This is a genomic window from Enterovibrio coralii (genome assembly GCF_001559595.1).
In the GTDB taxonomy this organism is placed as follows: domain Bacteria; phylum Pseudomonadota; class Gammaproteobacteria; order Enterobacterales; family Vibrionaceae; genus Enterovibrio; species Enterovibrio coralii.
In genome coordinates, this window is sequence record NZ_LNTY01000034.1 from 1 (window position 1) to 53,249 (window position 53,249).

The 53,249-nt window shown below is 49.3% G+C and carries 66 protein-coding genes, 1 tRNA gene and 8 pseudogenes (1 of these 75 running past the window's edge); 27 read left to right on the top strand and 48 right to left on the bottom strand.

Features of this window, described 5'->3' with window-relative positions; all coding sequences use genetic code 11:
• Positions 1-30 precede the first annotated feature (30 nt).
• Positions 31-107, top strand: a tRNA-Trp gene (locus tag ATN88_RS11220).
• A 371-nt stretch (positions 108-478) separates the two neighbouring features.
• On the opposite strand, the gene ATN88_RS25830 is transcribed toward ATN88_RS11220, so the two are convergent.
• The 14 genes from ATN88_RS25830 to ATN88_RS11280 are packed head-to-tail and all read right to left on the bottom strand — an operon-like array spanning position 479 to position 5,505.
• Entirely contained in the window at positions 479-652 is a 174-nt protein-coding gene (locus tag ATN88_RS25830) for a hypothetical protein (RefSeq protein ID WP_157490709.1), read from the bottom strand.
• A complete protein-coding gene (locus ATN88_RS11225) occupies positions 645-1,070 on the bottom strand; it encodes a hypothetical protein (RefSeq protein WP_067415605.1) in 426 nt (141 codons plus the stop codon). The genes ATN88_RS25830 and ATN88_RS11225 overlap by 8 nt, the downstream gene beginning before the upstream one ends.
• Positions 1,067-1,570, bottom strand: a complete 504-nt coding sequence (locus ATN88_RS11230) for a structural protein P5 (protein ID WP_232313126.1) — start codon at positions 1,568-1,570, stop codon at positions 1,067-1,069. Before ATN88_RS11230 ends, ATN88_RS11225 begins: the two co-directional genes overlap by 4 nt.
• A gap of 5 nt (positions 1,571-1,575) precedes the next feature.
• Positions 1,576-1,884, bottom strand: coding sequence for a phage tail assembly chaperone (locus ATN88_RS11235; protein ID WP_067415608.1), 309 nt, complete (start codon positions 1,882-1,884; stop codon positions 1,576-1,578).
• Positions 1,884-2,318 (bottom strand): hypothetical protein, encoded by a 435-nt coding sequence (locus tag ATN88_RS11240; RefSeq protein ID WP_157490710.1) that lies wholly within the window; start codon positions 2,316-2,318, stop codon positions 1,884-1,886. Before ATN88_RS11240 ends, ATN88_RS11235 begins: the two co-directional genes overlap by 1 nt.
• Complete coding sequence (locus ATN88_RS11245) at positions 2,302-2,874, bottom strand: hypothetical protein (RefSeq protein ID WP_067415613.1); 573 nt, start codon at positions 2,872-2,874, stop codon at positions 2,302-2,304. The genes ATN88_RS11240 and ATN88_RS11245 overlap by 17 nt, the downstream gene beginning before the upstream one ends.
• A 3-nt stretch (positions 2,875-2,877) precedes the next feature.
• Positions 2,878-3,345 (bottom strand): hypothetical protein, encoded by a 468-nt coding sequence (locus tag ATN88_RS11250; RefSeq protein ID WP_067415616.1) that lies wholly within the window; start codon positions 3,343-3,345, stop codon positions 2,878-2,880.
• A gap of 15 nt (positions 3,346-3,360) precedes the next feature.
• On the bottom strand, positions 3,361-3,720 hold the full coding sequence (locus tag ATN88_RS11255) for a hypothetical protein (protein ID WP_067415619.1): 360 nt from the start codon (positions 3,718-3,720) through the stop codon (positions 3,361-3,363).
• Entirely contained in the window at positions 3,705-3,890 is a 186-nt protein-coding gene (locus ATN88_RS11260; RefSeq protein WP_067415622.1) for a hypothetical protein, read from the bottom strand. The genes ATN88_RS11255 and ATN88_RS11260 overlap by 16 nt, the downstream gene beginning before the upstream one ends.
• Before the next feature lie 19 nt (positions 3,891-3,909).
• Positions 3,910-4,080 carry a hypothetical protein gene (locus ATN88_RS25835; protein ID WP_157490711.1) on the bottom strand — a complete coding sequence of 57 codons (171 nt, stop codon included), beginning with the start codon at positions 4,078-4,080 and terminating at the stop codon, positions 3,910-3,912.
• 9 nt (positions 4,081-4,089) lie between these two features.
• Positions 4,090-4,353 (bottom strand): hypothetical protein, encoded by a 264-nt coding sequence (locus tag ATN88_RS11265; protein WP_067415625.1) that lies wholly within the window; start codon positions 4,351-4,353, stop codon positions 4,090-4,092.
• A 29-nt stretch (positions 4,354-4,382) separates the two neighbouring features.
• Positions 4,383-4,919 (bottom strand): hypothetical protein, encoded by a 537-nt coding sequence (locus ATN88_RS11270; RefSeq protein ID WP_067415628.1) that lies wholly within the window; start codon positions 4,917-4,919, stop codon positions 4,383-4,385.
• 32 nt (positions 4,920-4,951) lie between these two features.
• Positions 4,952-5,272 (bottom strand): hypothetical protein, encoded by a 321-nt coding sequence (locus ATN88_RS11275; protein ID WP_067415630.1) that lies wholly within the window; start codon positions 5,270-5,272, stop codon positions 4,952-4,954.
• Between the two features lie 44 nt (positions 5,273-5,316).
• On the bottom strand, positions 5,317-5,505 hold the full coding sequence (locus tag ATN88_RS11280) for a hypothetical protein (RefSeq protein ID WP_067415633.1): 189 nt from the start codon (positions 5,503-5,505) through the stop codon (positions 5,317-5,319).
• A gap of 374 nt (positions 5,506-5,879) precedes the next feature.
• Between ATN88_RS11280 and ATN88_RS11285 the strand changes: the two genes are divergently transcribed.
• Together ATN88_RS11285 and ATN88_RS11290 are read left to right on the top strand one after the other, a co-directional pair.
• Complete coding sequence (locus tag ATN88_RS11285) at positions 5,880-6,200, top strand: hypothetical protein (RefSeq protein ID WP_232313128.1); 321 nt, start codon at positions 5,880-5,882, stop codon at positions 6,198-6,200.
• 7 nt (positions 6,201-6,207) lie between these two features.
• A complete protein-coding gene (locus ATN88_RS11290) occupies positions 6,208-6,915 on the top strand; it encodes a TIR domain-containing protein (RefSeq protein WP_067415636.1) in 708 nt (235 codons plus the stop codon).
• Between the two features lie 332 nt (positions 6,916-7,247).
• On the opposite strand, the gene ATN88_RS28275 is transcribed toward ATN88_RS11290, so the two are convergent.
• From ATN88_RS28275 to ATN88_RS11340, 11 genes are all read right to left on the bottom strand, one after another.
• Positions 7,248-7,379 carry a hypothetical protein gene (locus tag ATN88_RS28275; protein WP_269748134.1) on the bottom strand — a complete coding sequence of 44 codons (132 nt, stop codon included), beginning with the start codon at positions 7,377-7,379 and terminating at the stop codon, positions 7,248-7,250.
• Between the two features lie 1,330 nt (positions 7,380-8,709).
• On the bottom strand, positions 8,710-9,363 hold the full coding sequence (locus tag ATN88_RS11300; RefSeq protein WP_067415641.1) for a hypothetical protein: 654 nt from the start codon (positions 9,361-9,363) through the stop codon (positions 8,710-8,712).
• Complete coding sequence (locus ATN88_RS11305; protein ID WP_067415643.1) at positions 9,323-9,799, bottom strand: hypothetical protein; 477 nt, start codon at positions 9,797-9,799, stop codon at positions 9,323-9,325. Before ATN88_RS11305 ends, ATN88_RS11300 begins: the two co-directional genes overlap by 41 nt.
• A complete protein-coding gene (locus ATN88_RS11310; RefSeq protein WP_067415646.1) occupies positions 9,792-10,385 on the bottom strand; it encodes a hypothetical protein in 594 nt (197 codons plus the stop codon). The genes ATN88_RS11305 and ATN88_RS11310 overlap by 8 nt, the downstream gene beginning before the upstream one ends.
• On the bottom strand, positions 10,366-10,647 hold the full coding sequence (locus tag ATN88_RS11315; protein ID WP_067415649.1) for a hypothetical protein: 282 nt from the start codon (positions 10,645-10,647) through the stop codon (positions 10,366-10,368). The genes ATN88_RS11310 and ATN88_RS11315 overlap by 20 nt, the downstream gene beginning before the upstream one ends.
• Before the next feature lie 29 nt (positions 10,648-10,676).
• On the bottom strand, positions 10,677-10,889 hold the full coding sequence (locus tag ATN88_RS11320; RefSeq protein ID WP_067415652.1) for a hypothetical protein: 213 nt from the start codon (positions 10,887-10,889) through the stop codon (positions 10,677-10,679).
• A complete protein-coding gene (locus ATN88_RS11325; protein ID WP_067415654.1) occupies positions 10,886-12,775 on the bottom strand; it encodes a replication endonuclease in 1,890 nt (629 codons plus the stop codon). The genes ATN88_RS11320 and ATN88_RS11325 overlap by 4 nt, the downstream gene beginning before the upstream one ends.
• Before the next feature lies 1 nt (position 12,776).
• Positions 12,777-13,001 carry a Lar family restriction alleviation protein gene (locus ATN88_RS28910; protein ID WP_067415657.1) on the bottom strand — a complete coding sequence of 75 codons (225 nt, stop codon included), beginning with the start codon at positions 12,999-13,001 and terminating at the stop codon, positions 12,777-12,779.
• On the bottom strand, positions 12,998-13,135 hold the full coding sequence (locus tag ATN88_RS25840) for a hypothetical protein (RefSeq protein ID WP_157490712.1): 138 nt from the start codon (positions 13,133-13,135) through the stop codon (positions 12,998-13,000). The genes ATN88_RS28910 and ATN88_RS25840 overlap by 4 nt, the downstream gene beginning before the upstream one ends.
• Position 13,136: 1 nt before the next feature.
• A complete protein-coding gene (locus ATN88_RS11335; RefSeq protein WP_232313130.1) occupies positions 13,137-13,358 on the bottom strand; it encodes a hypothetical protein in 222 nt (73 codons plus the stop codon).
• On the bottom strand, positions 13,351-13,572 hold the full coding sequence (locus tag ATN88_RS11340; RefSeq protein ID WP_067415660.1) for a hypothetical protein: 222 nt from the start codon (positions 13,570-13,572) through the stop codon (positions 13,351-13,353). The genes ATN88_RS11335 and ATN88_RS11340 overlap by 8 nt, the downstream gene beginning before the upstream one ends.
• Positions 13,573-13,668: 96 nt before the next feature.
• Here ATN88_RS11340 and ATN88_RS11345 point away from each other — a divergent pair, with 96 nt between their 5' ends.
• The 4 genes from ATN88_RS11345 to ATN88_RS11360 all read left to right on the top strand — a co-directional run bounded on the left by ATN88_RS11345 (position 13,669) and on the right by ATN88_RS11360 (position 16,572).
• The gene (locus ATN88_RS11345) at positions 13,669-13,965 is read left to right on the top strand and encodes a helix-turn-helix domain-containing protein (RefSeq protein ID WP_067415664.1); all 297 of its coding nucleotides are present in this window, start codon (positions 13,669-13,671) and stop codon (positions 13,963-13,965) included.
• A 299-nt stretch (positions 13,966-14,264) separates the two neighbouring features.
• Complete coding sequence (locus tag ATN88_RS27250) at positions 14,265-14,627, top strand: hypothetical protein (protein ID WP_232313132.1); 363 nt, start codon at positions 14,265-14,267, stop codon at positions 14,625-14,627.
• On the top strand, positions 14,596-15,492 hold the full coding sequence (locus tag ATN88_RS11355) for a phage integrase (protein ID WP_232313134.1): 897 nt from the start codon (positions 14,596-14,598) through the stop codon (positions 15,490-15,492). Before ATN88_RS27250 ends, ATN88_RS11355 begins: the two co-directional genes overlap by 32 nt.
• An 849-nt stretch (positions 15,493-16,341) precedes the next feature.
• On the top strand, positions 16,342-16,572 hold the full coding sequence (locus ATN88_RS11360) for a hypothetical protein (protein ID WP_067415670.1): 231 nt from the start codon (positions 16,342-16,344) through the stop codon (positions 16,570-16,572).
• 17 nt (positions 16,573-16,589) lie between these two features.
• On the opposite strand, the gene ATN88_RS11365 is transcribed toward ATN88_RS11360, so the two are convergent.
• Together ATN88_RS11365 and ATN88_RS11370 are read right to left on the bottom strand one after the other, a co-directional pair.
• Positions 16,590-17,006, bottom strand: a complete 417-nt coding sequence (locus ATN88_RS11365) for a universal stress protein (protein ID WP_067415673.1) — start codon at positions 17,004-17,006, stop codon at positions 16,590-16,592.
• A gap of 82 nt (positions 17,007-17,088) precedes the next feature.
• Entirely contained in the window at positions 17,089-17,535 is a 447-nt protein-coding gene (locus tag ATN88_RS11370; protein WP_232313135.1) for an HPP family protein, read from the bottom strand.
• Positions 17,536-17,713: 178 nt separating this feature from the next.
• On the opposite strand from ATN88_RS11370, the gene ATN88_RS11375 reads away from it, so the two are divergent.
• Positions 17,714-18,550, top strand: coding sequence for an endonuclease/exonuclease/phosphatase family protein (locus ATN88_RS11375; RefSeq protein ID WP_067415676.1), 837 nt, complete (start codon positions 17,714-17,716; stop codon positions 18,548-18,550).
• A gap of 42 nt (positions 18,551-18,592) precedes the next feature.
• On the opposite strand, the pseudogene focA reads toward ATN88_RS11375, so the two are convergent.
• Positions 18,593-20,048 (bottom strand): annotated as a pseudogene (focA, locus tag ATN88_RS11380) (formate transporter FocA).
• A 218-nt stretch (positions 20,049-20,266) separates the two neighbouring features.
• Between focA and ATN88_RS11385 the strand changes: the two are divergent.
• A complete protein-coding gene (locus ATN88_RS11385) occupies positions 20,267-21,172 on the top strand; it encodes a LysR substrate-binding domain-containing protein (protein WP_067415679.1) in 906 nt (301 codons plus the stop codon).
• A 64-nt stretch (positions 21,173-21,236) separates the two neighbouring features.
• On the opposite strand, the gene ATN88_RS11390 is transcribed toward ATN88_RS11385, so the two are convergent.
• Together ATN88_RS11390 and gloB are read right to left on the bottom strand one after the other, a co-directional pair.
• On the bottom strand, positions 21,237-22,805 hold the full coding sequence (locus tag ATN88_RS11390) for a LysM peptidoglycan-binding domain-containing protein (protein ID WP_198158375.1): 1,569 nt from the start codon (positions 22,803-22,805) through the stop codon (positions 21,237-21,239).
• 71 nt (positions 22,806-22,876) lie between these two features.
• On the bottom strand, positions 22,877-23,635 hold the full coding sequence (gene gloB / locus ATN88_RS11395) for a hydroxyacylglutathione hydrolase (RefSeq protein ID WP_067415685.1): 759 nt from the start codon (positions 23,633-23,635) through the stop codon (positions 22,877-22,879).
• 31 nt (positions 23,636-23,666) lie between these two features.
• On the opposite strand from gloB, the pseudogene ATN88_RS11400 reads away from it, so the two are divergent.
• Positions 23,667-24,391 (top strand): annotated as a pseudogene (locus ATN88_RS11400) (methyltransferase domain-containing protein).
• 5 nt (positions 24,392-24,396) lie between these two features.
• Here ATN88_RS11400 and rnhA read toward each other — a convergent pair.
• Entirely contained in the window at positions 24,397-24,864 is a 468-nt protein-coding gene (gene rnhA / locus ATN88_RS11405; protein WP_067415688.1) for a ribonuclease HI, read from the bottom strand.
• Between the two features lie 51 nt (positions 24,865-24,915).
• Here rnhA and dnaQ point away from each other — a divergent pair.
• Together dnaQ and ATN88_RS11415 are read left to right on the top strand one after the other, a co-directional pair.
• A pseudogene (gene dnaQ / locus ATN88_RS11410) lies at positions 24,916-25,658 on the top strand (DNA polymerase III subunit epsilon).
• Positions 25,655-26,995: a TIGR03503 family protein gene (locus ATN88_RS11415; protein ID WP_067415691.1), complete on the top strand. Its 1,341-nt coding sequence runs from the start codon at positions 25,655-25,657 to the stop codon at positions 26,993-26,995. Before dnaQ ends, ATN88_RS11415 begins: the two are co-directional and overlap by 4 nt.
• Before the next feature lie 4 nt (positions 26,996-26,999).
• On the opposite strand, the pseudogene fadE reads toward ATN88_RS11415, so the two are convergent.
• Positions 27,000-29,449 (bottom strand): annotated as a pseudogene (gene fadE, locus ATN88_RS11420) (acyl-CoA dehydrogenase FadE).
• 286 nt (positions 29,450-29,735) lie between these two features.
• On the opposite strand from fadE, the gene lpcA reads away from it, so the two are divergent.
• Together lpcA and ATN88_RS11430 are read left to right on the top strand one after the other, a co-directional pair.
• Positions 29,736-30,314 carry a D-sedoheptulose 7-phosphate isomerase gene (gene lpcA, locus ATN88_RS11425; RefSeq protein WP_067415694.1) on the top strand — a complete coding sequence of 193 codons (579 nt, stop codon included), beginning with the start codon at positions 29,736-29,738 and terminating at the stop codon, positions 30,312-30,314.
• A 26-nt stretch (positions 30,315-30,340) separates the two neighbouring features.
• Entirely contained in the window at positions 30,341-31,141 is an 801-nt protein-coding gene (locus ATN88_RS11430) for a class II glutamine amidotransferase (RefSeq protein WP_067415697.1), read from the top strand.
• Between the two features lie 97 nt (positions 31,142-31,238).
• On the opposite strand, the gene purN is transcribed toward ATN88_RS11430, so the two are convergent.
• Positions 31,239-31,874 (bottom strand): phosphoribosylglycinamide formyltransferase, encoded by a 636-nt coding sequence (gene purN / locus ATN88_RS11435; protein WP_067415700.1) that lies wholly within the window; start codon positions 31,872-31,874, stop codon positions 31,239-31,241.
• 2 nt (positions 31,875-31,876) lie between these two features.
• Positions 31,877-32,920: a phosphoribosylformylglycinamidine cyclo-ligase gene (purM, locus tag ATN88_RS11440; RefSeq protein ID WP_067415703.1), complete on the bottom strand. Its 1,044-nt coding sequence runs from the start codon at positions 32,918-32,920 to the stop codon at positions 31,877-31,879.
• 179 nt (positions 32,921-33,099) lie between these two features.
• Between purM and upp the strand changes: the two genes are divergently transcribed.
• On the top strand, positions 33,100-33,726 hold the full coding sequence (gene upp, locus ATN88_RS11445) for a uracil phosphoribosyltransferase (RefSeq protein ID WP_067415706.1): 627 nt from the start codon (positions 33,100-33,102) through the stop codon (positions 33,724-33,726).
• Between the two features lie 74 nt (positions 33,727-33,800).
• Here upp and ATN88_RS11450 read toward each other — a convergent pair.
• A pseudogene (locus tag ATN88_RS11450) lies at positions 33,801-35,039 on the bottom strand (uracil-xanthine permease family protein).
• A gap of 295 nt (positions 35,040-35,334) precedes the next feature.
• Here ATN88_RS11450 and ATN88_RS11455 point away from each other — a divergent pair.
• Positions 35,335-36,567 (top strand): DUF2066 domain-containing protein, encoded by a 1,233-nt coding sequence (locus ATN88_RS11455; RefSeq protein ID WP_067415709.1) that lies wholly within the window; start codon positions 35,335-35,337, stop codon positions 36,565-36,567.
• Positions 36,568-36,627: 60 nt separating this feature from the next.
• Here the strand turns inward: ATN88_RS11455 and ATN88_RS11460 are convergent, their stop codons facing one another.
• Genes ATN88_RS11460 through bepA form a run of 4 tightly spaced genes read right to left on the bottom strand, consistent with a single transcriptional unit; the run spans position 36,628 to position 39,497 of the window.
• The gene (locus tag ATN88_RS11460) at positions 36,628-37,041 is read right to left on the bottom strand and encodes a DUF2069 domain-containing protein (RefSeq protein WP_067415712.1); all 414 of its coding nucleotides are present in this window, start codon (positions 37,039-37,041) and stop codon (positions 36,628-36,630) included.
• A gap of 13 nt (positions 37,042-37,054) precedes the next feature.
• A complete protein-coding gene (gene wrbA / locus ATN88_RS11465) occupies positions 37,055-37,639 on the bottom strand; it encodes an NAD(P)H:quinone oxidoreductase (RefSeq protein ID WP_067415715.1) in 585 nt (194 codons plus the stop codon).
• A complete protein-coding gene (gene arsC / locus ATN88_RS11470; protein ID WP_067415716.1) occupies positions 37,639-37,983 on the bottom strand; it encodes an arsenate reductase (glutaredoxin) in 345 nt (114 codons plus the stop codon). Before arsC ends, wrbA begins: the two co-directional genes overlap by 1 nt.
• 56 nt (positions 37,984-38,039) lie before the next feature.
• Positions 38,040-39,497: a beta-barrel assembly-enhancing protease gene (gene bepA, locus ATN88_RS11475; RefSeq protein WP_067415719.1), complete on the bottom strand. Its 1,458-nt coding sequence runs from the start codon at positions 39,495-39,497 to the stop codon at positions 38,040-38,042.
• Positions 39,498-39,588: 91 nt separating this feature from the next.
• Between bepA and ATN88_RS11480 the strand changes: the two genes are divergently transcribed.
• From ATN88_RS11480 to ATN88_RS11490, 3 genes and pseudogenes are all read left to right on the top strand, one after another.
• On the top strand, positions 39,589-39,891 hold the full coding sequence (locus tag ATN88_RS11480) for a sulfurtransferase TusA family protein (protein ID WP_408607702.1): 303 nt from the start codon (positions 39,589-39,591) through the stop codon (positions 39,889-39,891).
• A gap of 12 nt (positions 39,892-39,903) precedes the next feature.
• Positions 39,904-40,986: an AI-2E family transporter gene (locus tag ATN88_RS11485; protein ID WP_067415721.1), complete on the top strand. Its 1,083-nt coding sequence runs from the start codon at positions 39,904-39,906 to the stop codon at positions 40,984-40,986.
• A 101-nt stretch (positions 40,987-41,087) separates the two neighbouring features.
• Positions 41,088-42,526: pseudogene (locus tag ATN88_RS11490) on the top strand (FAD-dependent oxidoreductase).
• A gap of 76 nt (positions 42,527-42,602) precedes the next feature.
• On the opposite strand, the gene bcp reads toward ATN88_RS11490, so the two are convergent.
• A complete protein-coding gene (gene bcp / locus ATN88_RS11495; RefSeq protein WP_067415723.1) occupies positions 42,603-43,073 on the bottom strand; it encodes a thioredoxin-dependent thiol peroxidase in 471 nt (156 codons plus the stop codon).
• Positions 43,074-43,409: 336 nt separating this feature from the next.
• On the opposite strand from bcp, the gene dapA reads away from it, so the two are divergent.
• On the top strand, positions 43,410-44,288 hold the full coding sequence (gene dapA, locus ATN88_RS11500; RefSeq protein ID WP_067417503.1) for a 4-hydroxy-tetrahydrodipicolinate synthase: 879 nt from the start codon (positions 43,410-43,412) through the stop codon (positions 44,286-44,288).
• 19 nt (positions 44,289-44,307) lie between these two features.
• Complete coding sequence (bamC, locus tag ATN88_RS11505) at positions 44,308-45,333, top strand: outer membrane protein assembly factor BamC (protein ID WP_067415725.1); 1,026 nt, start codon at positions 44,308-44,310, stop codon at positions 45,331-45,333.
• Between the two features lie 82 nt (positions 45,334-45,415).
• Here bamC and ATN88_RS11510 read toward each other — a convergent pair whose 3' ends face one another.
• The 5 genes and pseudogenes from ATN88_RS11510 to ATN88_RS11530 form a co-directional block, all read right to left on the bottom strand.
• Positions 45,416-46,519: a phosphoribosylaminoimidazolesuccinocarboxamide synthase gene (locus tag ATN88_RS11510; protein WP_067415728.1), complete on the bottom strand. Its 1,104-nt coding sequence runs from the start codon at positions 46,517-46,519 to the stop codon at positions 45,416-45,418.
• 206 nt (positions 46,520-46,725) lie between these two features.
• Positions 46,726-46,932, bottom strand: a complete 207-nt coding sequence (locus ATN88_RS11515; RefSeq protein WP_067415730.1) for a DUF2897 family protein — start codon at positions 46,930-46,932, stop codon at positions 46,726-46,728.
• Between the two features lie 2 nt (positions 46,933-46,934).
• Positions 46,935-47,606 carry a M15 family metallopeptidase gene (locus ATN88_RS11520; RefSeq protein WP_067415733.1) on the bottom strand — a complete coding sequence of 224 codons (672 nt, stop codon included), beginning with the start codon at positions 47,604-47,606 and terminating at the stop codon, positions 46,935-46,937.
• Positions 47,606-48,737, bottom strand: a pseudogene (gene dapE / locus ATN88_RS11525) (succinyl-diaminopimelate desuccinylase). The gene ATN88_RS11520 and the pseudogene dapE overlap by 1 nt, the downstream one beginning before the upstream one ends.
• A gap of 27 nt (positions 48,738-48,764) precedes the next feature.
• Entirely contained in the window at positions 48,765-49,115 is a 351-nt protein-coding gene (locus tag ATN88_RS11530; RefSeq protein WP_067415736.1) for an ArsC family reductase, read from the bottom strand.
• A gap of 204 nt (positions 49,116-49,319) precedes the next feature.
• Here ATN88_RS11530 and ATN88_RS11535 point away from each other — a divergent pair, with 204 nt between their 5' ends.
• Positions 49,320-49,625, top strand: a complete 306-nt coding sequence (locus ATN88_RS11535; RefSeq protein ID WP_067415739.1) for an ArsR/SmtB family transcription factor — start codon at positions 49,320-49,322, stop codon at positions 49,623-49,625.
• 164 nt (positions 49,626-49,789) lie between these two features.
• Positions 49,790-50,071, top strand: a complete 282-nt coding sequence (locus ATN88_RS11540) for a winged helix-turn-helix domain-containing protein (protein ID WP_067415742.1) — start codon at positions 49,790-49,792, stop codon at positions 50,069-50,071.
• A gap of 40 nt (positions 50,072-50,111) precedes the next feature.
• Here ATN88_RS11540 and ATN88_RS11545 read toward each other — a convergent pair whose 3' ends face one another.
• From ATN88_RS11545 to ATN88_RS28915, 3 genes and pseudogenes are all read right to left on the bottom strand, one after another.
• Complete coding sequence (locus ATN88_RS11545; protein ID WP_067415745.1) at positions 50,112-50,471, bottom strand: MmcQ/YjbR family DNA-binding protein; 360 nt, start codon at positions 50,469-50,471, stop codon at positions 50,112-50,114.
• Between the two features lies 1 nt (position 50,472).
• Complete coding sequence (locus ATN88_RS11550; RefSeq protein ID WP_067415748.1) at positions 50,473-50,913, bottom strand: DUF1499 domain-containing protein; 441 nt, start codon at positions 50,911-50,913, stop codon at positions 50,473-50,475.
• Positions 50,910-51,292, bottom strand: a pseudogene (locus tag ATN88_RS28915) (DUF2956 domain-containing protein). The gene ATN88_RS11550 and the pseudogene ATN88_RS28915 overlap by 4 nt, the downstream one beginning before the upstream one ends.
• Before the next feature lie 113 nt (positions 51,293-51,405).
• Between ATN88_RS28915 and ATN88_RS11560 the strand changes: the two are divergent.
• The 4 genes from ATN88_RS11560 to ATN88_RS11575 form a co-directional block, all read left to right on the top strand.
• Positions 51,406-51,726 (top strand): heavy metal-binding domain-containing protein, encoded by a 321-nt coding sequence (locus tag ATN88_RS11560; RefSeq protein WP_067415751.1) that lies wholly within the window; start codon positions 51,406-51,408, stop codon positions 51,724-51,726.
• A 151-nt stretch (positions 51,727-51,877) separates the two neighbouring features.
• A complete protein-coding gene (locus ATN88_RS11565; protein ID WP_067415754.1) occupies positions 51,878-52,354 on the top strand; it encodes a DUF2919 domain-containing protein in 477 nt (158 codons plus the stop codon).
• A complete protein-coding gene (locus ATN88_RS11570) occupies positions 52,351-52,749 on the top strand; it encodes a hypothetical protein (protein ID WP_067415757.1) in 399 nt (132 codons plus the stop codon). The genes ATN88_RS11565 and ATN88_RS11570 overlap by 4 nt, the downstream gene beginning before the upstream one ends.
• Before the next feature lie 229 nt (positions 52,750-52,978).
• Positions 52,979-53,249, top strand: partial view of a Dyp-type peroxidase gene (locus ATN88_RS11575; RefSeq protein WP_232313137.1) — the beginning only. 605 nt of this gene lie beyond the right edge of the window; 271 of the gene's 876 nt are visible here — the first part of the coding sequence; its start codon is at positions 52,979-52,981; the stop codon falls past the right edge of the window.

Here is a 53,249-nt window from a genome sequence, read left to right on the forward strand (position 1 = left end):
CAGACAAAGTTAAGTCTTTAAAACAACTACAGGGGTGTAGCTCCAATTGGCAGAGCAGCGGATTCCAAATCCGCGTGTTGGGGGTTCGAATCCCTCCACCCCTGCCATCTTATTTTGCATATTTATGCAGCGAAAAAGCCCGCTCAAATGAGCGGGCTTTTTTGTATCTGTCGAAAGGTCACATGAGCTCTGGAGTCATTAAATTGACTCACCTGTTTTTAGTATGAGCGGTAATTCTCTTTTGTGAGTCGATCGAAAAGTGAGCGGGTGGATATATTTATCACGTAGCCATGCTTACGACCGCCAGCATCACATAGCCTCCCCCTTTTCGATGCTGGCTTTTTTTATTTGCGTTTGCGACGTTTGGTCTTCCTTGTGGTGGATACCTTCACAATGCCGCCACCTTTCTTGAACTTATAGCCTTTCTTTAGTGTTCCGTTCGCTTTCAATCCAGCTTTTGCCATCGTATTTCTCCTCGTTACTCTTTGTTGTCGTACTGCGGTGAGAACTTGTGTCGTGCTCGGTCAAACAGCGTTTCGACGCGTGTCTCGATGATGGTGATGCGTTTTTCTATTCGCCATAAGAACAGGGCAATCGCCAAGAAGGTTGGGCTGATGCCGTAGTTCACCATCTCTTGTATCAGTTCAGCCATTGAGGGTTCCTTTTGTCTTGTGCGCGAGCCAATGCTCGATAGCCACACGCAGCATGCGTCTGAACCCAAACGTATCGATGTATATCAGGGCAAGTGCATACCAGTAGTATTCCGGCACATTGTCAGCCAATGCGTGAAAGCCTGAGCCTACGTAAGGGGCGAGGCTAGGTACAAAGGCCAGCAATACAGGTAGCGTCGTCAAGATAAGCAAGTATTCATCCTTCCAACCACGTTGGGCGATACTGAGCCGGTCTAGTTCTGCTGCGTTGGCATCCCCTTGTTCGATGCGCCTTGTTTGTGCCGTAGTAATGGCTTCTTCCAACTTGTCTTGCCGCGCCTGCTTTCTTGCCTTGATGGTTTGTCGGTCTTTGAAATAGCCGCCGACCAAACCTATAACGCTGGTAATCAGTCCAATCATGCTGCTATCCCCGCCATGGCCGCACCTTGGCGAATAATCGCCATATCGAGGTAACGCCCGTTTTCGTGCTTGATCATGTGATAGAGAAGTTCAGGAATATCGGCTTCTTTGATCGGCTCATAAGGACTGACACCCAGTTTGTGAGAAACATGTTCGACATAGGCGTAGGTGTTGTTTTCACTTTCCGGTGCCCAGCGGTTGATGATGCCGTGCACGGTATTGATGTGATAACGGCGCATATAGTTGCTCACAAGCTTTGCACCTGCTCTGACGCCGTATTCCATCGCGGAGAACGTCGCAAACCGAGCACCCTTGCCGGTTTCTTTTCCGGTTTGCCCTTCCCACTGATTAGCGGGGTTGTAGTCAATATTGAGGGGGTTATTGTTTCTGAACCCGCGAGGCTGGAAAGCCAAGGCCACGGGCGAGAGTAGGTTGTCACTTTTGTTCATAACGAACCTCACAAGAATAATGAATACAAGCAAAGCGAGCCCAATACGCATGAGGATCACTCCTTTGGCCGAGTCGGGCGTTCGCCTTGCGGAAAATCGGCTTGCTCAGGGTAGTGGCGCAGCGAAATACGGTAAGCGCGCCATGCACTTGCGTTTAACGTTTCGTCCTCAAGCTGATTAATGATCCTGTCCACCTTTACCAATTCTGCATTTCGCCATGCGCGTTCACTTTGGGTACTTGGCAATATGTCTATGTCAGGAAGAACATCGACAATCACGGCATCCATATCGTGAGTGCTGTTTGGCAGCTGCTGCACGGTGCCATCTGGAAACAGAAAATATTGCGCAGGTGTTTTCGTTTTCATCAAAAGCTGACCCCCTCAATCTCGGTAACGTACTGATTGACCGACGGCGACAACGTGAGGTTTAACCACGTGTCTCGACCAGGGACGACTATCAGTGCAATTTCCCCGTTCAACACGTCATCTTCATTGGGGTTGAGCATCACGACATTGTGTTGATAAAGCTGACGGGTCAGCACGCCATGCGCTTGCGGTACTGAGGACGATTGGCCATAAACGCGGGTACGCAGTATCAGCGCATCAAACAAAAACGGACTGGCGTCGAGCGTGACCAAACCGCCGCTTGAGCGTCCCGCCCAGATGGTTTCCGCGCCGCCCTGTGCTGCCTGTTCTTCTATGAAGGACTGCAAACGCTGCGCTTGTTCCCCCAAGCTTTTGCTTCGCGAAGGGCTTTGCCAATAGGCGGCGCAATCATCTGGCTCATGCGACCACCTCACTGACGAACAGCTTGTTATTGCTGGGAATGAGCACATCCAGTGGTTTGGTAATGTTAAGCACCATGCCCGCACCCGGCTCCAATCCGTAACCCCGCTCTGCCACGCCCCCCAACCAAAGCGTATCGGTGTTGGTTGGGCTGGCTTGCAGTAGCAACTCTTTGCGGTTGCTGTTTCCAGATAGTGTGGTGCTTTGCGTCAACGTATCGTGAGCAATAAAACCCGTCTGACGACGCGCGCCTTCGGTCAGCCTTACTTCTGGCGGCTCGGCAAAATACACGGGCTGGGCACCGTCAAACGCCGTCATCACGTTCGCATCTAGTCCCGAGGTAAACGGGATAACCGAGGTGAGAAGCTCAATCTCAGGGTCATCCCCCTCGTTAGTCAGCGTGAGCTGGGTAAAGGTGTCGCCCAAGTCAAACACGTAACCGCGCGGCATGGTCAACGCGGCATCGCCGACGATGGCCGTGACACGCTTACCTTCTTTGAGCATCAAATAACGCCCGACGGCTTGAATGTGTTGGGTCTGCCCGTGGGGCAAGTGCAAATCTATGATCACGGTTTATCCCCTTGTTCTTCCCCAAAGCGCAGCCGTCACTAACAGCGCGATACCCATGACCCCATACAGCACCTTTTGCGTGTCGAGGAAATCGCTTACCCCGCCAGTGTTGTCATTGCGGATGGTCTTTTGTATTCCTTCCAGCAACTTAAAGTTATTGCTGGCTTGCTTACCTTGCAGTCCGGCCAGCGTATCGAGAGAGCGGTTGTTTTGTTCGGTAAGCCTGTTTAGTGCCGCGCTGGCGAGGGCGTCATACGTATCAAACGCTTCATCAACCACCTCTTCATTGACGGACAAGGCTTTCGTCGCCGTGTTTTCCACGGTTACTACGGCGTTATCAACGCTGTCAAAGGCCTCGTCAGCGACACCGGCAGCAAAGTCAAAACTTTGCTTAATCGCACCACCATCAAGCACGTTGTTGATGTTGTTATTGGTGGTGCTGCTTTGTTGTGAGCTTTTAGAACGACTCATGGCAACGCTCCAAATTCACCCGAAAGGCGCCTTTCTCAAACCCTTCACCGTGTATGTCGACGGGGTGATAGTGACGCCAAAAACGCACAATCGCTTTTTCGTCATCAGCCACATGAAACCGCAACGTCTTTGCGCCTGCGCGTTTGGCAATCGCAAGATGTGTGAAAGGTGACGTTTGACATTCGTTCCAAGCGTCGCCATCCAAACCAGTTCATGGCCTTCACTTCGAATGACAATATCGAGACTGTCAAACCGCCATAGCTCGCCAAGGGTTGTTAGCTCTTGGACGATGGCAGGGGTAAAACCCGCCTCTTCGAACCGTTTGCGGTGTTCAGTTGTCCAGTTAAGGCGAATGGGCGTTACTGTTTGAGCCATACCACCCCCAGAATCAGCACCACCGCCGCAATCACATAGAGCGCGCGGTTACTGCCGCTTGCGCCTTGATGGTTGTTAAACGTGACCTGTCCGCCAGCACTGCCACCGTGAAAGTCGCCGTTCTTGGCAGACGAAGGACCACCACTGATACCCCCGCCACCGGTGGACACACCACCGCCAATGCTTGGATCATTTGAGCCACCCTTTACGCCAGACGATAAAGATGACGGCCACGACCATAATCAGGGTGGTAAACGGGAAGCGGTCGGTCTGGCTGGCAGTGATACCCGTCTCGACCGCATCCTTTGTCCACCATGCGCCTGCTGCGAGGCCGCCAAGACCGAGAAATAACAACGGCATCGTCTTTCCTTATTTCCTGAAAATGATGTACAGGGCAATCAGCACCACCAGTGCGCCACCGCCAAAGAGCATCAACTGTTGGCGGCGTGCCGCGTCTTTGCTTTCTTTGGCCTCTTGATTGGCCGCATCAATGCGCGCCTGTTGGTTTAAGGTGGCGTTTTCACTGGCGGCGCGTTCAGCGTTCGCTTGGGCTTCAAGCTGGAAAAGTACGCCCCAGCACCGTGCAGTAAGTCGGTGCTGAACTCGCTGAGTCCATCGGTGAAGCCATCCCACCAGTGTGCTTCTTGAGACATAGCTCCCCCTTAAGGCAGACGTTCTACTTCGATGTAATCTGTGAAAACATCAATGGTGCCTGTGCTGCGCTTTTCGATTTCGAGTTTCAAGCTCGACAACGCCACGGGCGTAAACGCTTGTTCGTTTGCAAACCCCGTGGAGACAAAGTCCAACCACACACCATGCGCAGGTGCATCGGTGTCGCTATAACGTCCCATGGCAAAGCGAATGTCTTCGACGCTTTGCTCCCAGATGGTTTCGTTATCGCGGCGAATAGAAACACGCGTGATGTCGTCGTTTTCTGTTTCAAGCAGCATCGAGCGTAAACGGATGTTTTGCCCCACAATCGGAAACTCATGACGCTGGGTACCGGTTTGCGTATGCGTGACAGACGTTTGCGAATAACGCTGTTGGAAGAAGCGCGTGGTTTGGTAATCCACGACACGGGCAGTGGCGGTGAACTCGGGAATGTCTGGGTCATTGGCGACCTTTTGCTTTACGCCGATTTTCAGCATGAGCAGTTCACCGGCTTGATGAACCAGTTCGCCACGGCGAATACCCGCCAACGTACGTAGCGTTTCGTCTGCAAACGGAATGATTAAACGGGTTTTGGTTGCGCCGTTAACGCCTTTGGCTGAACAGGCAGTCCCTTTTTGGTATCGCGTTTATGGAAAAAGGCCGCATCGATACCAATGATCTCTTTGTTGTTACGCTCAAGCGAAACACGCCCCAAACGTTGCAGCGGAAGGTCTGTTAACACTTCGAGAGATGCAAATGCGTTCAGTGTGTTGATCTCCAATACGGCTTGCTTGCCGTATACCTGCCCCGAGCGAAATGGGTCTAAATCCATTGGGCGAACGTTAAATGCGCCTTTGACGGCGGCAACGACAGCCGCTTGTTGTGCAATCGGTGATGCCATATGTGTGATGTCCTTTGGTGGCTTACTAACACGTCTGGTCAGGCTTACAACAAGCCCTTATCCAGCCCCAGAGATTTACGCGGTTTTTCCAGTGCATCCACATTGGCCACCGTGGCCATCACGGCGAGCATGGTGACGACGGCCACCAAGACAACCGTCCACTGTGTTTTTGTCAGTCCGAACATGGTGTCGAATCCTTTGCTGATGAGTGTGTTAAACAGGAGAGTGCCCATACACCCTCGCTTTGATGAATGAAGGTGACATCACTATAGGCAGGGAAAAGGAAGGAAAAATAGCCTCTGAGCTGACCCTTAGGTTTGTGACCTATAGGTCTGATTGCGTTTAGATTTGTGGCTTGGGTAACGAAAAGAATTAAGCGAGAACTTTAGTATTAGGAAATGCTTGAATGCTTGTGCACTACATAACGAGTTGCTTTACGTTCCTTACACTTAATGTTGAATAGGATGGTATAACAAGCTGAAGCTATGAGTTATGATTCAAATTGTTATCATTAGTGGACAATAGCCATGGAAAGTAAACTGAAGCACCTAGAGTTTATTCAGAATGTAATTACGCGAATGAACTCTAACTCATTTCTTATTAAAGGGTGGCTATTACTTTAATCTCTGCGCTTTTTGCTTTAGCTGCTAAAGATGCAAATATTCAATATGTGCTAGTTACTTACATAGTCATTCCTGTTTTTTGGATGCTTGATGGCTTCTTTATTTCTCAAGAGCGTCAATACAGGCAGTTGTACGAAAAGGTGAGATTGACAAATGATGAAGACATTGACTTCTCAATGAATGCGTCAATGTTCAATAGTGGTCGAAATTCTTGGGTATCTGGAGTTTTGTCAAAAACTTTATTCCCATTCTACGGTATAACAGTGTTGGTTACGCTTTTTGTGATGTTTTTCATTGGTGGGTAGAGTAGGTATGGGTAGAAAGATCTTTGTTTCTTACAAATATGCGGATAGCAAGGTGCAAGCTCTTACTGATAGCATTTTCGACAATACGACCGTTAGAAGTTATGTCGACAAGCTACAAGAGTTCTTGGATGCCGAAGATCACATCAATAAAGGTGAGGCAGATGGTGAGGACTTAAGTGACTTTAAGGACAGTACTATTGCATCAAAGTTAAGAGACAAAATTTTTGACAGTAGTATCACTATCGTTATGGTTTCGCCGGGTATGAAGTCTACGAGTATCTTTGATTCCGAGAGTGACCAATGGATTCCATGGGAGGTATCGTACTCTCTCAAAGAGCTTACTCGCAACAATGTAACTAGCCGCGCAAATGCAGTACTAGCAGTTATATTGCCTGATACTTTAGGGCAGTATGACTACTTTATTGAAGACAATACATGTAATGCATGTAAGTGTGTAACACTAAAAACGAATTTTCTTTTTGAAATTATGAAAAGGAATATGTTTAACATTAAGGAGCCTTCTTTTAATGATTGCTCTCAGCACTCACCCAACTCCATATACAATGGAGAAGCGTCTTACATAAAATCCGTGAAATGGTGCAACTTTATTGGAAACATTAACTATTACTTGGATGTGGCGATTGAAATTCGAGATAACATTGACAGTTACAATATAACTAAAAACATTCCTGAACATGAGTGGACTGGAGTGTAATATTGAAACTGGCATCATTATTACTATTTTTTGGTGGATTAAAGGGTGTTTAAAAACGAGAGTTACGGAAACCCTGAAAGCGTAAATGCAGTGAAAAAGTAGTAACGCGGCAATTGTTATTATGGGTGTTTGGTACGCAGCCATTCTGCGTGGGATGAAAAGCCAGTAGCATATTCATACTATGTACACTGGCTTTTTGTTATAAGCGTTTTTTCTTTCGATGTCATCAAGCATTCAGGAAGGACAGGCCAGTTCCCATTAAATTCTAAAAAGCACAAAAAAAGCACCACCCGTTAGAGTGATGCTTTGTCTTCCAGCATAGACGCCGATTCTTATTGAATTGGGTCGTTAGCCGCCATTTGACGGTCAACTTGCTGGATTGGAGCCTCTACCAAATACCAGTGATGGAATGCCGCATTAGGTGGTACTCCTAGTGGGTCAACCCTTACGATCATCAGTCCCATGTTCATAATCTTTTTATTAACGTCATCGACAAGTTGAGGGACATTGCTACATCCCGCATGGAGCCTGACTAGATCAGTTTTAATGCCTTGTGTAAGAGCGATTGCCTCGAAAACCAAAGACGTCTTGGTAAATTCACCATTACGTTTTGACCATGTGAGATTTTTGATTCGCTCAACATCAGCATGTGGAAGATGAACTTGCAGAAGACCAGTGGTGCTGGATTTGAAGGTAAAGCTATTTCGATGTTTCATAAATATATCTCGGTATTTGCGCACAATGAGCAGATCAAAGTGCATGACTTTTTAAGATTCAGGGCTTATCAGTTCCCTGCGATGTAATGTCTCAATGGGTAATTAGGCCAAAGAGAACATATATGTGAGAGCTTGGATTCCCACATATGAGACTATTGTAACACGCACTACTTTTTTGTTTCAATAGTTAAACGCAAAAAGCCCGCCGAGATAAGGCAGGCTGTTTACTTGTTTATAGTCGGGAGGAAAAGTCTAACCGCCGACTTTTTGTTTTACGTCGTTGTAGGGTGATAAGTCCTACGCGACAAGTTTTACGTCTCGGGTAATTAGTCCGCGACAAATTCTTGTTGTCGTCGCTTCTAAGGTTAGAGGCGTTAGTAAAGTACTTTTCGAAAGTAACTTTATGTCGACAAGTGAAGAGTAATAGTTGGCTCTCAATGCTGTCAATATGACTACATATCGCTCAATAGCGTGTACGACATCGTGCGACAAATAGGTACAGATTGTACCATTTGAGGACACTGAAGGACATTGTAAGACAATTAACCTCTACAGTTAATGTTCTACAAAATGCAGACATTTGAATCGCTCAGAATCGCTTACAGAGCGTCTCGTATGTAGTAACGCAGTTTCATATTATATCATTTTGTGATAAATGTCACAAAATAATATAGATTCAAACCCTCCAAATTACCTCTGTTATGTCGCGCACACGTGTGCAAATACTAACAAATGATCGCAAAGCATCTTTTCTGTCGACTTAAATGTGTGCGTTTACTAACTTTTGCTATCAGTGTTAAAGCGACTTTGTGTGCTGTTACTTATTGCACACGTCGACAAGGAAATTCACTGGGTTATCAGTGGGTGCAGTTATTTACAACGCAAAGTTAGACGTGGGTGCAGTTACATCAGGGTTGCAGTAATAAGCGACCTGTCGACAGAAATCCCTCTTTATATATTCCCCAACACGTTGTGGCAGTTGACAAACTGCTTACTTAACCGACATCGACTAAGTAGACATTTTTGAACCGTTTAGGACTGCTCTAATTCGTTTTTGTCAAAAAGCAAGTTTGTGCAGCTAAGCGGGTGCACGCAATTTGCCAAAATTGGGGTTTTGCCCGGAGGCTTTCAGGTAAAACTCCAAATCATTAAGCTGGCTTAACGCCTCAACTGGCACATCGATTTCCGCACTCCAATAGCGACAATCCGCTTTCGAATCCTGTTTACCGACCCACTTAAACTGAGATTGCCTCACTACCGTCTTGGGTACCTCTTGAGGGCGTTGGAACAGGGCGTACATCACCAGACCAAACTGACGGCCACCGTTCCAAAGCTCCGCAACCGCTTTGGGCAATTGATTGGGGCTGCTTACTGAACCAATCAACTCTTCGACCACAACGTGCAGCTGCTTGTTGCCGTCGGCCACCGCCCACAAAATTTTCGCAAAGACATCCAACTCCTTTACTCCATAGACACCGGACAAGGCCAAGACAAACGGCTTGTTTTTTTGCATGGCCTGAGCGAGGGCAATGGCGAAGGCTTTGATGGAATGGGTCTGTGTAACACGCTTTCGCCCCAGCTTTCGATACGCGTTATACGGGTCGTATATCACCACCCGCTGGGCTTTTTGCAGGTCACGGTCTTGATGAATGGCCGTGGTTTTTCCGCCACCCGTGGTCGCGGCAAAAAGCTTATGCCTCGCCTTGTGGCGTGGATTGCTGTTTATCGCCATGGGCGTGCTCCGACGTTTCTTTCTCTGCGTTGGCCTTTTCCGCTGACGCCACTTTCAACGCGCGCCATAAGATGAAGGCCAAAATGGCGAGGGCAAAGAGGGCTTGCCCCTCTTCTTTATAGGCACCGAGTTTATTGATGAGGCTGCCATCGTGTTTGGCAAAGTACGGGGTGAAGTTTTTGATGATGAGGGCTTTTCGCTGGGCAGGGAGCGCGAAGTCTTCCACCACAAAACTTTGAAACCCAACCTCCACCAGTTCAACAAAGGCTTCTGCTGTCATCTCGCCTTTCACGCCCGCATCCGAGGCATTTGACTGCGTACTTGCGCTGTCTTCTTTGCCGGTATCTGGTTCGATGGCCTCAATGTCTTCGATAAGGGCAGGGCTGAAATTCAGTTGGGTGATATCGAACGCGTCGACGGTTTGCGCCTCACTCATGAGTCAGCTCCTGCTTTGTTGTGGTGAGCGGTTTGGCGTGTCGTTTGTAGCGAACCAGCCCGACGATTACGCCGCCAACCAGACATAAACACACCACCAAAAACACCATGCTGCCCCAGTCAGGGGCGCGCGTTTGCTCGGGCTTTGGGTCTGGTTCCGCGACGACGCGCTGGGTGTCATGGTCGAGCGTGAGAGAAGGCGAGATGTCTTCGATGTCAGCCGCATCAAGGCACTGCGCATCGTCGGCGGCTTCTTCGGTTGTGGCTATGTCATCATCCTCAATGGGGTGCATTTTGGCGGCGTACAGGTCAGGGTTTTCCGCCCACTTATTGGCAATGACTTGCTCACGCTCGGCGGACACATCCGCACCAAAGCGTAAGGCATAGTTGTCCAGCGTCGGCGCGTAGTGCGCCGCGATGTGGTGTTTCACGTCTGCCGATTGCACCGTCTTGTCACAGTTGCCGCAGCGCAAATACGGCGTGTTTGCCCGTTTGCCACCGGACGGAAAATGCACCGTCGACAGCGTGTGACACACAGGACACGGGGCGTAACCCGCGATGACATTCTTACCCGTGACTTTCAACATGATGTTGTTGCTCCATATGGTTCGCGACCGATTTCACCACGTCGCAGTGCGTCTTACTGAGGGCAAAAAACTCCCTGAGCTCATCCAAAAAGTCGGCCGGTAACCCCACCGACGCGAGGTCACGGGTGGTGACCAGTTTGGTGAGCGATTTCATGTCGAGCTTGATACCGCCGTCTTGTCCTGCCATCGCCAGCACCTGTTCGAGACGGGCGGCGAGCACTTGGTGACGGTTGGCGGAGGCTTTTAAGGTTTGATAATCCATAGGGTTCCTCGTGAGGTCGTCGATAGGGGTTAGGGGCGCGCACTGACCAAGGAGCAGGCGGTGTCGCTGACAATCATGACGGGCATGCCGCTGTTAATTGCCGCGGCCGCGCGCTCGCAGGTTAAGCGGTCAGCGTTGCGTAAGTCAGGGAGCAAAGAGAAAGTCACCAGCACCTGATATTCCAAGGCGGTGGAACGAATGAGGTAGTAATACGCCGTTTCGTTGTCGATGGTGATGTTCATCGTGAAGGGTCCTTTGTGGTTTGCGCCCCGCGTACCGCGTGCGTTTGAAGTTCGCCGTCTCGCCATGAAAGCGAGAGGGCGTTATCAATCGGGACAGTGGCACCGCGTAGTAAGGGCGAGATAAGACACTGCACCCCCTTAAGGCTCCATCCGGTGACCGTGATTAAGGCATGTTCGATACCTGTCGGCGCACTATAGGGGGGCGGGTTACACTTATTTTCAGTGCTCCAAGGGAAAGCGCGCCGCGCTTTTTTAAGAGCAATCGCCACCGCGTGTCGTGCTGCCTTCCATGTGTCGACCTTGGCGGTCGGGACAAGCGAATAATCCTTGCCTGCGGTCTCAATAATGATGTCATGCCACATGAAACCTCTGACTTTTTTGACGGTCTCGCCGTAGCCATTGATGCGCGTTTCATAGGCCAGTTGCGCGTCCTGAACATCCTGACAAAAACGGCTCCAACGGCTTTTGTCACAATGCTCGTGAAGGTCAGCTAACTGCGCATCAAACGCCACGTCTTCTTTTGAGGCTCTGCGAATTTGTCGCCATAATCCCACCGGCGGCGAGCCTGATTGTGAAAACTGTTTGATGCGGTGAATGCGCGCCCATGCGGTGGCAGACAGTGCCGTGTGGGCGGCATCCCCCTCGGGCAGGTGAGCACCGTTAATGTTCTTTGAGATGTACTTGATGATGTAGCCGGTGGCCGTGCCTAACGCAGGGTCACAGTGTTTGATGGTGATACGGGGAGAAATATTGAGTGCCCCGTTAATCATGAGTTCGTGCTTGTCTTCATCAATTGCCACAGACTCAATGATGCTGACCAACGCCGCTTTTTGGTCGGGGTGCACATACAAGAACATATGGGCATGGGGCGTACCGTCTTTGTGTGGCTCAGCTACCCGCAGGCCGAACCAATGAATATCAAGTTTTTGAAACCATGCACGGGCTAATCGCCATTTCGCCATTAACACCTCGTGCGCTTCTTTAGGCGTGCAGCCCGTCCACTTATCTGCGTTGCGGTGGTATTTACTCGGCAGTGTCCAGTTCACAAACACCCCCTCATAGCCCATTTCAACCGCGCGCTCTTCATCGCCTCGGCTACGAACAACCAACTCGATACGGCGATTTTCGGGGTTGGCTGTGGTGCGCTTAACGACCTCGGCAAGGTCAAAGGTTTCCCCTGTTTCATGGCAAACCACCGACATCGCCTTCACGAACCGCGCCGCCTCTTGTTGCTTCTTTTCCCAACGGGCAAACGAGCGACGTGATAGGTAGGCGTGCTGGCTTTTTCTGTCGCCCACGCGCGCCAATGCAATCTGTGAATACTCAATGTATTGGGTGCGAAGAAAGGTGAATTTACGCACCAAGTATTTCACGTCCAGGCACCGACAAATCGCGCGTTCCAACTCGTCTTCCGCCTCGGCTAACAGCGTGTGTTTTTTCTTGAGCGGTGGCGGCGTAAGGTGCACCGTACGGAGGTCTTTGCTGATACCCACAAACACGGTTTTCAGGGCGTTGAGATAGGCGGTTTCGCCGTCTTCCACCTGTATCATTTGGATTTGGCGGGTAAACATTTCCGTGAGATTGACGGCCAGTCGTTCAATGGCGTCATCACACATCAGGGTCTCGTGGTTAAGCGTGACCGAACTGCGCGCACCACTGTGAACGCGTTGGTGTGAGGCGTTGACGCGTAAATCGGCAAACGGGAATTTGTGCTCAATGACGGGCGCCCATTTGAGCGCGTGTTTCACCGTGTCATTGATAAACAGCGTCATGTTTTCGCGGGTGGCATTGGCGCGGCGCGAGCGACCGGAGACTTGAAAGTGCACATCGTCTTGCACGATACGCGGCAGCTTCGGCATAAAGTGATGGGCAAAGGGCGTCAACATATCAGCAATCCTTATAGCAATAGCGCGTATGACGCGGGGCGGATGCTTGGTGGTTCCACGCCTTGGCGGCATCACTTGCGCGCGCGGCGTCCTTACTTTCCGTCCCGCAGTCAGCGCATTGCACGAAGTAGCGGGTTATCTCACCAAGGTCTGTCAGCATAAAAACGGCGGAGCTATGGCAGAAGGGGCAAGGCATCAGCCAGACAAGGGTAATGTGCGTGCTCATGCCGTCATCGCCTTTTTCAATCTGGCCGCCTTGCGCGCCAGCAACTCTTTGGCGCGAGGACTTTTGAGGTGAAGATATTGGCTGCGCATCAGTTGAAGACGCAGGGCTTGAATCTTTCTCAGTCCGTCGGCCATGTCAGATACCTAGGCTTTCCAGCAATTCAATATCAAGCAGCAGCTGTTTATAGATAGGGAAGAGAAAGTGGTGCTCGGGAGACGTGGTCTCTAACTGCGCTAAGCGTGCACCAATCACGTTGAACAGCGCGATGGCTTCGCTGGCGTGGGACAAGTCGATATGGATTGCGTGGAGTGGTGTATCAATGGGCATGTCATCACACAACAGGTTTGGGTTAGTCATGATCTTTTCCCTCTTTTGATAGGTCAGAAAACACCACTTCACCGCGTAGCAGACGGTCAGCCAGTGTTATGCAGTCGACGTAACGCACGCCGCCTTCACGCAGGTTGGCGATTTCAGGGATTTCGCCAATGTCCATGCGTGCTTTTATTTGCTTAACGCCCATTTTTGAAAGTCTTGCGAACTCCGCAGCCGTCATAAACGGAATAACGAACATGTGGTAAACTCCCGCACTGGTTTATATCGGTTTCTATTGGCATGCGCCTTAGGCGTACATGCAAATACTACGCCCAAGGGCGCATGGCGATCAAGTATGGAATTGGGAAAAAAAATCAAAGCGGTTAGAGTTGCAGAAGGCCTAAGTCAGCCGGAAATGGCACAACTGATTGATATTCCGATAGGAAGCTTGAGGAATTACGAGCAGGCTAGAAAGGAACTAAAAGCTGAAAACTTGATGAAGATCGCAAATCACGAGCGGTTTAAAAAATACACATTTTGGCTGATGACGGGAGAGGTGCTCCCAGAGTCTGGTCAGGTGAGTCCTGATATGTCCATATTGCTGGAGCTTGGTATTGCCAACGAAGGTGAGACTTCTCCAAAGCGTGCTTAATTGTCCGTATTAAGAGGTTATCTTTGGCTAGCCTCTTTTAATTTTCCTGCATGTATTGATGTTAGGAAGCCCCTTTGCCCCTCAGATAAATGCACCCAGCACAGCGACAACCCGCGTTCGCTCTTGTGGTGTTTGTTCGAAATGTAGCGATAACAGTTCATCACATCTCTCCCCCTCATCCTTACGATAAAAAAACGAACTAAGCGCGAGCACTTGGCCGCCTCTTCTCTTGAGAGGTCAGCGTGGACATAGGAAAAAAGTAAAAGCGTTACGTATTGCCGAGGCTGAGCTTGTCTGAAATGGCAACCCTACTGGGTATGTCGTTAGGAAATCTGAGGCACTGCGAGCAGGGCAGGAAGAAACTAAAAGCAGCACATTTAGTGACAATCACCAATCACGCCCTGTTTAAAAAGTACACGTTTTGGCTCATGACAGGGGAGGTGCTCCCTGAGTCCGGTCAGGTAAGTCCTGACTTTTCTATTCTATTCGAACTCGGCATTGTCGCTGGAAGAAAGAGCACGCAGGTGCTTGCTCAATCGTCTGTATCAAAATGTATTATCGCTGGGGTGATGTATGGTGCATTGTGGGGCATTAGGTTTTTATTCGAGTTACGCACCGGATCAAATGTTCATGAGAAAGCGGGACGCGGTGCAATTGGATAAGCGGCTTGAGCTGCAGACCAAACGAGACAACATCGACAAAGACCCTCGCACCTTAGATGAACTGATCGCGATTTGGTATCGGATGCACGGCAAAACCCTTAGTGACCATATCCGACTCAGAAAGCTGTTGTTTCGAATTTCCGAAAGCCTTGGTAATCCCATAGGGGCTGATTTAACCAGTGAAATGTTTTCGCGCTACAGAGAAAAACGCACGTTAGACGTTAGCCTAAAAACCGTGAATCGAGAACACGCTTACTTGCGTGCTGTGTTCAATGAATTAGATAGATTAGGCGTCATTCACTTCGAAAACCCGCTCAAGAAAATTCGCCAATTCCGCGAGGGTGAATGTGAACTTCGATTCTTGAGCCATGACGAAATCGCCCGTCTGCTGGTGGCCTGTAAAAAGTCGCACAACCCTTCACTGATTTCTGTTGTAAAGATTTGCTTAGCGACCGGTGCTCGATGGGGGGAAGCAGAGAGTTTAAAGCCCCTTCAGATCGCGAACGGCCAAATCACTTTCCTCAATACCAAATCAAAGAAAAATCGCACCGTTCCAGTCAATCGGGTGTTGTTTGAAGAGCTAAGAGGTCTCGAAGCCGTATCGAACAATCGACAGTTTGTTGGCTGTCTTGCTGCATTTCGTAAAGCACTCGTGAGGGCTGAGATAGAGTTGCCGCCGGGGCAAAACACCCACGTTCTCAGACACACCTTTGCCAGTCACTATGTGATGGCTGGTGGAAATATCGTTAAGCTTCGGGATGTGCTGGGACACAGCGAAATAACGACGACCATGCGTTACGCGCACCTCGCGCCAGACCATTTAGAAGACACGTTAAAGCTCAATCCATTGAACAAGCATCAATAAATAGCGAAATTTTATTCATCTGAAATGGTGGGGTTCAATGTCGATTGAGGTGCTGATAGAGAGATGTTTTGAGCCAAACGGTAATAGTAGTAACCAGTGAAACCCGACATGTGTTTTTCTGAGTTTCTATCTCATTGTTTTTGTAGGCTGGTATGTAGGTTTCCAAATCCGCGTGTTGGGGGTTCGAATCCCTCCACCCCTGCCATCTTATTTTGCATTTCGATGCAGCAAAAAAGCCCGCTCATTTGAGCGGGCTTTTTTGTATTTGGCGGAAAGTAAAATAACTGCTCACGACATCACGAGAGTAAAGGGTGTCATTAAATTGACTCATGTGTTTTTTATATAAGTATAAATCTCCAATTTGAGTCGATCAAAAAATGTGCAGATGGTTATATTGATGAAGCCAACTCACTTAACTAGCACCAGCATCAGATAGCCTCCCTTCGATGCTGTTTTTTTTGCCCGAATTTCAGAAACCCGATCACACACTTATATCTAAAAAGTCGTTCTCAATATTGATTATTGTGCAGTGCCATTCGTCCATTCTTTGGATTGTTGTTTTTCGGCCGCTCATCAATAACTCCCTGAAAACCTGAAGTCTTAGCCTTTGTTCAGAATGAACAGGGAGAGTTTGATAGATTAGCTTTGTTCCAAGAAAAAGGGATGTTTGTTATCTAATAACTATAAAAGATGTAATCTTCAGTTTGATCGTGCCAGCTACGTTCTCCGCGTAGTTGGCTTTTTTATATCCCTTTGAGAGAGGTAGATTTCCTGGTTGATGCATCAACACCGTCACTGTCTTTTTGGCGTTTGTTTTGATTTATCAGTGTTTATTCAGATGGAAGGTTCATGAAAAACGGTGTGGATTTTGGCGACGTTCGCGAGCTTGATAGCATTCTTGCTGAACTAAATACATCAATAACAGACGCTAATCGTAATACGTTGAAGATGATCGGAATTGAGGTAATGCAGCAACAATGTATTGATACTCGTAAAGATAGGTGTGCTCAGGTTTCCGGTATTCCGTATGATCAGGTCTTAAATCATGCACGGGCTGCAATAAGACGCTTTATAACTTGACCGCAAATGCTTCAACGCTAGCTAAAGCTCAAAAAATCATAGTGAGTCGTTAGTCTGATCAAAGTGTCATTCTTCATCATCAAACTAAAGTGGTGATGCGATTTGGCGACCATGACTAACTCTACATTGAGCGACGTTGCCAGTTTGTCGATGGCTTTGCCTACTGGGCCATCAACGATATATATCTGTTCTTTGTTGATGTCAGTGCCTGAAATAAGAGATTCGATTTTCTCTTCAAGGGCGTTTTTCTTGTCATCAACTATCTGATCGCCAGTTAACTTTCCAAAGTACACTTCATCTTCTTCATAGCTTTCGCCCAAGTAGGTAGCAAAGCCGATGTAGAGCTCCGCGTTTAGCTGGCGGGAGATCTCGATGGCTTTTTCAAGGTGCGGTTTTGAGTTTATATCCAGCGCATAAAGAATTTTGCTGTACATAATCAGTCCTTCTTAGCTTTATTTACCCAAGCGTATTCCGCGCGTGAAACAAAACCGTGATAAACCAAAGCGATAACGACTATCAGCAGCTGCCTAAAAGTACGGGATAAAGGGCAAACGTAAAACTAGTGTGTCCGCCAAGCATGATGAGGATGGGGTTGCCACCAGCAGGAGGGTGCGTGACTTTAAAGATGATCATGAAAAAAATCCCCACTCCTACAGCGATGCCAAGAGCCCAATATTCAGGTGGGAAGATATTGGCAAATATCACCCCGACAATGGCAGTAGTAAGGTGGCCAAAAACGACGTTGGGTGGCTGTGCTAAAGGACTTTGTGGAAGACCAAATACCAACACCATGGTCGCGCCAAAAGGGGCAATGAGTGCGTAGTCGCCCTTGGCACTCTGGTCAATGAAGGCAAGAATACCAATACAGATAGCGGCACCAATGGCGGCGACCAGTGCTATCATCCAAGGTTGTTGAGCAGGTCGAAGGATACGAAAGTAGATTCCTTTTGATTCATCTGACATAGTTGAACCTCGACAGCATTAGGTTGCGCCGAGTATAGGTGTTTGAACGATCACAGGGAGTTGATTCTGGTGCTATTCGCGTGATTGAAACGTTTGTTCGTTTCATGGATAGCAAGACATTGCAGGTAAATGGAAAACCAATCGCAGTGTGTATTTACTCTAACGGTATCGATAGAAAATGAAGCAATTAAAAGGGCGTTGGGTTTTATTGGGAACCTTGGCTCTGATCGTCGCCATTGGCCTGGTTTATGTGAAGGTAGATGTCCCTGACGATGCCAGATTGGCGTCAGGGGATGGCACTGTGCGCTGCCGTGATTATACGAGCGAGTCCGTCATTAATACCGCTGAGCCTCTAAATGTGGTCGTGTGGAATATTTACAAACAGCAAAATGATGGTTGGGATAGCGAGCTTGATGCGCTTTCCAAAACGCATTCGCTCATTTTGCTTCAAGAAGCACAGTCCAAACCTCAGTTACTCCACTATATCGAAGAAAAAGGTTGGCACAGCAATCAGGCCTACGCTTTTGCGGTTAATGGGGAAATTGCCGGAGTGATGACCTTGTCAGAAGTGGTACCGAAAGAAGCGTGTGCTTATACCAAGATTGAGCCTTACCTGAGATTACCGAAAAGTGCGCTTTACAGTGCGTTCCCGCTCTCGAATGGTGAAACGCTCTCTGTGATTAATATCCACAGCATCAACTTTACGTTCGGCATTGTGGAGTACAAAGAGCAGTTAGAGGCTTTGGTTGATGCAGTGCGGGATGTAAAAGGGCCGCTGATCATTGCTGGTGATTTTAATACCTGGAGCGAAGAGCGTTTGCAGGTTGTGCGCGACGCGCTGAGTGACATTGGTATTCAGGAAGCGAGCTTTGCCTCAGATGAGCGTTTGAAGGTATTTGGCTATCCGCTGGATCATTTGTTTTATCGTGGACTGACTCTGCAACAGTCACATTCAAAAGAGACGCCAGCTTCAGATCATGCATGGCTGGATGCCTCTTTCACTTTTAACCCGTAGTGTTTAAAAGAAACAGGCCGGATAAACCGGCCTGTTTTGTTTTTACATCACTTGCGCAAGATGCGGCTCTTCAACCGAATTGTCGTAAAGCGGTCTCAATGCTTGAAGGACATCTGAGCGAGAGATAACACCCACCAACTTGCCGTGCTCCAGTACTGGCAGGATATGTGGCTTGCTGATTTTGGCTTCTTTAACGCGGTCTTTCAAAGACAGAGTAGAGAAGCTGGTCGCAATACCCATTGGGCTTACTGGGAACACTTTCTCTTTGTCCATCACCAAAAACTCTGCAACATCCATCACGCTCTCTTCCGCGTCCAGTGCTGTCACGTCATCACGCATCAGCTCACCAATGCATTGTTTTGCGTCGGGCAGGTAGTCTTCACACCACAGGTTCACCATTGCATCGTGTACCGAGAAGAAACCGACAACAAACTGCTGGCTATCGCACACTGGCGCACCCGTCAGGTTGTGAGCAAGCAGGACATCAATCGCGTCCGCAGTACGATCGCTTGCTTTCAGGACGATAGGGTTCTTGTTCATCAAGTCTTTAACTTTCGTGTTATTCATCATAATAGAGTCCTTACTAGCTTTGTTGATGGTCACAGGTACATTGATGCTCAGCATCTCTGGTTGAAGCAGTTGTTTACGGTAAATTCCCCAGTTGGCTAGGCCAACTAACACAGCACCACCGACGATGTTGCCAAGGGTGACAGGGAAGAGGTTATTCACTAAAAAGTGATTGATGGTGAGGTCTGCGTATTGGCTGGCATTCACGCCAACGTTCGCCCAGAAGCTCTCTGGTGAGAAGTTGGTGATAACAATGCCGAGTGGCACCATGAACATGTTAGCGATGCTGTGCTCGAAGCCGCTTGAGACGAACATGGCAACAGGTAGCATGGTCATGACGCTTTGACGATTGGGTTGCAGAGCAAAACGTCAGCCAAATTGCGGTACACACCAAGATGTTACACAGCACGCCCAGTGTGAAGGCTTCGACCCAGGTATGATGCAGCTTGTGCTGCGCGATATTTAGCGCATTTAAGCCCCATTGACCGCCATCAAGTTGATACATCCCAGCAGCAGAGACGAGCAATACCACCAACATTGCACCAAGGAAGTTGCCAAAATAGACCTTGCCCCAAGTTGCCAGCAGTTTGCCGATACCCACTTGGTTGTTCGCCCATGAAATGCTGGACAGCACAGTACTGGTAAACAGTTCGCCTTCGAAGATAACAATCAGGATCAAGCCCATGCTGAATGCCAAGCCGCCTACAAGGCGATTCAAGCCCCAGCTGGCTCCGTCATTGCCTGTTGTTACTGTGGTGTAGAACAGAAAAGCGAGACCGATAAAGGCGCCTGCTAACACCGCAAGACTGATTGTTGCGCCACTGCGTTTGCTGATTTTCTTCAGTGCGTAGCGTTCTGCTTCTGACATCATTTCTGATGCTGAGAAGCCTTTCACTGAGACGAAATCATGATCAGTGTATGCAGTTGTCATCACTTCCCCTCCCCAACGTATTCATTGTGTTCTCCTTGTCTCTAAGCAAGGCGACGTGCCTTACTTCCCTTTCAGACTAATGGGCAAGGAGAGGGGAAGTACAATTGATAATCTTCGAAATTCAATTCAGATAAATTGATGATTTCTAACGCATAGGTACAATATAGCCATAGGAAAATTGTGGCTAAATTCGCTAGCAATCAGGAGAGGTTGCAACCATGCGTTATTCTTTAAAACAACTCGCCGTTTTTGATGCGGTGGCAGACAGTGGGAGTGTCAGTCAGGCGGCTGAAATGCTTTCTCTTACGCAGTCAGCTACCAGTATGTCTTTGTCTCAATTAGAAAAAATGCTAGGCCGTCCCTTGTTTGAGCGTAAGGGCAAACGCCTTATCCTCACACACTGGGGATCGTGGCTAAGACCTAAGGCCAAACGCCTGTTGAGAGATGCCAAACAGATAGAAACGGGCTTCTATGATCAGCACCTTTTAAGTGGAGAAATACGACTAGGCGCGAGTCAAACCCCCGCGGAGCACCTGATTCCGGACCTTATCAGTATTATTGATAATGATTTCCCAGAAATTCGAATCTCCTTGGGCGTGCAAAGTACCAGTTCAGTGATCTCTGGGGTGCTGGATTACCGTTATGATTTGGGCATCATCGAGGGTAGGGTGGACGATAACCGCCTCCACCAAGAGCCGTGGTGTACTGACCACTTAATGATTGTATCGTCTGCCCATCACCCGTTTGCGAAGCGTGAGCGCGTCAGTATGGCGCAGCTAGAGCAAGCGAAGTGGGTGTTGCGTGAACATGGATCGGGCACCCGTACTGCGTTTGAAAGTGCTATCTATGACCATATCGCGGATTTGGATGTCTGGCGAGAGTACGAACACATTCCTGTTATTCGCCGTATGGTGGCGAATGGCCCTTATCTGACATGCCTGCCCTATCTTGATGTCGAGCGTTATATTGAAGCTGGAAAGCTTGTGGCTCTGAATGTGCCTGAACTTAATATCGCTCGTTCACTCTCTTTTGTTTGGCGTGCAGATATGGCGGAAAACCCGCTGGTTGATTGTATTAAACGAGAAGGGATCAGAATGATGAAACGTCATCCTATGGTGATGTGATTTGTTCGCCAGATACAAAAAAGGCATAACCCATAGGTTATGCCTTTTTTCGTTGTAACGTCAGTTACGCGCTGACTTTGGTTACATCGATATAGAGTTTCAGTTTTTGTCCTGGCTTGATGTACGCGGTTTTCTTGAGCGAGTTCCACTCCACCAGATCTGCCACAGAGACTTTATAGCGAGCAGCAATACCACTCAACGAGTCGCCTTCACGGATTTGATATACGATAGTGCGAATTCTTGCGCCTTCTGCCGCTTTCTTCCAAATCACCAAGTCTTGGCCGATGCGAAGTGGGTCTTTCGGGCTCATGCCATTCCAGCGCGCCAGAGAGCTGACAGATACGTCGTGCTTGCGTGCGATCGTCCAGAAGCTGTCACCCTTCGCCACTTCCACTGTTACTTTGTAATCACCACGTTTTTTGCTGGTCAGTTTAGCCAGACGCTGCGGAGCACTCAGTGAATATTGGGTTTCATCTTTCAGTGAAACAGGGATAAGCAGGTGTTGCCCTGCACGTATATTGGTTCCGCTGATACTGTTGGCACGTTGAATCACTTTTACTGTTGTATTGTGACGCTGTGCGATCATGCCAAGTGAATCACCGCTTTTCACTTTGTAGCGGGTGACTTTAATGCCTTGGTTGTCATTCTCAGCCAGCTTGTTTTGGAACTGAGAGACATTGCTCTTTGGCAGCAACAGGTGATTCGGGCCATCTGGCGAGGTTGCCCAATGGTTGTATGCCGGGTTCAGGCTTTGCAGCTCAGACAATGGAATGCCTGCGTAGTTTGCCGCAAGCGCAAGGTCCATCTGAACCTTTGGCTCGACCTGCTCTACCACAGGTTTGTTGGCGATTTCAGGCAGTGACAAGCCGTATCTTTCTTGGTTTTTGATGACATCAGCAACCGCGAGCAGTTTCGGGACATAGCCGCTGGTTTCTTTTGGCAAAGACAGGTGCCAGAAGTCAGTCGGTAGGCCTTTTGCTTTGTTGTTGCGGATAGCGCGGAACACGCGACCTTCACCGGTGTTGTAGGCCGCTAAGGCGTGTAGCCAGTCGCCATCAAACTTCTTGTGAAGGTATTCCAGCAGGTCCAATGCTGCATCGGTGGACGCAACCACATCGCGACGACCGTCATACCACCAGTTTTGCTCTAGGCCAAAGCGACGGCCAGTGTCTGGCACGAACTGCCATAGACCTGCAGCACGACCATGTGAGTAGGCAAATTGGTCGAAAGAGCTTTCAACTACTGGCAGAAGGGCAATTTCCAACGGAATGCCGCGCTCTTCGACCTTTTCAGTGATCAGGTAGAGGAAAGGTTCTGCGCGCTTTGCGACAGTTTCCAGATGTTGTGGGTGCTTGAGATACCAGTTGCGGTAGTAGTTTACGCGCTTGTTTTCAGGGACTGGCATGTCCATTTGCATGGCGATCCGTTTCCAGACGTCTTCCTGAGTTTGCGGGGTGATGACAGGGACGACAACTTCCTCGACAACGGGTTGTTGTGGTTCTGCAACCGCAACCTGAGCCAGCGTTTCCTCTGGCGTTTCTGGCGTATTAGTCGGAGTAGCGACGTTTTCTTGCCCGGTAAGTTGGCATCCTGCGAGAAACATCGATCCCACTAAGACTAAACGGAACTTCATTGCTGGTTAACCTTTCAAAAAATGGCCGATGATAATAATCGGCCAGTAGCAGTGCTTACAAGTGACTAATGTCAAAAATCATCTTTCCAGCGTCTAAGCGCGGCAAAAGTTTCTACGTCTGACACGCCTTGCGCTCTTTCTGTTACAGCGTTTTTCACACTGTCGATATGTGCACGTAAAAACGGGTTAATGGCTTTTTCCAATGCAATTGATGATGGCAATGTGCTTTGGTTTTCTGCTCTTAGTGCTTTTACATCATAGGCATAACTGACAAGTGCATCATTGTTTGGTTCGACCGCGATCGCAAAATTGATGTTTGACTGTGTGTATTCGTGCGCACAGTAGACTTTGGTGTCTTCTGGAAGGGAGGCCAGTTTGGTCAGAGACGTGTGCATTTGCTCTGGTGTGCCTTCAAACAATCGACCACAGCCACCTGAGAACAGCGTGTCCCCACAGAACAACATGCCTTCAGCGTAATAGGCGATATGGTCTAGCGTGTGTCCCGGAACTTGGAACACCGTAAAATTTTCACCATACAGTGTAAAGGTATCGTTATCTGCAACAGGGTGAGTAACTTGGGGGAAGCGCGCGGTGTTGGGCCCATAGATAAACAACGCAGGGAAGCGAGCAAGCAGTTCGCCGACGCCACCGATATGATCATTATGGTGATGGGTAAGAAGGATACCATCCAGCGTCAGGCCTTGTTCTGACAGGGTTTGAATCACAGGTGACGCGTCACCGGGATCGACAACAACGCAATGATTGTCATCATTTTTTAGCAGCCAGATGTAATTGTCATTGAATGCGGGTATGCTTGATACAGATAGCATAAAAACTCTCCAGCTATAACTCAAATAGACTATGAAACCAGCACGCAGTCAACGTCCATTAGAATACCCTTATACATGGGATCAGTTCGCACATGGCGAATGGGCGTGCACGCATATACAAACGCGGCTGGATGAATGGTTGCCTCGTCTGTTTGGTTACCACATGCTGAAACTCGGCGGCCTAAGCTGCGAATTGGTCAGCGGGCATTGTAACATTCAGCATCAAGTCTGCATTGATAAGTTAAACCCACTGCGAAACGTTGAAGCGGAAAGCTATGACTTACCGTTTGTCGATAAAGCGTTCGATGTGTGTATCTTAGCCAATCAGCTCGACTATACCGACGATCCTCACCGACTGTTGCGTGAAATCGACAGGATTATGATAGACGATGGCTATTTAATCCTTTCTGGCGTGAACCCCAGTAGCTTAATGGGGATAGGACGTTTGATCCCGTGGCGAAAGAATCAATTGCCGTGGAGTGGTCGCATGTTTACGCCGCTTCGGGTGCGCGATTGGCTAGGGGTGCTTAACTACGAAATCATGGAGATGTCTTGCTTTGGCTTGATACCAGCAACCAAGCACAGAACCTGTGGTGTGTGGTTTGAAAATGCATGCTCAGGCTGCTGCCTGCGATCGGTTCTTTGTACTTCATCGTCGCGAGAAAGCGCACTTATCCACTCAAACCGATCAAACCGAAGTGGAAGCTTAAAAAGTCGCTGTCGCCGGTGAGTGTCAATTACCGCACCGGCGCGTAACGTTTTTACTCTGAAGGAACGTAACCTTCATCTGGCCCGGTTGGGTTTTCTGCCCCGGCACGAGCAAGCTCATCACAACGTTCGTTTTCAGGGTGGCCAGCGTGACCTTTTACCCACTGCCAGTCGACGTCATGACGTTGGGTCTCTTTGTCCAGTCGTTGCCATAAATCGGCATTTTTTACAGGCTTTTTGTCAGCCGTTTTCCAGCCGCGCTTTTTCCAGTTGTGAATCCACTGCGTAATACCCTGACGCACGTATTGGCTGTCCGTGGTCAATACGACGGAGCAAGATTCCTTTAAACTGGCTAAACCGACGATGGCAGCCAAAAGCTCCATGCGGTTATTTGTGGTCAGCGTAAAGCCTTCACTCAGCTCTTTTTCGTGCTGTTTGTAGCGTAAAACAACGCCGTATCCACCCGGACCTGGATTTCCCAGACAAGAACCGTCCGTGAAAATTTCTACCTGCTTGACCATATTTGTTAGTATCTATCCAATTTATTCGCCAAGTCTGACACAAGTGACGCTATGAAAGCCAGTTACGACCGGATTATCGTTCTCGATACCGAAACCACGGGTATGAACCGTGAAGGTGGTCCTCATTACGAAGGCCACAAAATCATTGAAATTGGTGCTGTTGAAATTGTAAACCGTAAGCTGACGGGGCGACATTTTCACGTCTACATCAAACCAGATCGCGAAATCGATCCTGAGGCGATTTCGGTTCACGGTATTACCGATGAGTTTCTGGTCGACAAACCAGAATACAAAGACATCCACGACGAGTTCTTGGCCTTTATTAAAGGCGCAGAGCTGGTGGCGCACAACGCGCCCTTCGACGTCGCTTTATGGACTATGAATTCCAAAAGCTGAATCCTGGCATCGGTAAAACAGAGGACTTCTGTAAGATCACCGATACCCTTGCCATGGCGAAGAAAATCTTCCCTGGCAAACGTAACAACCTCGACATTCTTTGTGAACGCTACGGTATAGATAACTCGCACCGTACACTCCACGGCGCATTGCTCGATGCCGAGATCCTGGCTGATGTTTACCTGTTAATGACAGGTGGTCAGGAGACCCTAAAATTTAGCGGCAGCGACTCGGGCGATCAAGATAGTGCTGGCGAGAGCATAAGACGCGTTGAAGCCGGAACGAAAAAGCTAAAGATCATCCGTGCCTCTGCCGATGAACTAGAAGAACATGAGAAACAACTGGACGTTATCGAGAAAAACGGCAGTTGTGTGTGGAGGCAACAGGAGAGTGTATGAAGAGTGGGTGGGCTGGATTGCTGCTCGCTCTGCTGATGGCGTTCAGTGCCAACGTATCGGCGGAGCAGACATCTGACAGTGAAATTCGGTTGCTGAACAACCGTTTTCGTATTGACTCCACCATCACTCAGGTTGCGTTCGTAATTTATCGGGAAAAGCCAAGCCAGCCCGTTGTCTTGGTTCAACCTGATGGTTCTAAGCTCTACGCTTGGCAACACCCCGACAATGTTTCTTGGCACCAAGAATCTGACATGGATATCGTGTCAGTATTCGATCCGATGCCCGGTCCTTGGCAAGCCATCGGCAAAGTCTCTCCGAACAACCGCATTCGCATTCTCTCTGACCTCACCATGAAGGTAGATACTTTCCCTGCTCGTTTGTATCAGGGAGAGACCATGAAGTTTACCGCGCGTTTGATGCAGGGAAACAAAGCACTGAATCTTCGTGATTTTCTCGAGAGGGTCGATTTGACGGTCACCTTCACCGAATATCTGGAAAACGTCGACGGCATTCCTGAAGATCAGCGTCCACAGGCGATGTCTCTTGGGCAATTTGAAGATAACGGGGCGGGTCTGGATGAAGTCGCCGGAGACGGTGTCTTCACGGTGGAATTGCCCATAAATGTTGCGCCAGGCAAGTACTGGGCGCGTGTTACCTCGGGCAATGGCGTGTTCTTCCGCACACTTGAACAGGAGGTCTTGGTCTACCCCACACCACTGATGGCAACTTTTAAGCAAAGCCGTAAGAAGGCCTTGCCTCACCACTTGCTGGTGGAATCTGATATTGCGAGCATTGAAGAGGGTACCATTGCCGTACACTCAGAGTTTATCGACACCAACGGGAAGGTCAGTGTTTACCAAGGGGCAGCGTCGGAAGATTACACCGCGCTGAATATCGACATCGATAACTTTGACCAACCGGGGCGTCATCGCTGGTTTGGCTGGTTGTACGGTACCGACAAACTCTCGGGACGTCCCTTGGTGTTCAAGCTACCCGAACAGACATTTGCGGTGGCTGATTACGCCGCCATAGAACAGGCGAAGCTGGAGCGTGAAGAGCGTGAAGCGGAGCGTAAACGCATAGAAGATGAAAAGCTCGCTGCTGAGAAGCGTGCAGCCGATCGTAAGATGGCGATGATCACCATCATTGGCGGTAACATCTTGCTGCTGGTGTTGGCGATAGGCGGTTGGTTCTTGGTGCGTAAGATCAAAGCTAAGCGTCTCGCGGCAGAAACGGAAGAAGAGCTTGAAGCGCCGCCACCGGAAGAGCCGGATAAGGCGCATAGAATAGAAAAAGGGAGAAGCATGCTTCTCCCTTTTTTGTGCCTGATAGTCTGAGTTGCTACGCAGCGTGAACCACGGCATCCAGCGTTGATTGGGCGGCCGCCAATTCGCTTGGCTCGAAATCATCCACGCTGATGGTTTCGATTCGACCCGCTTCAGCGATGCAAAGCAGTTCCGCTTCTTTCTCTGAAATGGCACCGGCTTTCAGGCCAATGTCTGCCACTTTATCAAGGAACATAAATGGCAGTTTTTCACCCGTCTTGTCACAGACCTTTTTGTAAATAGGTTCTGCCGCCAAGATGTCCAGCAGGGCTTTCTCAATCTTACCGACGGTGTTGTGCTCTGAGGCTTCAAAGAACTGACCACGTCCCAAGCGTGAGCGGGCTTCACCTGGTGTTTGCAGGATGCGCGCGACTTTACCATCCAGCTTATCGCTAGGCTTGGTGCGACGAGAGCCAAATGGGAACAGCATGACGCTAAGCGGCGCGGCAACCAAACGGTTCGGGAAATTCGCCAGAAAATCAATCATGGCTTGCTCTGCTTTGTATAGCGCGTCTTGAACACCCCAATGTACCAGAGGCAAATCCTCTTTCTTAAAGCCATCGTCGGCGTAACGCTTGAGTGTTGCTGACGCTAGATATAGCTGGCTCAACACATCACCCAATCGCGCGGAGAGACGCTCTTTACGTTTAAGATCGCCACCCAGCACTGCCATTGAAATATCAGCTAGCAGGGCCAGGTTTGCCGAGTAGCGGTTCATTTGTTGGTAGTAACGTGCAGTGGCATCTTTGTTTGGCGCTTTTGACGTACGACCGTCAGTCAGACCAAGCCACAGTGATCGCATCATGTTGCTGATAACAAAGCCAACATGACCAAAGAGTGCTTGGTCGAAGCCAGAAATCGCGTCTTTCTCGTTGTCTTTGTATGCAGCTTCCATTTCCGCCAGCACGAAAGGATGGCAACGGATGGCACCTTGACCAAAGATGATCATTGAACGGGTCAGAATGTTTGCGCCTTCTACGGTCACCGCAATCGGTGCGCCTTGGTAGCCGCGAGCAAGGAAGTTTTTCGGTCCCAAGCAAATGCCTTTACCTCCCGCGATGTCCATCGCGTCAATCACGCTTTGCTGACCACGGTGGGTACAGTGGTATTTCACAATGGCAGAGATAACTGACGCTTCTCGCCCAAATCAATGCCTGCCACCGTAAAGGTACTTGCGGCATCCAGCACATAGGCGTTACCACCAATACGTGCCAACGGCTCTTCAATCCCTTCCATCTTGCCGATAGGCAGTTTGAATTGACGACGAATACGTGCGTAAGCTCCAGTCGCCAATGCGGCCGTTTTAAGTCCACCTGTCGCATTGGAAGGCAGGGTAATACCACGACCGACAGACAGACACTCAACCAGCATACGCCAGCCTTGTCCGGCCATTTTTGAACCGCCAATAATGAAATCAAGAGGGACGAAAATGTTTTCGCCACGCGTAGGCCCGTTTTGGAACGGCAGATTAAGTGGGAAGTGTCGGCGGCCGATATCCACACCTTCAATATCGGTAGGGATCAGTGCACAAGTAATGCCGATGTCTTCTTTATCACCCAAAAGACCATCAGGATCTTTGAGTTTGAAAGCCAGACCCAGAACGGTCGCAACCGGAGCAAGGGTGATATAGCGCTTGTTCCATGTGATGGACATACCAAGGACTTCTTCGCCTTGCCACATGCCTTTGGTCACGATGCCTTCATCAGGAATTGAGCCTGCGTCTGAACCTGCTTCTGGGCTGGTCAGAGCGAAACACGGAATTTCTAATCCGTTCGCTAAACGCGGCAAGTAGTAATCTTTTTGATCGTCGGTGCCATAGTGTTGTAACAACTCACCAGGGCCTAAGCTGTTAGGGACACCGACTGTCGAGGAGAGCACGCCAGACACACCGGTCAGTTTTTGCAGTACCAGTGATTGTGCGTACGCAGAAAACTCAAGACCGCCATATTTCTTTTTGATGATCATGGCGAAGAATTTGTTGTCTTTAAGGTACTGCCACACTTCTTCGGGCAGATCCGCAAGCTGGTGGGTGACTTGGTAATCGCTCACCATGCGACACACTTCGTTCACTGGCCCGTCTAAGAAGGCCTTTTCTTCCGCGCTCAGGCGAGGAGCAGGCACATCATGAAGTTTGTTCCAATCTGGCGCGCCGCGGAACAATTCCGCTTCCCACCATACCGTACCCGCGTCGATCGCTTCTTTTTCAGTCTGTGACATTTCAGGCATCACGCCTCTGAACATCTTCAATGCAGGTTTACTGAGCCAGCTTTCACGAAAAGAGCGGACATTCAGAGGAATGGCAATCGCAAAGAAAATCAGCCATGACACTTCGCCGACCATACCGATGGATGATCCAAAAATTAACAAAGCGGCCGCGGCGGCAGTAAACAGCTTCAAGCCAGTGCGGTGGTAAGCCAGCACAGCAAAGACGAGCAAAAATGTCAGTAGGTACAGGGTTGTTGCCATGATTGGTTCTCCTTTTCCAGCAACCCGAACTTAATTGGTAAGAGGTCATACCACTTAATTGTAAGCAGGTTTTTAAGAGAATGTAAAACGATGACCGGTAAAAATGTGCTCAATATTTCACAAGGAAAGAGAAAAGGGTGGGGTTCAAATTTTAGGCAATTGTTTTCACTGACTATTCATAAAGCGAGCAGGATTATCGACAGGATCTGCCATTTGTGGGTACACTGCGGAATAACGATTTGGGCGGCTTGCCCCATCACGTCAACGATAAAAAGAGAATTTGCCCATGTACCAAGATCTCATTCGCTCAGAGCTGAATGAAGCGGCTCAAGTGCTGAACGCATTTTTAAGCGATGACAAGAACATTGCTGATATCGAAGCTGCAGCAAAGCTGCTGGCTGATTCTTTCAAAGCAGGCGGTAAAGTACTGTCTTGCGGTAACGGTGGTTCACACTGTGACGCTATGCACTTTGCAGAAGAACTGACGGGTCGCTACCGCGAAAACCGTCCTGGCTACCCAGCGATTGCTATCTCTGATCCAAGCCACCTTTCTTGCGTAAGTAATGACTTTGGCTACGAGTACGTCTTCTCTCGCTATGTAGAAGCAGTAGGTAGCAAAGGCGATGTGCTGTTCGGTCTGTCTACTTCTGGTAACTCAGGTAACGTACTGAAAGCCATGGAAGCGGCAAAAGCGAAAGGCATGAAGAGCATCATGCTGACCGGTAAAGACGGCGGTAAAATGGCAGGTCTGGCGGATATCGAAATCCGTGTACCACATTTTGGCTACGCTGACCGTATTCAGGAAGTGCATATCAAGATCATCCACATCCTGATCCAGCTTGTTGAAAAAGAGATGGAAAAGTAAGGCGAGTAAAGGCAGCGTAAAGGACTATGTGTGAACTCCTTGGCATGAGTGCCAATGTACCAACAGATATCTGTTTCAGTTTTACTGGCTTGATCCAGCGTGGGGGCAATACTGGCCCTCACCGTGATGGCTGGGGGATTGTGTTTTACGAAGGTAAGGGATTCCGTACCTTCAAAGATCCTAACCCGAGTTGCGATTCTAAAATCGCCGAGCTGGTGCAAAACTACCCGATCAAAAGTTGCGCGGTGATCAGCCACATTCGTCAGGCGAACCGTGGTGAGGTCAATTTGGTAAATACCCACCCATTCACGCGGGAGATTTGGGGACGTTACTGGACCTATGCGCACAACGGGCAGTTGTCAGGCTATGAAGGCTTGCCAACAGGTCACTTTAAGCCTGTTGGGGAAACTGACAGCGAACTGGCATTCTGTTGGTTGCTGCACGAAATCGAGCAACATTACCCAGAAAAGCCTGAAGACATGAAAGAGGTTTTCCACTTTATCGCGAGCCGATGCGATAAGTTGCGTGAACTGGGTGTCTTTAACATGCTTTTCAGTGATGGTGATTACGTCATGGCGTACTGCACCAACAACCTTCACTGGATCACGCGTCGTGCGCCGTTTGGCAAGGCGAGCTTGATTGATGAAGAGGTCACGGTGGATTTCCAAGAGGAAACGACACCCAACGATGTGGTGACAGTGATTGCAACGCAACCACTGACCAACAATGAAACGTGGCACAAAATGGAGCCAGGTGAATATTGTGTTTTCCACCTCGGGGAAGTGTACACCTGTAACCGTGTTGAGTTGGAAGCGTCAGAAGCCTAATCGGACAGCTCAAAAGACAAAGAAAAACGCGCCTCAATGGGCGCGTTTTTTTATCGATATTTTTCAGCGATATCACAACATATCTGAGACGAGTGCGTTAATCCGCAGCATAGCCCTGAGCACCAAGAAGGTCGTCGTCCAGTTTGGCTTTGCCATCAATCATGGTGAGGCGATCTTGGCAGAACCATTCAACCACCAAAGGATAAATGCGGTGCTCTTGCTCTTGCACACGGGCAAATACAGCATCCACGTCATCATCTTCAAAGATAGGCACGCGTGCCTGCAAAATGACTGGGCCGCCATCAAGCTCTTCCGTTACAAAGTGCACGGACGTTCCGTGCTCTTCATCTCCGGCATCAATAGCGCGCTGGTGGGTGTTAAGCCCAGTGTATTTAGGCAAAAGCGACGGATGAATGTTCAGCATCTTACCGTAGTAATGGCGAACAAACTCTGGCGTCAGAATACGCATGAATCCAGCCAGTACAACAAGGTCTGGCTTAAACTCATCAATGGTTGCCATCAGCTGGCTGTCGTATTCACTGCGATCTGTGATGCCTTTGCTTGGCACTACCACCGCTTCAATACCGGCTTCCTTTGCTCGCGTCAGTCCGTATGCATCAGCCTTGTTGGCAATCACAGCACTCACTGTCATGCCATTTTGGTAATGACAGCGGTCGATAATTGCCTGCAGATTTGAGCCGTTCCCTGAAACCAGAACAACCAGCTTTTTCATTGTTACCCCTTAATTTCTACCTGCTCTTCGCCGTCAGCCGCATTTTCGATGCGACCCAGAAGCCATGCATTCTCACCTTCTTGGTTCAGAATATCGATAGCTTGCTGTGCTTGTTCTTCAGGTAGAGCGATCACAAGGCCAACACCACAGTTAAAGGTGCGGTACATCTCGTGTTCGGTAACGTTGCCTTTCTCTTGCAGCCAGTTAAAGATGGCCGGCCATTCCCAGCTATTGCCATCAACAACGGCTTTGGTACCTTTTGGCAGTACGCGAGGAATGTTTTCCCAGAAACCGCCGCCAGTGATGTGCGAGATAGCGTGTATGTCGCAGCTTTCCAGCATTTTCAGCACAGGCTTCACGTAAATACGTGTTGGTTCCAGAAGGTGGTCACTCAGTGTTTTACCTTCCAGCTCTGCACTGATGTCGGCACTTGAAACTTCGATAATTTTACGGATCAGGCTGAAACCGTTTGAGTGAGGACCAGAAGACGCGACTGCAATCAGTGCGTTGCCTTCTGCCACTTTAGAACCGTCAATGATGTCTTCTTTTTCCACAACGCCGACACAAAAGCCTGCCACGTCGTAGTCTTCACCATGGTACATACCCGGCATTTCTGCCGTTTCACCACCGATCAGTGCACAGCCAGACTGCATACAGCCTTCACCGATACCTGTCACAACGTCTGCTGCAGTATCGACATCCAGCTTGCCTGTTGCGTAGTAATCAAGGAAGAACAGGGGTTCTGCACCTTGAACAATCAGATCGTTCACACACATTGCCACGAGGTCGATACCAATGGTGTCGTGTTTTTTCAGATCCATTGCCAGACGGAGTTTGGTGCCTACGCCATCCGTACCTGAAACCAGTACCGGATGTTTATATTTGGTAGGCAGTTCACACAGAGCGCCGAAGCCGCCAATGCCACCCATCACTTCTGGACGACGAGTGCGCTTTACCACGCCTTTGATTCTGTCGACCAAGGCATTGCCTGCATCAATATCTACACCTGCATCTTTGTAGCTAAGAGAAGACTTATTATCGCTCACTGGGGATCCTTACCGAGTTGTGGAGTAAAAAGCGGCGCCATTTTAACAGCCACTTTCCAAAAAGGAAAACGTTTGCGTCAACGCTTTTGCGTTAAAAAGAAGCAACTGAATGCATGTGCTATCGCCCCAATTTTTCTTGTGTATAATTCGGGGAATTTGTTTTTTTGCAGGAGTCTGTCATGAAAGTTGTTGAGGTCAAGCACCCGCTGGTTAAGCACAAAATTGGTCTGATGCGTGAAGGTGACATCAGCACCAAACGTTTTCGTGAGTTAGCGACGGAAGTGGGTAGCCTACTTACGTATGAAGCGACCTCAGATTTTGAGACAGAAAAAGTCACAATCGAAGGTTGGAATGGTCCAGTAGAAGTTGACCAAATCAAAGGCAAGAAAGTGACTGTAGTGCCTATCCTGCGTGCAGGTCTTGGCATGATGGACGGCGTTTTGGAACACATCCCAAGCGCACGTATCAGCGTTGTTGGTATCTACCGTGACGAAGAAACGTTGGAGCCAGTACCTTACTTCCATAAACTGGCAAGCAACATCAACGAGCGTATGGCACTGGTTGTTGACCCAATGCTGGCAACCGGTGGTTCTATGATTGCAACCATCGATCTGCTGAAAGAAAACGGCTGTGAGCACATCAAAGTGCTGGTTCTGGTAGCGGCACCTGAAGGTATCGAAGCACTGGAAAAAGCGCACCCAGACGTTGAGCTGTACACTGCTGCAATCGACGAAAAACTGAATGACAAAGGCTACATCGTTCCAGGTCTGGGCGATGCAGGCGACAAGATCTTCGGTACCAAGTAATTTGTTACCGAGTGACAGAAAAAAGGCTTCCAGATGGAAGCCTTTTTTGTTTCTGCGAGATGTATTGGCTGGAATTAGTCTTCCATCTGCGCGTTATCGACAACATGGCTCTCGCCCATGTCTTTCGGCAGGATAAGGTTCAGTGCAATTGCGACGATACCGCACAGGCTGATGCCTTGCAGCTGAAATCGCCAATACCAAATGCCATACCACCGATACCGAACACCAAGGTTACCGCAACGATAGCCAGGTACGTGCCTTGTGTAGGTCAACTTGGTTTTTGATCAGCGTGTTAAGACCGACGGTTGCGATAGAACCGAACAGCAAGATCATGATGCCGCCCATAACAGGGACAGGAATGGTCTGCAAAATCGCGCCTAGCTTGCCAACAAACGCCAGCACAATCGCGGTGATTGCACCCCAGGTCATGATGGCTGGGTTGAATGCGCGGGTTAGCATAACCGCACCGGTCACTTCACTGTAGGTCGTGTTTGGCGGTGCACCGAACATAGACGCTGCAATAGTCGCCACGCCGTCACCAGCCATGGTGCGGTGCAGGCCAGGCTTTTTCAGGTAGTCTTTACCTGTTACGTTTGAAATCGCCAGCATGTCGCCCACGTGCTCAACCGCCGGAGCAATAGCAACAGGAATCATGAACAAAATCGCGCCGATGTGGAATTCAGGCATGGTGAAGTTAGGCATAGACAACCATGCCGCGTTAATCACTGGCGAGAAATCAACAACCCCGAAGAACAGCGATGCGATGTAGCCAGACACGATACCCGCAAGAATAGGTACCAGCTTGAAGAAGCCTTTGGCGTAAACAGACACGCCAATGGTCACAATCAGAGAAATCGCAGAAATCCACAATGCGGCTGAGCCATCGACGAGCTGGATTGCACCGTCACCGGATTTACCTACTGCCATGTTAACGGCAGAGGGCGCCAAGCCCAGACCGATAACCATGATCACAGGCCCAACAACCACAGGTGGCAGCAGACGGTGAATAAAGCCCACACCGCGAACCTTGATGATGCCACCCATGATGACATACACCACACCCGCCGCCATCAGGCGCCCATGGTTGCAGCGACGCCCCATTGTTGAACACCGAACATGATTGGCGCGATAAATGCAAAAGAAGAAGCGAGGAAAATGGGAACAGAGCGTTTGGTAATGACTTGAAAGATAAGGGTACCAATACCGGCACCGAAGAGAGCGACGTTGGGGTCCAATCCCGTTAGAAGCGGAACCAGCACCAAGGCACCAAAGGCAACAAACAGCATTTGTGCCCCTTGTAGAGCTTGCATCATGACGAACCTTCCTAAATCTAAAAAAATCGCGGGATACTATCACAATTTAAATTGGCAGAACTCTGACCTAAATCTATTTGTCAGCGAAAGACTTTTGGCAATAATGCAGAAATTAAGGCTTTTCGAGCGACAACATGGCACGTTTCCCGCCTTTTCGGGTCAGATGTCATAATGATGTAAGCACACAAGCCTCAATTTGCGCGGTTTTATTACGCAAATTCGTTGCTTTCCCGTTGCCGACTGTAAGGCTTCCTTTTATGATCGGCGTTTAAATTTCGAGTTATCTGGCATAAATATGTTACGAATCTTATTTTTCGTGTTCGCAATGCTTCTGGGGCAAACCAGTGCATTTGCAGCTTCGATGTTCAGTTCTGAAGTGGTGCTGGATGACAGTGATGCAGCCACCGAGCAAGCGGCAAAGGAAAAAGCCTTTGTTGACGTGCTGGTTCGCGCATCTGGTCAATCTACCGTTGGCGAGAATCCTGTGATTCAAAAAGCACTGCCAACCGTGGGTCAATACATCACGCAACTGGGTTATGGCGAACTGGACGGCCAACGCTCTCTGGTTTTGGGCTTTGACGACGCGAAAATTCGCACCCTGTTGACTCAAGCTCAAGCAACGTATTGGGGTGAGCCACGCCCTGATGTCTTGTTCTGGGTGATTGAAGATACCCCAACCCAACGCAACGTGGTGTGGGAGCAATCAGGCTCTCCACTGATTGGTGAGTTAAAAGCAGAAGGTGAGCGTCGTGGCTTGCCTGTGCTGATGCCAGTTGGCGACTTTGATGATGTGGTTGCGGTTTCTGTTCCTGATTTGTGGGGCGGATTTGCGGATCCGATCGCTAAAGCAAGTGCACGTTACAACCCAACAGGTATTGTGGTCGTAAAAGTGAACGATCGCGGTCTGAGCTGGCAGATGTTCCCAAATGCAGCAGCGATCAGTAACGACACGCCAGTTGAAGGTCGTGTGAGTGGTGCACCTGCACAAGCCTTCCCTCAGATGATTGATGAGATCTCGGATTACTACGCGCAACGTTTGGCGGTGAATCTGGGTGTGGTGAACGGTGACGCCCTGTCTCTGGAAATTTCAGATTTGAATGACGCGGAAGACTTCTTTGTGGTTGAGCGTTCACTCAAAGAACTGAACTCTGTAGCCGCACTGCGTCTGGACTCGATTGTTGATGACAAAGCAATATTCAAATTGAGCCTGCTGGCGTCAGAAGACGTGTTCCACAATGAGATGATGTCGGATCGTCGTTTGCAGCGCATGGTCGAAGAAGCTCCGGTGATTGATACGCCACCAGTGATTGACGCACCAATCAGCGCGGTTGAGGGCTCTGTTGATACCTCAACAGGCACCATTGCTGACGGCACTGTATCAACCGGTACCATCACAACTGACACTTCGCCTGCTCAGCAGCCTGCAATCGTTCAACCTGTTGTGGACCCGACATTGGCGGCACAACCAACAGAAGCGATTCCAGCAGAACCTGCTCCTCACGTCATTCGCTACAAGTGGGTTGGCTAAGAAAATGAAAAAGCAGGCTCCGGCCTGCTTTTTTGTCTCTTCAGTTTGCCTATCAATCGGCTACTGTTCGAATCGCGCTTTCTCTTCTTTTTCTACCTGAGATAGCTTTTTCAAACCTAGTCCCATCTCTTTGCCTTTACGTTTTGCATAAAGAATATTGCAGACAAAGGAAACGGAGGTGATCACCAATTCCACCAATGCCAGAAGTCTTTCTCCCTCGTCGACCCAAAGTAGCGTTAAGCCGTGTAAGAAGTAGAACATCAAGATGAAGTTTGCCCATGCGTGGGTGTAAGGTTTACCCGTGATAATGCCTTTTAGCGGTAACATCAGCGGGATCAGCCAAGCAATGGTTACGCCATAAGGACTGATGTGAGGGTGCGGTGAAATGACCGCATGCCAAACAAACACCCAACCAATGAGTGAGAGATAGGAAATGAGCGCAAAAGCGCGAAGTTGGGAGAGAGAAGAAAACAACAGATAACTCCTTTTATCTTTCTTGCAGCTTGGCGGCAATCATTGCCAACCGCTTTCCTCCAGCAATAGCCAGATCTTTCTCGTCATTGTCAGGTTGTCTGCGTGATTCCGATGTAATGTGTGATGGGCCATACGGCGAACCACCACCTTGCGTGGAATGCAGCGCAGGTTCGCTGTGAGGCAGTCCCACAATCACCATGCCGTGATGCAGCAACGGCAACATCATCGATTGCAGGGTGGTTTCTTGGCCGCCATGCAGCATAGAGCCTGAGGTAAATACCAAAGCAGGCTTGCCAATAAGCGTGCCTGCCAGCCATTCCTTGCTCGTGCTGTCGATAAAATGCTTGAGCGGTGCGGCCATGTTACCAAAGCGCACAGGACTACCGAAGGCGAGGCCATCGCAGTTTTTCAAATCATCCAGCGTCACGAAAGGATCGTCAGCTTGCTGGGGTGTAGCAGTTTCACCGGCTACAACAAGCTCGGGCACCGTACGCAATGTTGCCACTGCGCCCGTGCTTTCAATCCCTCTGGCGATCAGGCGAGCCATCTTTCGTGTCCCGCCATGACGGCTGTAGTAAAGGACTAAAACCTCTGCCATTACAGGATGTCGAGAACAGCTTCTGGTGGACGACCCATTGCCGCTTTACCGTTTGCCACAACGATAGGGCGCTCAATCAGTTTTGGATTTTCAACCATGGCTTGAATTAGCTCAGCGTCAGTGGCGTCAGCCAGCTTTAACTCTTTGTAGATGTCTTCTTTGGTACGCATCATCTGACGTGGTGACGCGTAACCCAGTTGAGACAGCAAGGTTTTGATGGTGTCGGCAGACGGTGGCGTCTCTAGGTACGCCACCACTTCTGGCTCAATGCCACGCTCGGTCAACAGTGCCAGTGTCTGGCGGCTCTTCGAGCAGCGGTTGTTGTGGTAGATGGTGACTGACATGAACACTCCTTTGATTGCGTTAGGGAACGCAAATTTGTTGTTATCGTATTTTTGTTTTATCGCTGCAAAGCTGAATAGCGCGCTTCTTCAACTCGCAGTTGATCTATACGTGCATCGTAGCGAGCTTGATCTAAACTGCCAAGATCCACCAGTTGGCTGGCTTGGGTATAGTTGGTAATCGCTTTATGCCAACGTCCCTGAAGTGCGTACAGCTCACCCTGTGCCGCCAAGCCTCCCGCCTGATCGCCACTGTGCTCATAGGCCTCTTGAAGTAAAGACCAGCCATTGACGTCTTTCGGGTTTCGGTGAGTGAACCTTTCCAAACCGACAATCGCTTCTTTGTAGTTTTCACCTTTAACCAGAACGTAATCACGGTTCAACAAGAGCACGGGATTATTAGGCTGTGAATCAAGGGCTTTATTCAGGCGAGCAAGGGCAGGCTCGAATTGCTTCTGTGCCACATCGAGATCGGTCATGGCATCAAGGTAGAAGCGGTTGTTTGGCTGCGCTTTATAAAGCGGCGTGAGCAGTTCTTTGGCTTTGTCGAACTGGCGGGTGTCGATGTACACCAAGGCTTTACCGTAGTTCAGCGATTGTGCTTCAGCCGGAGATGCCTTTTTCAGCGCGCGGTTAAACCAATCTAACGATGCATTGCTGTCGATGCCTGCAAACCTTGCAATCACGCGAGCGCGCGCTAGATGGTAGGCCGGTGACATAGGCACAGAACGTTGCGGGTACTGCTGAGCACGTGAGCGGGTATCCGTAATACGGTCATCCGGCAAGGGGTGCGTCAGCAAGAATGAAGGCGGCTTAGACGCGTAGCGGTATTGGTCTGACAGACGCGAGAAAAAGCGTGGCATTGCGTTGACGTCATAGCCAGCGCGAGAAAGGGTTTCGATACCAATACGGTCGGCTTCTTTCTCGTTGCTGCGGGTGTAGTTGATGCGTCCTTGGATAGAAGCCGCCGTTGTTGCTTGCACGGCGGCGATGCCCGCTTGTGGGGCGGCAATTGCCAGCATCAAAGAGCCCACCATGGCAGCAATGGTCAGTGGGGTTTGACGTGCCTGTTCTTCCATGGCGCGAGCAAGGTGGCGTTGGGTCAGGTGTGCAATTTCGTGCGCGACAACCGAGGCCAGCTCACTTTCAGTTTTCGCGTGAAGAAACAGGCCTGTATGCAGTGCCACATGGCCACCGAAAAAGGCAAATGCGTTAATGTCGCGATTACGGATCAGAAAAAATTCAAACGGTGTTTTAACGTCGTTAGCACTGGCAACGAGGTTGTTCCCTAACGAGGTGACATACTCCGAAAGCAGCGGATCATTAACAATTGGCTGGCTCGCGCGCAGCATGCGCATGTAAGCGTCACCGTACTCAATTTCTTTTTCGACAGTGAGAGTGCCTGCAGCCGCTGTGCCAATTTCTGGCAGATCGTTATACGACGTGGCAAACGCAGGAGAAGACAGCGCGAGCGACGCGATAAGAACACTGGTCGTGGCTTTTTTGAATAGCTGCATAACTGACGTCGGTGCCTCCAGCACGCGATAAAAATAGTGCGGTGTTATTCTGTAGACCGCAAACAATCAAAGAGGTTCTTCTGGGGTGAGGATGGAATCCTACATACCCAAACTACATCTCAAAGTGGTTTACGTATACAATGCCGAAGATAATAACGGTCAGCGAGAAAGAATGGAAATTCAATCCCTTGATTTACGCGAGCAACGCTGTCCGATGGCGTTGCTGTTAGCAAAAAGGGCTTGTGCTGCGTTAGAGCAGGGACAGCGAATAGTGCTATATGTAACAGACGCCGGTGCATTGCGGGACATTCCCCGTTATCTTCTACAACATGGTTATCTTGTAGAGCATCAACATTCAGAAGGAACGACGGTGCTAAACGTCACCAAACTTTGAACGGGAATTTACATGCTAGATATGCTTAACCGTTGGTACCAGAGACGGTTTTCAGATCCACACGCCGTGAGCCTTGTTGCCATCCTCATCGCGGGCTTCATTGTTATCTACTTCTTCGGCAACCTTCTCGCACCACTCTTGGTTGCGATTGTTATTGCCTACCTTCTTGAGTGGCCTGTGGCCAAATTAGTCACACTGGGACTTCCCCGGGTGATATCCGTTATTCTTGTCCTCACGCTTTTTGTCGGCTTTATGTTGCTGGCAAGCTTTGGCTTGATGCCAACCATCTGGACGCAGGTCGTCAATCTGATTGCTGACATTCCGACCATGTTCAATAAAGTGCAGGTGTTTGTATCCCACTTACCTGACGAATACCCAGAAATTATTCAGCCTCACATGGTGAATACCTTTATCGACACGCTGCAAAGCCGCGTGCTGGGTATCGGCGAGACCGTGGTGAAAGGCTCATTGTCTTCTCTGGTTAGCTTGGCAACGCTTGCGGTATATCTAATTCTGGTGCCCTTGCTTGTTTTCTTCTTGCTAAAAGACAAAGAAGAAATGCTGTCGATGTTTAAAGCCATGTTGCCGCGCAACCGTAAGCTGACGAACAAAGTCGGCCATGAGATGAACGAGCAAATCTCTAACTACATTCGCGGTAAAGTGACCGAAATTATTATTGTTGGCATCGCCAGCTACATTACCTTTGCCTTGCTTGATTTGCGCTACGCAGCCTTGCTCAGTGTGGCAACGGGTCTTTCGGTGTTGATTCCATACATCGGTGCGGCGGCGGTTACCCTGCCAATTTTCATGGTTGCCCTATTCCAATGGGGTATCAGCCCTGAGCTGGGTTACCTGATGCTGGCCTACGGCATTATTCAGGCACTGGATGGCAATGTTTTGGTGCCGGTATTGTTCTCAGAAGCCGTTAATCTCCACCCTGTAGCGATTATCGTTGCCGTGCTGGTGTTTGGTGGCTTGTGGGGCTTTTGGGGTGTATTCTTTGCCATTCCGCTCGCCACCTTGGTGAAAGCAGTGTGGAACGCATTGCCATCACACGAGGTGGAAGAGGATGCGGTCGCGGAATCTTCAAACTAGACTGATCCAAGGGAACGTTCTTTGGGTAAAACAAAGGGACCTTCGTGGTCTCTTTGTTCACATTGCGCAGATAAAAAAGAGTAGTTATATAAGTGAAAGGTATGACAAATACCGCACCGACAGCGTTTACCGTAGGGATCGTTGGCGGTGGTGTTGCTGGAGCCACAGCGGCACTCAAGTTGGCGGGATTGGGTATTAACACCCATCTTTTCGAAAAAAATGAAAGCCTGGTCAGTGGCCCACCTATTTGTCACCTGCATGCGGGCGGTAACCTTTACCGTGAGATTTCAGATCAGCAGTGTATCTCGTTGCTTGAGCAGTCGATTGCTACCCTTCGCGCTTATCCTCATAGCGTCAATTACCGCCCGACAGTTATTGCCATTCCTCAAAACGATCCCGGCGAGCCAGACGCTATCCTGAGCCGTTTGTCTGTGTTGACGGAACATTACCGTCAAATGATTGCCGAGGACGAAGGCAATCGCGTACTGGGCGATGCTGACGACTACTTTGCCTTGTTCTCGAAAGAGGACATGGTGACCCTCGCTCAGCTGCCTCTGCCCGATGCGCCATCAACGGTCGAAGAATGGATGATTCCTGTTGCCAAGTTTATGCCGCACGATGCGTTTAAATATCCCATTGTTGTGGTGCAGGAGTACGGTCTGAGTGTTTTCCGTTTGGCGGCGACAGCGGCATTGGGCCTTGCGCAGACATCAGAGTGCCATATTCATTACCAGCACGATGTGACTGCGCTGAACAAAACCGCCACAGGCTGGCAAGTGGTGAGCAAGTCGAACGATGGGGCTGAACATCTCCAAGATGTCGATTTTGTTATTAACGCGGGCGGCTACAAGACGGGCACCATTGACAACATGGTGAATGCTGCGCGTGAGCGCTGGGTGGAATACAAAGCTGCATACGTCGCACATTGGACGACCAAGCCGGGCATGTGGCCGGAAGTCATCGTTCACGGCGAGCGCGGGACACCGCAGGGGATGGGACAGCTTACGCCTTACCCAGACGGATTTATTCAGCTTCACGGTATGACACAAAACATTACCTTGTTTGACGGCGGTTTGGTGAAAAGTGCGGACAGCAATGCGCAGCCAGTACTTCCTGACGGCTTAGCTGAAAAAGCAGAAGGCGTGTGGGCTTGGGACGAGATCCGCGAACGTACTGATCGTGCCATTGCCCATTTTGCACAGTGGCTTCCAGACTTCTCGGGTGCTGAAGTCGGCGGTAAACCGCTTTGCGGCGCGCAACAGGTCCCGGGCAGTGACCCGAGCCTTCGCGCAGCGGATGCCACCTTTGAAGGTGACACCTATGCACGTATCGAACTGGTCAAAGCTTCATCGGCATTGCAAGCTATCGACCGTATTCTCGCGCATTGCCAAGAAAAGGGCTGGGTAACATTGCCAGAGGGTTGGCGTGAGCGACGTTGCCACTGACCGTATCGCTGACTCAAGACGACGTGGTCACCAAAGCCATAGAGCTAGCAAAGGCACGCAGCTACCCTGACGCGTTGGCGAGACCGTACCCATAAGCGCGGCGTAACCAAGATAAAACGCGAGATAAAAAGAAAGTCGGCCTTGGCCGACTTTCTTTTTTACTACTTAGGCTTATTCGCCTTTGAGGTAGTTCACCACAACCTCGTGGTGGTCTTTGGTTTTGAACTTGTTGAAGACATGCTCAATGTTGCCATCTTCACCAATCAAGAAACTGATGCGGTGGATACCATCGAATTCTCGTCCCATGAACTTCTTCGGTCCCCATACGCCGAAAGCATCGGCAATCGCGTGGTCTTCATCGCTAAGAAGCGTGAAGTTCAGTTCTTTCTTCTCTTCGAAGTTCTTTAAGCGCTTCACTGGGTCAGGGCTGATCCCGAGTACCACAGTATTCAGTTCTTCCAGTTCAGACTTGCTGTCACGTAAAGAGCATGCCTGTGTGGTGCAGCCTGGCGTCATTGCTTTCGGGTAGAAGTACACCAGCACTTTGTTTTTGCCTTTGAACTGGCTGAGTGTCACTGTATTTCCATTTTGATCTTGCAGTGAAAAATCGGGTGCCGCTGCACCCGCTGTCAGCATTTGCATGTGTCTTCCTTCGTTATTTTTGCCAATCTTCAAGAACGGAACGTTCTTAGACTAATAAATATGCGTTTTCCCTTGCTTCATTACCCACAAAACGTGTAAATGTTAACCTATGTTGAGCGAGGTTTACCGCTTACGTGGGCGTTGAAGGTGCAGAATAAATCAGCACTTTTGAGCAAATGGAAATTCAAGCCGAGTTAGCTTTACGTAATGAATGACAATATCGTTCATTTTCTCGGTGATCAACCGCCCAAACACAGGGATTTGGTGCCTCCTGCACGCTTGTTTTTGCTAGGCGCCAAAAGTACCATGGACGAAAACGCATTTTTGGAGAAGGAAATGTTTTCAGGAAGTATCGTGGCACTTGTCACGCCGATGGATAGCTCTGGTGAAGTTGACTACGCCAGTTTGAAAAATCTTGTCGATTTTCATGTTGACTCAGGCACTGATGCAATCGTTTCTGTTGGTACAACAGGCGAATCTGCGACCGTGACTGTCGAAGAGCACATCAAGATTGTACTGAAAACACTGGAGTTTGCAGACGGACGTATCCCAGTTATTGCGGGCACCGGTGGAAATGCAACTCACGAGGCCATTACATTCAGCAAGATGTTCGCAGGCTCCGGCATTGCGGGCTGTCTGAGTGTGGTGCCTTACTACAATAAACCTTCTCAAGAAGGTCTGTTCCAGCACTTCAAGGCGATTTCTGAATCGTCGGAACTTCCTCAGATCCTTTACAACGTGCCAGGCCGCACCATCACTGACATGCTGCCTGAAACGGTTGCACGCTTGTCAGCGTTCGAAAACATCGTCGGCATCAAAGATGCGACGGGCGATCTCTCAAGAGTGAAGCTTCACCGTGAACTTTGTGGCGAAGATTTTATCTTACTAAGCGGTGATGACTTAACGGGCCTGGATTTCATCGAGCAAGGTGGTCACGGCGTTATTTCTGTTACCAACAATATTGCAGCTGCTCAAATGGCCAAAATGGTCAAACTTGCTCTGGCAGGTGAATTTGATGAAGCGCGCTCGATAAACGAAAGCTTGATGCCGCTGCACAAGGACTTGTTCGTTGAAGCTAACCCAATTCCAGTGAAGTGGGCAATGCATGAAATGGGCATGATTGCGGATGGTACGCTACGCCTGCCTCTGACAACGCTGAACGCTGCGCTGCAGCCGAAAGTCAAACAAGCGTTGCTTGATGCGGGTGTGATGTAATCGCATCATTGGAGAATGAATGAAACCTGTTGTTAAATTTGGCCTGAGTGCTGTGATGGTCGCCACCTTGGCGGCCTGCTCGGGTGCTGAGACACGTCGACAAGCGTCTGACGATTTTGAATATTTGAACGCACCTGCTCCAACGGAGTGGAAAACGCTTCCTGACCAACAGCCTGAATTCACTGGAGCCTACGCGATTCCTCAAGGCAATTTTGACGGTCCTGTTGGTCCACGTGTTGATATTCGTCCACCTCAGCAAATCCTTGAACTGATCCCGGGTGCGCGTTACGAGCGTAGCGGCGCGACAGTCACTGTTTGGGTGCCACGCGAAGACCAACTTGCGCGTCTGTGGCAGACTGCGCAAAATATGGCGAAAAATGGTGCATTTCCTGTAAAAGCGTCATCTGCTGAAGCCATTGAAACCGATTGGGTGAACTGGGCAGTTAACGAAGACGATGATGCGATTGAAGGTCGTTACCTTCTGACTCAAGAGGAGTCACGAGGTCGTCATGGCTTACGTATTGCTATGGTCGATGGCCGCCGCAGTGACACTGGTGAGTCTTTGTCTACCGCTGCGAGCCAACGCTATGCAACTCAGATGACCAATTTGGTTGCAACCAGCTACGACATGGAGATCCGTGAAGAAGCGCGTATCCGTGCACAAGAGTTGGTTAAGAACATCCCGATCAGCTTGGGTAAAGACCGCAGTGGTTTGCCAGTTATCATCGCACGTGCACCGTATGATGTGTTCTGGGAGCGTTTCCCATCTATTTTGACCGAGCTAGGTTTCAAGATCGAAGAGCGTAACCGTTCCCAAGGTACTCTGGAAGTTGACTATAGCTCTCCAGATGAGTTGTTGTGGGACAAAATTGGTACAGAACGCTTAGACTTGCCGCTTCGCAAGTTCAACATCCAATTGGGTGATCTTGGCAACCGTACATCAATCAACTTCACAAACAGTGATGGCAAACCGGTGAAAGAGGAAACACTGGCGGAACTAAGCACTGTTTTGGCTGCAGTTATCGACTACATGAACACCAAATAAGGTAGTTTCTTGTAAAGAATAAAAAGGACGCTCCGGCGTCCTTTTTTAATACCTGCAAATCACAATGCAGTATGAATCGAGGTTAATCGATCAGACCATATTCTGCTTTGAGGATATCGATGATTTCTTGTTTCGGGTTGTCGCTTAAGTGAATTGGCTGCCCCGTGATTTTCTCAGCGATGCCAATGTAGGTTCTCGACACATCCATCAGCGACTCAACAGGTAGCGCATTGTCGCGTGCAAGTGCGTCGCGCTCTGGCATGCGATCTTTGTTCAGCAAAATGTCTGGGTCAGGGAAGTGGTTGAGCAGGAACTGACGGAAACCTTCTTTCGAGTTTTCCACGATATTGCCCGCATCGTATTCCGCCGTATCCCAAATACGTGAGGAATCAGGCGTTCCGACTTCATCCATGTAGATGAGCTTTTCATTGCCAGCAGCATCAGTGACATAACCAAACTCAAACTTGGTATCGACAAAGGTTTGTCCAACCGCTGCCAATGCTTCGCTGATCACGCCAAAGCCTTCTTTTAGCAGCGTTTCATAGCGGTTGATGTCATCTGCTGAGGAGAAATTAAACGCCGCGAAGTTGTCTTCGATGTTTTGACGAGTGATGTTCACGTCATCGGCTTCAGGCACGCCAGGAATACCTTTTAGGATGCCTTTGGTGGATGGCGTGATAAGAAGCTCTGGCAGTTGTTTGTCTTTCTCAAGACCATCAGGTAACGCGATGCCACAGAACTCGCGTTCACCTTTTGAGTATGCACGCCACATAGAGCCTGTGATGTACTTACGGCAGATAGCCTCAATCATTACGGGTTTGGCTTTTTGCACGATCCACACGAAAGGATGCGGGATATCGAGAATGTGGCTGTCTGCCAATCCACTATCTTTGAATAGTTTGAACCAGTGATTTGAGATGGCATTGAGTGCGGCACCTTTGCCCGGTACGCCTTTCAATCCACCTTCACCGTGCCAGATGCAGTCAAATGCGGAGATACGGTCACTGATCACCATGATGGCCAAAGGCGCATCAGGGGCAACGTCGTATCCTTTTTCCTTAATAAGGCGTTGGCTGTCCGCGTCGGTTAGCCAATAAACTGAACGAACTTTACCGCTGTGAACGGGCAGGTGAGTACGAATGGGGAGATCATCGTTAACGGCAAGCACTTGATCCGCGAGGCTCATTGAGACATTCCTATCTGTAGTTGAACGGCACACAGAGAATGGTGAAAGGCAGGGTTTCCTTGCTTACACCACCTAATTCACGAGCATCATACCAGAACTTTTTCTTCAGTTAGCGAAAAAAGCAAACGTTTGCCTAAAAAGTTTTTTGGCAAGCGAGAAGGGGAGAAAAACGAAAAAGGCAGCGTAATGCTGCCTTTGGAAATGGGTTACCAAAACGACGATTTATCGTCTTCGTCGTCATCATCGTAGGGCTTCTTTTCCTGCGATGTTTTGTTGTTTTCTTCGTCTTTGGGTTTGGGCTTTTGTTTCATGCCAAACTTGGCATTGGCCGTGTATTTCAATGCCATGATGTTACTGACAACAACAGCAACGACGATGAAGATGATGACATAAGGGTTCGTCAGAATATCCATGTTCAAGCCTCGCACACATTAGAGACGTACTGTGAATATATCCAATCCAGCATAGTAAGGACAGTTTCGCGCCCTGCAATGTCACTGGATGCGATCGTCATCTTCAATCGTTCTTGGGTTAATGCATTGAGAAAATCTGCCGCAGTCGCTTGATGGCTAATGTGCCAAGGCTCAAATGCCACGCCGCCTCTGTCTTCACGATAAGGAAGGTAGAAGCCAAACTGCGCCATGTTTTTCTCTAACCACTGATAAAACGGTGTTTGGTGTCCGGACAGATACTCCCAAGGCTCAAGCAGCAATTGCGTGTCCTTGGGGAGCAAGTTAGCGGCGTACACATCCATGTCCGTCCCCCAGTGGTGGCGGCTGCCACCCGGCAGCGCAGACCATCTCAAGATGGCTTTGACTTTATCTTCATCAGAAAGCACGGCAAGGTTAACTGCCTTGCCGTTGTCATCTAACACCGGACGCGTGCCGTTGAACTTGTTGTCCCAAATGAGCTGCTGACGGTTAAAGTCTCTGAAACTGCTGGCAATCGTCAGATCGAACCCTGCGGCTTTAGCGGCGGCTTGCATGTTCAGAAAGTCGCGTTCGATATCGCGATGCAGCAAACGGCCATCCAGATTAACCAGATGCTCCTCCGTTTGCCCCGTCAGTTGCTCAGTGGTCCAGTTCATCAGGCGAATAGCTTCTCCAGCACTTTCTCGTACATGTCAGTCAATTTTTCTAGATCGGCAATTTTCACGCACTCATTCACTTTGTGGATGGTTGCATTTACCGGCCCCAGTTCAATCACCTGACCACCCATTTGCGCGATGAAACGGCCGTCAGAGGTGCCGCCCGTGGTCAAAAGCTGAGGTTGCTGGTGGTTCACTTCTTCTACCGCACCCACGACGGCATCCAGCAAGGAGCCAGTGTCCGTCAGGAATGGGTGGCCGCTGAACGTCCATTTAATGTCGTACTCAAGGCCATGTGCATCCAACACAGAGTGCACACGTGCTTTGATGTCATCTGCGGTGACTTCGGTACTAAAGCGCAAATTGAACTGCACGTTAAACTCACCTGGGATCACGTTGCTTGCGCCTGTGCCTGCGGCAAGGTTTGGAATTTGGAAGCTAGTTGGCGGGAAGTATTCGTTCCCTTTGTCCCACTCAATTGCCGCTAGCTCTGCGAGCGCAGGTAGAGTCTGATGGACAGGGTTACGTGCCAGTTGTGGGTAGGCAACGTGGCCTTGAATACCTTTCACCGTAATGTCGCCAGTGATCGAACCACGGCGGCCATTTTTTACCACATCACCGACAGCGTGGGTGCTTGAAGGCTCGCCGACAATACACATATCGATGATTTCATCGCGAGCCATCAAGGTATCAACAACGCGTGTCGTACCGTTGATAAATGGGCCTTCTTCATCTGAGGTGATCAAAAAGGCGATAGAGCTTTGTGGTCTGGGTTCTCAGCGATAAAGCGTTCAACAGCAACCACCATGGCAGCCAGCGAGCCCTTCATGTCCGCTGCGCCGCGACCGTGCAGGTAGCCATCAATGACAGTGGGTTCAAACGGTGGGGTATGCCACTGCTCCAACGGGCCGGCAGGTACCACGTCAGTGTGGCCAGCAAAGGCAAAAAGCGGTGCTTCTGTGCCGCGGCGCGCCCACAAGTTGGTGGTGTCTTCAAATACCATGCGTTCGATGGTGAACCCCAACGCTTCCAGGCGTCGAATCATCAACTCCTGACAGCTTCATCTAAAGGGGTAACGGAAGGGCGGCCGATTAAATCCTTGGCCAGAGACAATACTGCACTGTCTGTCATTGGTGGAAATGTCCTTTGTGTGTTCGCTTATTCGCTAAAAATAGATTCGTACTCGGCAGGTTTAAAGCCAAGGTAGTAGTTACCGCCGTGAGCCAGCAGCGGGCGCTTGATCATGGCCGGTTGAACCAACATCAGTGCAATGGCATTGGTTTCGTCTAGGTTGTTTTTCTGCTCGTCTGACAATGCACGGAATGTCGTGCCACGTTTGTTAACCAGAGCTTCCCAACCCAGCGCATCAACGAATTGCTTCAGCATGTCCTGATCGATGCCATCTTTACGGTAGTCATGAAAAGTGAACGTTTGACCTTCCTGTTCCAGCCATTTCACGGCCTTTTTGATGGTGTCACAATTCTTAATGCCGTATACCACTGTGGTCATTGACTGCTTCCTCTTGAGCGATATGTCTGGATGGATAGATTGACATTGCGCACGGTTGAAAGCAAGGCACTTGAAATCATCCGTTTACAGAACATTCACATTGTGTCGCAAGAATCCGTGAGCCACTAAAGAAGGGAATAGGTGAAGAGATTGGGTTATGCTAAATTAGTCATGTCTAATTTATTGAGTCGGTGGTGAGTGAGTATGAGCGCAGATCTATTTCAGGATGCTAAAGCGGCAGCAGAGGTGTTGCGTGTGCTGTCTCACCCTGAGCGTTTGCTTGTACTTTGCCAACTGCGTGAAGGGGAACGAAATGTCTCTGCGTTGATGGAAAACACCACCCTTAGCCAGTCTGCGTTTTCTCAGCACCTTACCGTGTTGCGCCAATCTGGCTTGGTTGCGACGCGCAAAGTATCTCAAACCGTGTTTTATCGTATTTCTGACGACAAAGTTGAACGTCTTATCAATGCCATTCAAAACGCTTGGTGTGACGCTTCACCCAACAATTAAGTGAGTGGCACGTCACCTTCGTTTTACACATTTGGCCAAGGTCGAGATCCAGTTATCGTTGCGCATTTTTGTACGTCATTGAATACGTACTCATATTGATCGAGCGCAATGCCTGATTTGCAATTCGTTGAATAATGGTACGCAGTGCATATTAGGAGGTCTCAATGGAACTGAATCCGGTTTTTGCTAGAAGACTGTATCTCGCTTTCTTAGTTGAAGAAATGGAACGCCCAAATGTTCCGCGTTTGATCGAAGCAACCGGCTGGCCACGTCGTACTATTCAGGACGTGATCAAGTCGCTCGCAGGTCTTGGTATTGAATTGTCATTCATTCAGGATGGTCGTCGTCACAATGACGGTTATTACCGTTTAACTGACTGGGGTCCATTTAAACGTGAATGGGTGGAGGAGCGTCGACAAGACATCGTGGGCAACCTCGTTCATTGAAAGATTTAGAAACGCAGCGTCAACGCTGCGTTTTTTGTTTCTACTGGTTTTCAGCTTCCTGAGGCCGAAGGGCTTTTTGCACATACTTTGGAAGCTTGTCCACGACCAAATGCCAAGACTGGGTAATGATGCGTTGAAGCTCAGCGGTCGGCAACGGGCAAGCTTTGCCGAACTCTATCCAACCCGCTCTGGCTAAGTGCGGAGCAGGGCGGCAATCTGGGATTTCCGCCATCATAATGAAGAGATCGTCTGGCACTTTGCAGGCCATTTTCTCTCCGTCATAGAAAATACAAACCATCTTGGTTTGATGAACACTGTACACATCCACGCCGCCCCATTTCACATCGTGTCTGATCCCAATCAGGGCGTCGCTGTGTGCTTTGAGTGCTGGAATGTCCATATTACTGAATGAGTCCGGCGTTTGTCAGAGCCTCTCGCAATGCCTCAGCACGTTTGCGGTTAACACCGAAATCCGAATACCCGACGCGAGATTCAGAACGCACGATAAGCTGATCGCCGTCGATACGAAGTTCTAAATCATCAACAAAGCGCATGATACGGCTGACACTTTCCAGACGCGCATAGTCAGCGTTTAGCTCAGCCATGCGTGCGCCAGGCAGCGTCAGGGCGACCTCTGAGATTTGCAGCATAGTGACGTCATCAGAAGCCAGTGTGAAAGGGGCAATGTTGTGGTCTTCACGGGTATCTACTGTCGAGACACAATTAGGTTTATCGCCACAAGGTTGCAGAGATTTATCAGTCACGGTTTCGTCTCCTTGCGCACAGCCTAAAACCAGCATGAGAGCCAAGCTGCAAATTGATAGTTGTATTGTCTTTTTCACGTCGTCGTCCTTGAGTTGGAAGGCTTAGATCGCAGATTGAGACAGAGCAATGTAGGCAGCAAAGCTACCCAGCTCAACACCAGCAAAATCCACGGCAGTTTGCTATTGGACGCGCTGCTCGCCGATTCAGTCACGGAAACACCGATTGTTTCGTTTTCCTGCTTGGCGGCTTGCTTCGCCTGATTTGCTTCTTTTTGTCCTTGTCGCGTTCACGTGATTTGGCTTTTTGCTGCTTCTTATACAGCGCAATGCCTTTTTCAATGCCTTGAGCAATAAGCTTGGTCTGCTCTTTGGTTTGCCCCGGCTTTTGCGTCGCCTTGGCGATTTTCATTGCTTCTTGTTGTGTTTCTGGAGAAGGAGTCGCACTCGTCATCTTGATGTCTTTTTCTGTTCTAGCTTTGGAGGGAGTATAACGTTGTTAATGAATGACCACGAAACCTAAAAACGGAATTCGTGTCAAACGTCCATTATGTGAAAAAGGAGAGCAGACAGATGATCTTAACAACAACACCAACAGTACAAGGTCGAGATATCAAGCACTACCACGGCGTGGTCGTTGGCGAAGCCATATTGGGTGCCAACCTGTTCAAGGATATCTTCGCCAGTATTCGTGACATTGTGGGCGGGCGCTCTGCAGCCTATGAACAAGAGTTGGCCAAAGCACGTGAAATCGCGTTTCGTGAACTGGAAGAGCGTGCGCGTGAGGCGGGCGGTAACGCCGTGGTCGGCATCGATTTGGACTACGAAGTTGTTGGCCCTAACGGCGGAATGTTAATGGTCAGTGTTAGCGGGACCGCAGTGACGTTGGGATAATGTGACGTCGATGGGAAGTTTTCTTGAAATGGGCTGCGCCAACCCACAAAAATTTGAGTTGGTGCTATGCCGCCCCCATAAATACTGACACAGTAACTTTTAGGTTGTGAACATTGTTTTATTAATGTCCAACTGGCAAACAGATAGTGCAATGAAGACGCTTTACCAATCCCCAGACTATTACGATAAACACGGCAACGCGAAACCGAATTTAATGTTTTGGTTGAGTTGCTTTTACCTGGCTAAATCATGGTTGGTGTTCATCATCGCCGGCGTGAGCAGAGAGCAGGGACAAACACTGCTTTCCTTGTTTTACCCGCATCATGATGCACTTTACATCGGACTCGGCATTGGTTTTCCGGCGGTTGCCTTGATGCTTTTGGCGGGCAACGTTCATCGCTATCCTGCGTTTCTTGAGAAGATCTGGCACAAAGGAAAGATCATTCTTATCGCGGCGTTTGCCTGTGACTTGATGCTGCAAATCAAGCACCTTATTGCACAGCAGTGGGCTTTCCACTGGAGTGGTGCATTAACGTTACTGATCGCGATTTGGCTGGTTACCTACCTTTTCAGAAGCCGCCGCATTCAGTTTTTATTTGAAGCTCCTATTACACGAGAAGAAAAATGAAGAACGAGTGGAAGAAAGGACTTGTGCTGTTTAGTGCCATGCTAAGCCCTTTGGCGATGGCGGACTGGCAAGTCGACGTTAACTTCAAAATGGACCGTGCGGGCAAACACCACAGCGCGCAGAGTTCTGTCTCTTTAATTCCTGGTGAAGAAACCGTGTTGTTTGATAACGGCACACCTAGCGGTTCACTGATTGGCAAAGCAGAGCTTTTGGAAGTCACGGCAGATGAAGTGAAAATTTCGCTGCTGGTGCAAGAGCAATGCGATGATGGCGCATGGCGTACCATCATGTCACCTATCGTCAGCGCGGGGCTGAACGCACCGGCGTCGATTAACACCAGCAACGAACATCTGGATGAATTTGCTTCTCTGGAAGTCGAAATTACGTCCGTTTAATCAAATCTTTAACGATCTGAGACAAAGTATCGGCAGAATCGTGGCATTATGCTTTTCCCATCTGTGGAGATGCCGCGTTGCCGATGACTTTTTGCTTCTTTCTGCGCCTGTGGAAAGAACGCGTCACCATCTTGCCTGTCGGCTCTCCAAATAGGAAATTATCAGACATTAGAAGCTGATAAAGCAGTATTTATCTGGAGGATACCATGCAATTTCTCAGCCAGCCATTGTGGCCGATGCAGGGCCATTTGCGCTTTACGTTCTGTTCAAAGTAACGGGGTCTGCGGCAGCAGTTAAATCTCGTTGTGGTGCACTGCACCAGCTTGTTGATGACATCAACGCGACGCAACCGGGCGCAGACATGAAAGCCGCTGTTTCTTTTTCACCGGCGTTTTGCAAGGAAAATGGTATTGCGACCCCAGAAGATTTTCAGTCTTTCCGCGCTTTGGGTGAAGGTGATACTCAAGCACCTGTGACAGATTGTGATTTTCTGGTTCACG

Excerpts from the sequence above, each read along its gene's own strand:
- ATN88_RS25830 (WP_157490709.1), bottom strand. The coding sequence starts at position 652 with ATGGCTGAACTGATACAAGAGATGGTGAACTACGGCATCAGCCCAACC.
- ATN88_RS11225 (WP_067415605.1), bottom strand. The coding sequence starts at position 1,070 with ATGATTGGACTGATTACCAGCGTTATAGGTTTGGTCGGCGGCTATTTC.
- ATN88_RS11230 (WP_232313126.1), bottom strand. The coding sequence starts at position 1,570 with ATGCGTATTGGGCTCGCTTTGCTTGTATTCATTATTCTTGTGAGGTTC.
- ATN88_RS11235 (WP_067415608.1), bottom strand. The coding sequence starts at position 1,884 with ATGAAAACGAAAACACCTGCGCAATATTTTCTGTTTCCAGATGGCACC.
- ATN88_RS11250 (WP_067415616.1), bottom strand. The coding sequence starts at position 3,345 with ATGAGTCGTTCTAAAAGCTCACAACAAAGCAGCACCACCAATAACAAC.
- ATN88_RS11255 (WP_067415619.1), bottom strand. The coding sequence starts at position 3,720 with ATGGCTCAAACAGTAACGCCCATTCGCCTTAACTGGACAACTGAACAC.
- ATN88_RS25835 (WP_157490711.1), bottom strand. The coding sequence starts at position 4,080 with ATGCCGTTGTTATTTCTCGGTCTTGGCGGCCTCGCAGCAGGCGCATGG.
- ATN88_RS11275 (WP_067415630.1), bottom strand. The coding sequence starts at position 5,272 with ATGGCATCACCGATTGCACAACAAGCGGCTGTCGTTGCCGCCGTCAAA.
- ATN88_RS11280 (WP_067415633.1), bottom strand. The coding sequence starts at position 5,505 with ATGGGCACTCTCCTGTTTAACACACTCATCAGCAAAGGATTCGACACC.
- ATN88_RS11290 (WP_067415636.1), top strand. The coding sequence starts at position 6,208 with ATGGGTAGAAAGATCTTTGTTTCTTACAAATATGCGGATAGCAAGGTG.
- ATN88_RS28275 (WP_269748134.1), bottom strand. The coding sequence starts at position 7,379 with ATGGGACTGATGATCGTAAGGGTTGACCCACTAGGAGTACCACCTAAT.
- ATN88_RS11300 (WP_067415641.1), bottom strand. The coding sequence starts at position 9,363 with ATGGCGATAAACAGCAATCCACGCCACAAGGCGAGGCATAAGCTTTTT.
- ATN88_RS11305 (WP_067415643.1), bottom strand. The coding sequence starts at position 9,799 with ATGAGTGAGGCGCAAACCGTCGACGCGTTCGATATCACCCAACTGAAT.
- ATN88_RS11310 (WP_067415646.1), bottom strand. The coding sequence starts at position 10,385 with ATGTTGAAAGTCACGGGTAAGAATGTCATCGCGGGTTACGCCCCGTGT.
- ATN88_RS11315 (WP_067415649.1), bottom strand. The coding sequence starts at position 10,647 with ATGGATTATCAAACCTTAAAAGCCTCCGCCAACCGTCACCAAGTGCTC.
- ATN88_RS11320 (WP_067415652.1), bottom strand. The coding sequence starts at position 10,889 with ATGAACATCACCATCGACAACGAAACGGCGTATTACTACCTCATTCGT.
- ATN88_RS11325 (WP_067415654.1), bottom strand. The coding sequence starts at position 12,775 with ATGTTGACGCCCTTTGCCCATCACTTTATGCCGAAGCTGCCGCGTATC.
- ATN88_RS28910 (WP_067415657.1), bottom strand. The coding sequence starts at position 13,001 with ATGAGCACGCACATTACCCTTGTCTGGCTGATGCCTTGCCCCTTCTGC.
- ATN88_RS25840 (WP_157490712.1), bottom strand. The coding sequence starts at position 13,135 with ATGGCCGACGGACTGAGAAAGATTCAAGCCCTGCGTCTTCAACTGATG.
- ATN88_RS11335 (WP_232313130.1), bottom strand. The coding sequence starts at position 13,358 with ATGACTAACCCAAACCTGTTGTGTGATGACATGCCCATTGATACACCA.
- ATN88_RS11340 (WP_067415660.1), bottom strand. The coding sequence starts at position 13,572 with ATGTTCGTTATTCCGTTTATGACGGCTGCGGAGTTCGCAAGACTTTCA.
- ATN88_RS11345 (WP_067415664.1), top strand. The coding sequence starts at position 13,669 with ATGGAATTGGGAAAAAAAATCAAAGCGGTTAGAGTTGCAGAAGGCCTA.
- ATN88_RS27250 (WP_232313132.1), top strand. The coding sequence starts at position 14,265 with ATGGCAACCCTACTGGGTATGTCGTTAGGAAATCTGAGGCACTGCGAG.
- ATN88_RS11355 (WP_232313134.1), top strand. The coding sequence starts at position 14,596 with ATGAGAAAGCGGGACGCGGTGCAATTGGATAAGCGGCTTGAGCTGCAG.
- ATN88_RS11360 (WP_067415670.1), top strand. The coding sequence starts at position 16,342 with ATGAAAAACGGTGTGGATTTTGGCGACGTTCGCGAGCTTGATAGCATT.
- ATN88_RS11365 (WP_067415673.1), bottom strand. The coding sequence starts at position 17,006 with ATGTACAGCAAAATTCTTTATGCGCTGGATATAAACTCAAAACCGCAC.
- ATN88_RS11370 (WP_232313135.1), bottom strand. The coding sequence starts at position 17,535 with ATGTCAGATGAATCAAAAGGAATCTACTTTCGTATCCTTCGACCTGCT.
- ATN88_RS11375 (WP_067415676.1), top strand. The coding sequence starts at position 17,714 with ATGAAGCAATTAAAAGGGCGTTGGGTTTTATTGGGAACCTTGGCTCTG.
- ATN88_RS11385 (WP_067415679.1), top strand. The coding sequence starts at position 20,267 with ATGCGTTATTCTTTAAAACAACTCGCCGTTTTTGATGCGGTGGCAGAC.
- ATN88_RS11390 (WP_198158375.1), bottom strand. The coding sequence starts at position 22,805 with ATGAAGTTCCGTTTAGTCTTAGTGGGATCGATGTTTCTCGCAGGATGC.
- gloB (WP_067415685.1), bottom strand. The coding sequence starts at position 23,635 with ATGCTATCTGTATCAAGCATACCCGCATTCAATGACAATTACATCTGG.
- rnhA (WP_067415688.1), bottom strand. The coding sequence starts at position 24,864 with ATGGTCAAGCAGGTAGAAATTTTCACGGACGGTTCTTGTCTGGGAAAT.
- ATN88_RS11415 (WP_067415691.1), top strand. The coding sequence starts at position 25,655 with ATGAAGAGTGGGTGGGCTGGATTGCTGCTCGCTCTGCTGATGGCGTTC.
- lpcA (WP_067415694.1), top strand. The coding sequence starts at position 29,736 with ATGTACCAAGATCTCATTCGCTCAGAGCTGAATGAAGCGGCTCAAGTG.
- ATN88_RS11430 (WP_067415697.1), top strand. The coding sequence starts at position 30,341 with ATGTGTGAACTCCTTGGCATGAGTGCCAATGTACCAACAGATATCTGT.
- purN (WP_067415700.1), bottom strand. The coding sequence starts at position 31,874 with ATGAAAAAGCTGGTTGTTCTGGTTTCAGGGAACGGCTCAAATCTGCAG.
- upp (WP_067415706.1), top strand. The coding sequence starts at position 33,100 with ATGAAAGTTGTTGAGGTCAAGCACCCGCTGGTTAAGCACAAAATTGGT.
- ATN88_RS11455 (WP_067415709.1), top strand. The coding sequence starts at position 35,335 with ATGTTACGAATCTTATTTTTCGTGTTCGCAATGCTTCTGGGGCAAACC.
- wrbA (WP_067415715.1), bottom strand. The coding sequence starts at position 37,639 with ATGGCAGAGGTTTTAGTCCTTTACTACAGCCGTCATGGCGGGACACGA.
- arsC (WP_067415716.1), bottom strand. The coding sequence starts at position 37,983 with ATGTCAGTCACCATCTACCACAACAACCGCTGCTCGAAGAGCCGCCAG.
- bepA (WP_067415719.1), bottom strand. The coding sequence starts at position 39,497 with ATGCAGCTATTCAAAAAAGCCACGACCAGTGTTCTTATCGCGTCGCTC.
- ATN88_RS11480 (WP_408607702.1), top strand. The coding sequence starts at position 39,589 with ATGGAATCCTACATACCCAAACTACATCTCAAAGTGGTTTACGTATAC.
- ATN88_RS11485 (WP_067415721.1), top strand. The coding sequence starts at position 39,904 with ATGCTAGATATGCTTAACCGTTGGTACCAGAGACGGTTTTCAGATCCA.
- bcp (WP_067415723.1), bottom strand. The coding sequence starts at position 43,073 with ATGCAAATGCTGACAGCGGGTGCAGCGGCACCCGATTTTTCACTGCAA.
- dapA (WP_067417503.1), top strand. The coding sequence starts at position 43,410 with ATGTTTTCAGGAAGTATCGTGGCACTTGTCACGCCGATGGATAGCTCT.
- bamC (WP_067415725.1), top strand. The coding sequence starts at position 44,308 with ATGAAACCTGTTGTTAAATTTGGCCTGAGTGCTGTGATGGTCGCCACC.
- ATN88_RS11510 (WP_067415728.1), bottom strand. The coding sequence starts at position 46,519 with ATGAGCCTCGCGGATCAAGTGCTTGCCGTTAACGATGATCTCCCCATT.
- ATN88_RS11515 (WP_067415730.1), bottom strand. The coding sequence starts at position 46,932 with ATGGATATTCTGACGAACCCTTATGTCATCATCTTCATCGTCGTTGCT.
- ATN88_RS11520 (WP_067415733.1), bottom strand. The coding sequence starts at position 47,606 with ATGAACTGGACCACTGAGCAACTGACGGGGCAAACGGAGGAGCATCTG.
- ATN88_RS11530 (WP_067415736.1), bottom strand. The coding sequence starts at position 49,115 with ATGACCACAGTGGTATACGGCATTAAGAATTGTGACACCATCAAAAAG.
- ATN88_RS11535 (WP_067415739.1), top strand. The coding sequence starts at position 49,320 with ATGAGCGCAGATCTATTTCAGGATGCTAAAGCGGCAGCAGAGGTGTTG.
- ATN88_RS11540 (WP_067415742.1), top strand. The coding sequence starts at position 49,790 with ATGGAACTGAATCCGGTTTTTGCTAGAAGACTGTATCTCGCTTTCTTA.
- ATN88_RS11545 (WP_067415745.1), bottom strand. The coding sequence starts at position 50,471 with ATGGACATTCCAGCACTCAAAGCACACAGCGACGCCCTGATTGGGATC.
- ATN88_RS11560 (WP_067415751.1), top strand. The coding sequence starts at position 51,406 with ATGATCTTAACAACAACACCAACAGTACAAGGTCGAGATATCAAGCAC.
- ATN88_RS11565 (WP_067415754.1), top strand. The coding sequence starts at position 51,878 with ATGAAGACGCTTTACCAATCCCCAGACTATTACGATAAACACGGCAAC.
- ATN88_RS11570 (WP_067415757.1), top strand. The coding sequence starts at position 52,351 with ATGAAGAACGAGTGGAAGAAAGGACTTGTGCTGTTTAGTGCCATGCTA.